A 56,295-nucleotide genomic window follows, 5' to 3' on the forward strand; every position below is an offset into this window, starting at 1 on the left:
GGCTTCGCGGAAAAACGCGATCTCGTGCGGGGTCAGGACCGTGCCGGCGCAGCCGGCGATAAAGGCGCGAATGCTCATGTGCTAAGCGCTAGCCGCGGGTTTCCGGCGGGTCAACCCGGCCGGAGGCCACCGGACGGAAGCCTGCCCACAAAAGCGAAAGCCGCGGCGAACCGCGGCTTCCCATCAGCCCATGATCGAGGGCTCAGTTCTTGGCCACGAAGCATTGGCCGCCGGCGCCCTGCAGCTTGGTGCACAGCGCAGTGGCGTCGTCCTTCGAGAGGCCGCCGACGCGGACGCGGTAGATCGTCTTGCCGTTGACGTCGGCTTTGCGAACGCCCGGGCGCATGCCGCTGAGCTCGTCGGAGAAGCGTTTCTGCAGCTTGGCGATGGCGTCCTTGGCCTCGCCCTCGCTCTGCGGCGCAGCAAGCTGCACCGCATAGCCGCCCGAGGCGGGCTCGGCGACCGAAGAAGTAGCGGCCGGCGTAGTTGCGGGCTGCACGGATGCGACCTGCTGGCGCGGGGCGGCCGGCGCGGGCCGGGGCGCGGCCGGAACGCTCGCCGTTGTGGCCGCCGAAGCCTCCTCGATGGTGCGGGGCCTGGGCGCTGGAGAGGTTGTGGCCGTGGTCAGCGGCGAAACAGGCTTCGGCCGGGCCGCCGGCATCGGGGTCGCGCCCGTGGACGTCGGCGTGGACGGCGCAACCGTCGGCGCAACAGCGCCGAGCGAGGCGACCCGCGTCGGAACCGGCTCGGAATCGATGATCGTGCCGTCGGGACGAACCGACACGGTCTTGACGCGGCGGGGCTCACCCAACTGCGGCAGGCCGGACGCCGGAGCCGGCGGCTTGGGGGCAGAAACGCCGCCCGTGGTTGTGGTGGCCGCGACCGTCGCGGGCGCCTCGGCCGGGATGTCGCGCCGGGTCACCTGCTCGACGTCGAGCGGCTGCTCGGTGCGGCCGGAGATCTTCACGGTTTTCAGGTCCTCGGGGGCCTGCGCCTTGTCGTAGATCCGGCGATCCTGGTTCGGCACTTCGAGGCCGCCCGGGTTCGCTGGCTGGATTTTCGAGGGGCCAGTCTCGGCCTTGATCAGCGGGGGAGCGCCGCCGGCCATCTTGAGGGGCGAGTTGGCTCCCTTCCACGCATACGCGCCGCCGCCAACGACCACGAGGCCGGCCGCGACAGCGGCGAACATCGCGATCTTGCTGCGCTTGCGGGGCGGCTCTTCGAAATTCTCATGGTGCGGGGGCAACTGGCCCTGCGGCTCGTAAACCGGCTCGGCTTCAGCCTGGGCGTAGCGCTCGTCGTAGATGTTGTGGGTGGCGGGCGCGTCGCGCTCGTCGGCGGCCGTGCGGGCGTCCCAGCGCTGCTCGTCGGCGTCGTGGGCGGCGGGCTGGCGCAGCTGATACGGCAGGTTGCCCCGGTAAGCGCCCTCGGTCTGATAGGCGGCGAGCTGCTCGTCGAACGACTGGGCGCTCGGCGGCGGGGCGGCCTGCATGGAAGGCTCGACCCGGCCGGCGCCCTCACGGCCATTCCACAGCGACTTGAAGGGATCGTCCTGGCCGACGATGCGGGCCAGCTCGGCCAGCGGATCGTCGTTGCGCTGCGGCGGCGCGGCCAGGGGCTCCTCACGCGCCGAGTTGCGCGGACCAGCGGCTTCCCGCAGCTGGCGCTCGAGCTCGTCGAGGTCGATCACCGGCCGCTGCTGCCTGTTCAACTCGTTCATGGACACACCCGCTTTAACCCGCACCGATTGGCTCAAACGCCATCGGGCTCCCCGCGCGAGATCGCCGGGCCGCGTTTGAATGGTGTGATCCATTCTGGCACGATGCAAGTCCGTCCGAAGACGGATGCAACGCCGCCACGAGCCCCGCGCGCTAGCGCATTTCGTCCGGCGCGGTCACCCCCAGGATGCCGAGACCGGCAGCAAGAACCGACGTCACGGCGTCAACCAGCGCCAGCCTTGCATAGGACGAATTTCGATCAGTCTCGATAACAAAGCGTAAATGCGGCGCTTCTTTGCCTCTGTTCCACAAGCCATGGAAGTCACTGGCCAAGTCGTACAGGTAAAAAGCGACCCTATGCGGCTCATGCGCCAGAGCTGAAGCTTCGACGATCCGCGGAAATTGGGAGAGTCGCCGAATCACGTCCAGTTCGGCCGCGTCGGTCAGGATCGAAAGATCGGCGTCGCGCAGCGCATTTCGGTCAAAAGCGGCGTCCGGGAACGCCGTCTCGGCCTGTCGGAACACCGACCGGCAACGCGCGTGCGCGTACTGAACGTAGAAGACCGGATTCTCCTTGGACTGCTCGATCACCTTGGCGAGGTCGAAGTCCAAAGTCGCATCGTTCTTGCGAAACAGCATCATGAAGCGGACCGGGTCGCGACCAACTTCGTCGATCACGTCGCGCAGCGTTACGAACTCGCCGGAACGCTTCGACATCTTCACCGGCTCGCCATTGCGCAGCAGCCGCACGAGTTGGCAGAGCTTGACGTCCAGCTCCCCCTTTCCGCCCGTCACGGCCTTCACGGCCGCCGCCATGCGCTTCACGTAGCCACCGTGGTCGGCGCCCCAGACATCGATCATCGTGGTGAAGCCGCGAACGAACTTGGACGCGTGATAGGCGATGTCGGAGGCGAAATACGTGTAGGACCCATCCGATTTCAGCAACGGGCGATCGACGTCGTCGCCGAACGCGGTGGCGCGAAACAGGGTCTGCTCGCGATCCTCCCAATCCTCCATCGCCGCACCCTTGGGCGGCGGCAGGCGGCCCTCGTAGACGAGGTCGCGGGAACGCAGATCATCGATTGTGGCCTTGATCTGGTCCGGCGCGACAGAGAGCGAGCGCTCCGAAAAGAACACGTCATGGTGGATGTCGATGGCGGCGAGATCGCTGCGGATCATATCCATCATCATGTCGATCGCGACATGGCGCACGGTCGGCAGCCATTCGGCCTCCGGCTTGTCCAACAGTGCGCGGCCATGATCGGCCGCGAGCTTCTGGCCCACCGGCACGAGGTAGTCGCCCGGGTAGAGCCCCTCTGGGATTTCGCCTACCCGTTCGCCCAGCGTTTCGCGGTAGCGGATGAAGGCGGAGCGGGCGAGCACGTCCACCTGCGCGCCGGCGTCGTTGATGTAGTATTCGCGGGTCACATTCGCGCCCGCGAAAGCCAGCAGGTTGGCAAGCGCGTCGCCGAACACAGCCCCGCGTCCGTGGCCGACATGCATCGGGCCGGTGGGGTTGGCCGAGACGTACTCGACGTTCACCTTCTCGGGCGTCGCTTGAACTACTCGCCCGAAGTCCCTTCCGGTGTTGACGATTGCGCGCACGACCTCCTGATAAAGCGCGATGTCGAGCCGAATGTTGATGAAGCCTGGCCCGGCGATCTCCACGTCGGTGACGCCCGGCTCCTTGGCGAGTTCGGCCTGGATCAGGGCAGCAACCGCGCGCGGGTTGGACTTCGCTTCCTTGGCGAGCACCATGGCGGCGTTGGTGGCGAGGTCGCCATGCTGCGGGTCGCGCGGCGGCTCGACCACCACCTTGGCGGCGTCAAGGTCCGCCGGCAGCGCACCCTCGCTCCCGAGCCGCGCGATGATAGCGGCGAGCCGGCGCTGGAAGTCGTCGAAGATATTCATGGCCGTCCGAACTCTATGGGCCGCGTCTGCGCGCCCCCGTGATCTCTTGGCGCGCCTCCTATCACACCGGCGCGCCGCATGGCCACTCACAGCCGTTTCAAGGCACGGCAGGCCCTCACCCTGTCCCTCTCCCCTGGTGGGGGAGAGGGGACGCTCGTCGCCGTCGCGGGCCGCCTACGATGCGCTCATCGCGTCCGAGAGGGGCCGCAACGCGCCCCTTCTCCCTGGCACAGGGAGAGGGCTGGGGTGAGGGTGAGCCGGCGTCTCACTCTTCAAAGAACTACCGCAGCTCCGGCGTCACCTCGAAGAGTCGACGGTGCTCGTTCAGTGCGTAGCCGTCCGTCATGCCGGCGATATAGTCGGCGACGCGGCGGGCTCGGCGGTGTTCGTCGGCGGCGTCGAGGTCGTCGCGCCATTCGCCGGGCATCAGGCTCGGCGTCTCGAAAAACCGGCCGAACAGGTCGCGGACCACCTGGTCGGCCTGCCGGCGCACCGCCACGACGCTGGGCGCCCGATACATGTTGGGAAACAGGAAGCCCTTGATCGCGCGGTCCGCCTCCGCCATGGCGGGCGAAAAGCACACGACCGGACCGGCCGCGCGGCGGATCGCGTCAGCGTCGGCGGGCGCGAGCGCCGCGATCCGGCGTTCGCTCTCTGCGATGCCATCCTCGACGAAGCGCGTGATGATGCGACGTCCGAGCTCATGAATAACGCGGCTGCGCTCCAGGCCCGGCCAGCGCGCCTCGATCTCTTCCAGCAACGCGGCCAGAAACGGAACCTGCCGGAGCGCGTCCAGCTCGAAAAGGCCGGCGCGCAGCCCGTCGTCGATGTCATGGGCCCCATACGCGATGTCGTCCGCGATGGCGGCGGCCTGCGCCTCGCCGCTGGCGTGCGTGTCGAGCCACAGGTCGTGGCGGGCGTTGTATTCCAGAATTGCGCCCGGAATGCCGCGGCGTTGGTAGCGCGTGGTCGGCCGGCCTTCTCCGTCCATCAGCGGCCCGTTGTGCTTCACCAACCCTTCGAGCGTCTCCCAGGTCAGGTTCAGCCCGTCGAAATCGGCGTAGCGCTTCTCCAGCCGGGTAACGATGCGCAGCGCCTGGGCGTTGTGGTCGAACCCGCCATAGGCGGCCATGCAATCTTCAAGTGCGTCCTCGCCGGTGTGGCCAAAGGGCGTGTGGCCAAGGTCGTGCGACAGCGCCAGCGCCTCGGCGAGATCCTCGTCAAGCCCTAGCGCCCGGGCCAACGCGCGGGCGATCTGCGACACCTCGATCGTGTGCGTGAGCCGCGTGCGATAGTGATCGCCCTCGTGGAACACAAAGACTTGCGTCTTGTGCTTCAACCGTCGGAAGGCGGAGGCGTGAATGATGCGGTCGCGGTCGCGCTGGAAGTCGCTGCGCGTGGGAGAAGACGCCTCCGGAAACAACCGTCCGCGCGTGGCGGCGGGATCGGCCGCATAGGGCGCGCGCCAGCGATCAAAGCGGCTTTCCGACACCGGAACTCCCCATGCGCGAGGCGGCGCCCTGTCCGGCCGTTGAAACAACAGCCCGCGCCCCTTACGTTTGCAATGCGATATACAGCACGGCGACGATTTCGCCAGCGCCCCGCGCCGTTAAGGGACGCAGCTCCAGAAAGATGCCGCGATGACCATGGTCGATGCGCCAACCGCCCCCTTCGCCGTCACCGAGCGCGCCGCCAGGCGCATCGGCAAGGTGCTCGCAGGCGAGCCCCAAGGGGCCATGCTGCGCCTCGCCGTGAACGGCGGCGGCTGCTCGGGTTTCCAATACGATTTTTCGTTTGACACCGCCCGGGCGCCCGACGACCTCGCGATCGAGCGCGACGGCGTCACCGTGCTGGTCGATTCGGTGTCCCTGCCCTTCCTGGAAGGCGCCACGCTCGATTTCGTCGACGACCTCATGGGCCAGTCGTTCCGGGTGGAAAATCCCAACGCCACGGCGGCCTGCGGCTGCGGCACGAGCTTCTCGATCTAGCCGGCGGTGGGAGCGGGTTCGCCCCGATCTTGCCCGGCGGAGGCTGCTCGCCGATGATGCGCGCTCGCAGGAGCACCGCATGCACGCGCTTTTCATCGGCCAGACCTATATTGACGTCACGTTTCTGGCGGACCACATGCCCAGCGGCGACGACAAAACCGTCGCGCGGGACTACGCCGTTTCGTTCGGCGGAAACGCCGTCACGGCCGCCTTCTGCTGCGCCAAGTTGGGCGTCGTTCCGGATCTGCTGACCTCGCTGGCCGATGACTGGCTCGGCCGCATGTTTCTCGACATGGCGGCGAAATACGCGATCCCGGTGCATGGCCGGAAGGTTCGCGAGAGCTCGCTCTCCTTCGTGCTGCCCAACAACGGCAAGCGCGCCATCATCCGCTGCCGCGACGACGACTATCTCCACCCCTTCCCGATGCTGAACACGGCCGGCTGCCGCGCTTTGCATCTCGACGGCCACCAGGGCGACGCCGCCCTCCACTACGCGCGCGCCTGCCGCGAGCGCGGCGTGCTGACCTCGCTGGACGGCGGCGGCCTGCGCGACAACACGCACGAGCTTCTGGAATTCATCGACGTCGCCATCTGCGCGGAGCGGCTCGCCGAGCAGCTGGAGGTCACGCCTGAATCGCTGCTCGACCTCCTGAAACAAAAGGGCGTGCGCATCGGCGGCGTCACGATGGGGGACCGGGGCATGATCTGGTACGACGAGACTGGCGCGGTGCGTCACCAGCCGGTGCTGAACGTGCCCTCCTCGGTGATCATTGACACCAGTGGCGCCGGCGACGTGTTCCATGGCGCTTACGTCGCGTCCTACCTGCAGCGCCCCGAGCTGTCCTGGGCAGAGCATTTCGACTTCGCGCGGGCGGCGTCGACCTTCAAGATCCAGCACCTCGGCAACGAGGCCGGGCTGCCGAGCCAGGCCGACATCGCGGCCATCCGCGACCATTTCGCCGAGGCCGCGTGAGCCTGCGCTTGTTTCGCCACGTGCGGATAGCGGTTTCGACATCTTTGGCGGGTAATAGCAACGGCATGGCCCGCCATTGGGCCACAGGGATGCGGAGGCCGAAATGAGGCGTGGACACCACTGGATGGCGTTGGCAGGGGGCGTTTCGCTCGTTGCCGTGACGGCTCATGTCGCGCTGGACCGCGCCATGGTGAGCGAGGCCCGGCAGGCGGTCGCGGCCTTCGCGCCGAACGCCCGGATCGACGCGGATCCGTGGTCCGGCCGCATCACACTGCGCGACCTTGCCTGGACGAGCCCGTCTGGCGTGACCCTGTCGGTCGGCCGCGTCTCCCTGTCGGGCGCCCAGGCGCTGGTTTCGCCCGCCCATGCGGCCGATACGATCACGCTGGAGAACGTCACCGTCGAAGGCGGCGGCGCCACCTATGCGATGAAGCGCATCGACGTCACGGGCGCGAACGTCAGCCGCGATGACGTGGCGGCGATCTTCGACAAGACCGCTGCGACGCCCATCGCCGAGCGCCTCGCCCGCATCACGGCCGAGCAGATCGCGATCCCCGAGATCGCCGTAGCGCAGAAGAAGCTGAACATGGCCAGCGCGGCCACTTATCGCGACCTGCGACTCGTCGGCGTCGACAAGGGCGTGGTGAAGAGCTTCGCGGCCTCCGGCGGCGCCTTCGACACGCGCGGCGAGAAGGAAGGGCTGAAAGGCACGGTCGGGCCCATGGCGGGCACGAACGTGGACGCGCCGCTGATCGCCCGGATCTATACCGACAAGGCCGGCCCGAACGAGACGGAGCCCCGCACGGCCTACGGGCTCTTCACGATCGACGCCGTCTCGGCCACGGCCGACAAGGGCGGCGGCTTCGACATCGGCCGCATCACGGTGAAGAACTTCAAGGCCCGGCCGACCAAGGAGCCCATGCTGGCCTTCATGGAGGAGTTCGCCGGCAAGGGCGACGTCGCCAAGCTGCCCGGGCCCGAGCGCGCCCGCTTCGTCAATGGCATCGCGGACATCCTCGAGGCGTTCTCGGTGGAGCTCGTGGAGGCGACCGACATCACCGCCAAGGCCCCGCCGGCCGACCGCGATAAGGCCGCCGTGAAGATCGCCCGCATGAGCTATTCGGGCGCCGCGATGGGCCGGCCCAACGACATGCGCCTGGAGGGCCTCGACGTCACGGCCGCACGTGGTTATGGCCGCATCGGCGCGATCTCGCAGACCGGCTGGTCGTTCAAGTCGACGCTGGACGCGCTGCGGGCGACCGTGGGAGATCCCGACAACGACCTGTCCGCGATAGACCCGCGCGTCTTCATCCCGGATCTCGGCGCCTTCGCGGTGCGCGACGTCGACCTCAACGTGCCGGACGAGAAGAACAAGGACCCGAAGGCGCCCAACATCCGGGTCGGGTTCAAGAGCTTCGAACTTGCCACCGCCGCCCCGCTTAAAGGCGTGCCGACCGCGCTGCGCGTCGGGCTCGACCGGCTGACCATGGCGATCCCGCCCAACTCGCCCGAGACCGGTTTCCGCGACCTTCTGTCGATGGGCTACCGCGACCTCGACCTCACCTTCGGTCTCGACAGCCGCTGGGAGGAGAACGCCGCCGAGTTCCGCATCGGCCAGTTGGCGCTGCAGGGCGTCAACATGGGCGCGGTGACACTCAAGGGCGTGATGGGCAACGTCACCCGAGACGTGTTCGCGGGCGACCCGACCGCCGCCCAGGTCGCGCTGCTCGGCGCCACCGTCAAGCAGGTCGGCTTCACGCTGGAGAACAAGGGGCTCGTCGAGAAGCTGCTCGACCGCGAAGCGAAGAAGCAGAAGAAAAGCGTCGACCAGCTGCGCAAGGAGCTTGGCGGCATGGCGCAGGTCGGCATCCCGGCGATGCTGGGCGGCGGCGCCAACGCCAAGGCGCTCGGCTCGGCCGTAGCGCGCTTCCTGGTGAAGCCCGGCCGCCTCATCATCTCCGCCTCGGCGCGCGACCCCGGCGGCCTCGGCCTCGCCGACTTCGCGATGGCGCAGAGCGATCCCATGTCGCTCCTCGAGCAGGTGACGCTCACGGCGACGGCCGAGTAAGCAGGCGCGTAACCTCCGCCCCGCGCCGTCACACATGGCGGCGCAGCAAGCCGTCCCGGCGGCGGGTTCCTCGGCCCGTCGTCCGCATCGCTCAGCTTTTTGCTCGCAAGAATTGCAAGGGGTAGGGCAAGCGGCCGCATCTTTGTTGCTGGCCCGCCACAGTCACAATCCAACTGCAGGACTCCATGGGGCTGGCGCGAACGCGCCCAGAAGCCGCCATAAACCGCGCCGAAACATAGCCAACTGCAATGGACTGAATTTGCTTTCGTTTTCCTTGGCGGTGACGTCGTTAACCGACAAACCGTAAGCTCTGAACGCGTGATCCTGCGATGTTGCTTGCCGCCCAGAAGGCGTGGCACACAGCGCGAGCTTCACCGGCGATCGGGCAGGCAGGTCGAAGTGATGGATGGGCGCGTGAACAAGACGACAAACAAGCCGGGCCGGCGCCAGAACGGGCGCAGCCGGGTCCTTTGCCTAGCCCGGACCATCTGAGCCATGAGCCCGCGCATCACCCTTTGCATCGGCCTGACGGCGTTCTACGCCACGGTCGCGGCCGGCCCGGCCTTGGCGCTCGACCCCAAGGCGCAGGGCCAGATCACGGCAGCCATTCCGCTCGAAGCCTTCAAGTCCACCAGCGACGCGCTGCGCTCCGGCGTGAAGGACTACAACGCCGGCGACAAGCTCGGCGCCGTGAAGGCGCTGGAATACGCCGCCCAGCAGGGGCATGCGCTGGCTCGCTGGAAGCTCGGCCGCATGTATGCGGACGGCGATGGCGTGCCGCAGAACGACCTCAAGGCCTTCCAGTATTTCTCGCGCATCGCCGACGAGAACGCCGATGAGAGCCCCGAATCGCCCAGCGCCCGCGTGGTCGCGACCGCTTTCGTGGCGCTCGGCTCCTATTTCCTGGACGGGATCCCGAATTCCGAGGTGAAGCCCAACGCCGCCCGCGCGCGCGACATGTTCCAGTACGCCGCCAGCTACTTCGGCGACCCGGACGCCCAGTACAACCTCGCGCGCATGAGCATCGAGGGCCAGGGCGGCCCCAAGGACCCGCGCCAGGCGATCCGCTGGCTCAGCCTCGCGGCCGACAAGGGCCACGTTCCCTCGCAGGCCCTGCTCGGCCACATGTTGTTCTCCGGCCAGGCCGGCTCCCGCCAGAAGGCCCGCGGGCTGATGTGGCTCACCATCGCGCGCGACGCCTCGAATCCCGAGCGCGACGCGTGGATCACCGAGCTCCACGACAAGGCCTTCGCGGAAGCCGCCGATACGGACCGGCAGGCCGCGATGGTCTACCTCGACCAGCAGACCCGCCGCCGCCCCTGAGGGGCCTTCTATCTTTACGAGCAAAAAGCGCGCGAGCGATATAGGCCATCTCGCCGTTATCCCCGGCGGCGCGCAGCGCCGGGATGGGGATCCAGGGGTGAGCGACTTTGCCCCTTGATCCCCTTCCCGACCTGCTCCGCAGGTCGCCGGGGATGACGGCATCCTGTGAGCACAGCCTCAGGTCGCTTGCCCGAATTCCCTGCGCCACCCTCCCTGTCATCGCGAGCGATAGCGAAGCGATCCAGTCTTACGCCGGGCCGCTAGACTGGATTGCTTCGCCTCCGGCTCGCATTTACGGCGAGGCGTCGAAAGGGCCAGCCCGCCTGACGAAACGGTTGCGGCGGCGGCGCGCGATGGTGTCCAATCCGGGCCTGACACCACGCGGAGGAACTTCGTTTGACCTGGTCCATCGTCGCCAAGGATCCGCAGACCGGCCATTTCGGCGTCGCCGTCGCAACCCGCTTCTTTGCCGTCGGGGCCTTGTGCCCGCACGGGTCCGGCGGCGTCGGCGCGCTCGCCACGCAGGCCCTGATCAACCCGCTTTACGGCTACAAGGGCCTGCGCATGCTGGCCGACGGCATCCCGGCCGAGCAGGTCGTGGCGGCGCTGACGGCGCAGGACGACGGGCGCGACCAGCGCCAACTGCATGTGATCGACAGCCGGGGCCGCAATTTCGCCTGGACGGGCCAGGCCTGCGTCGACTGGTGCGGCCACAAGGTCGCCGAAGGCGTCTCGGTGGCCGGCAACATGCTGGCGGGTCCCGCCGTGGTGGCCGACACGCTCGCGGCCTATCAGGCGAACATGCACAAGCCTCTGGCCGAGCGCTTTATCCTCGCGCTGGAGGCGGGCGAAGCGGCCGGCGGCGACAAGCGCGGCAAGCAGTCCGCGAACCTGAAGATCTGGACCACCGAGGAATACCCCATTCTCGACCTGCGCGTGGACGATCATGCCGATCCGCTGGCTGAACTCCGCCGGCTGTGGAGCGTGGCGCATGAGCGCTACATTCCGTTTTCGGCCGCCTTCGCGACCCGCGACAACCCAGCCGGAATTACGAGCCGTCCGGCGATCGACAAGCTGATCGAGGATTTCCACGCCGGGCGCAGCCCTGCATGACCTGGTCCATCGTCGCCCGCGATCCCCGAACCGACGCCCTTGCGGTCGCGGTGACGACTTGCGCATTCGCCGTCGGCGCGCGCGTGCCCTATGGCTGCGGAAGCGTCGGCGCCATCGCCACCCAGTCGGTCGTGAACCCGTTCTATGGCGTGGATGGCCTGCGCTACCTGCAGGAAGGACGCTCGGCCGAGGACGTCCTGGCGATCCTGGTCGCAGCCGATCCGGGCGCGGCCTTGCGCCAGGCGCACATCATCGACCGCGCCGGCCGCATTGCGGTCCACACAGGCGAGGGCTGCGTCGGTTGGGCCGGCTCGGTCGCCGGTCCGAACGTGTCTGTGGCCGGCAACATGCTGGCCGGACCGGCCGTGGTCGAAGACACGCTCGCGGCCTATTTCGCGCATGAGGCCCCCGACTTCGACGACCGCCTCATCGCCGCGCTGGAAGCCGGGCAAAAAGCCGGCGGCGACAAGCGCGGCAAGCAGTCCGCCGCCCTTCGCATCTGGACCACAGAGCCTTATCCGGCGATCGACATCCGGGTCGACGACCACGTCGAGCCGCTGTTGGAGTTGCGCAGGCTCTGGCGCAAGGCGCACCAGCGATACATTCCGTTCCAAGCCCTCGCTGCTACGCGCACCCGGCCCGGCGGGGAGCTCGATCCCGGGCGTCTCGACGCGTCTTGCGCGGCCTATACGGATGACTGGAATCGTCGCCACCCGGAATAACCGGCGTCGCTGCGCTTTCGTGCCGCACGGTCGGGCGCAACGAACCCGCGATCTCGCGATTGCATGGAGCACAGCCCGATCGAGGTCCGCTCATGCTCAAGAACACCCTCTCCGCCCCGCGCGCCCGCCTTCTGGTCAGTGCCGCCGCGCTCTCGCTGCCGCTTTCCCTCGCCGCCTGTGGCGACAGCTCCAAGATTCCGGCCGAGCAGCAGTTCGGCGCGAATCCGACCCTGCCCGCCCCCAATGCGTCGTTGATCCCCACCATCCAGGTCGCGGACGCGAAGGGCTGGCCTGAAGGCGGAAAGCCCACGCCTGCCGCCGGGATGGCCGTGCAGGCCTACGCCACCGGCCTGCAGCACCCGCGCACCGTCCGCATGCTGCCCAACGGCGACGCCATCGTGGCCGAGAGCGATGCGCCGCCGAAGCCGGATGACGGCAAGGGCGTGAAAGGCTTTTTCATGCACCTGTTCATGAAGAAAGCTGGCTCCAACAACCCGAGCGCTAACCGCATCACGCTCCTTCGCGACAAGGACGGCGACGGCGTCGCGGAGACCCGTTCCGTGCTGCTGTCGGGCCTGAATTCGCCTTTTGGCATGGTGCTGTCGGGCGACACGCTCTATGTCGCGAATACCGATGCCGTATGGGCCTACCCCTATAAGGAAGGCGACACGACGATCTCGGCCCAAGGTCGCAAGGTGGCGGACCTGCCGGCCGGCACCATCAACCATCACTGGACCAAGGACATCACCGCGAGCCCGGACGGGTCGAAGCTTTACGTGACGGTAGGCTCCAACAGCAACGTGGCCGAGAACGGCCTCGACGCCGAGAAGGATCGCGCCGCCGTGTTGGAAATCGACCCCGCGAGCGGCAAGAGCCGCGTCTTCGCGTCCGGCCTGCGCAATCCGAACGGCATCACGTATAATCCCGTCACGAAGGAGCTCTGGGTCGCCGTCAACGAGCGCGACGAGATCGGCTCCGACCTCGTTCCCGACTACATGACCTCTATCCGCGACGGCGAGTTTTTCGGCTGGCCCTTCAGCTATTACGGCAACCACGTCGACACGCGCGTGAAGGAGCAGCGGCCGGACCTCGTCGCGAAGGCGAAGATGCCGGACTACGCGCTCGGCACGCACACGGCTTCGCTCGGCCTCGCCTTCAACACCGGCGACGCCTTCCCGCCCGACTACAAGAACGGCGCCTTCGTGGGCCAGCACGGCTCGTGGAACCGCAAGCCGCCGAGCGGCTACAAGGTGATCTTCGTGCCCTTCGTGGACGGCAAGCCGTCCGGCCAGCCGCGCGACGTGCTCACCGGCTTCCTGAACGACAAGGGCGAGGCTCAGGGCCGCCCGGTCGGCGTCGCCATCGACAAGGCCGGCGCCTTGCTGGTGGCCGACGACGTCGGCGGCGCGATCTGGCGCGTGACGTCCTCCGCCAAGGTGGGGATGAACTAACGGCGTCGCGCAACCCGTTGTCCTCGTTCCGATCCTTGGAAGGGCCTCCGACACAGGGGGCTTCGGCCCGGTCATGAACGAGGACGGCCCGGCCCCGGAAGGCCCGATCGCTGACAAGCGCGACGGTCTCGGGCGGCAGGCATGCGTCGGCGTTCTCCGTGCTGGCGGAGGTGAGGCGATCGGTGGAGGGGCGCCGCGAGGCGTCGGTCCATCAAAGGTTTTACGCGTGAGTTTCGGACGGACCGACGCCCCGCGACCGGCGATTTTGAACCTTTCCGACCCGCGCTCCTTCCTTATGGCCGCTCCTTGTGGGCAGCAACCGCAAGGGTGTTAAGGTGGCCGCGTCCACGGCCCCACCGTAGTGTGGGGCGGGCGGGCTGACAGCCGGACTTTGGGTCGGCCGAGGCTGTTACCCCTCGAACCCGCCGTCCGGCCGCTCCGGAAAGGCCTCCCGGGAGGGTGGGTCCGGTATCCCCACCCGCGCAGGCGCCGCGCCTCGACCCCGCAACGGACCGCTCCGGAAGCGCCCCCTCCCGGGTCGAGAGTGGGGCGAGGATGGATCAGAATAGGAATATTGTCAAGCGATATCCGTCCAAGCTCGATGGCGCCTCTCTCCCGCGCAGCGGGGGGAGATGTCGCCGAAGGCGACAGAGGGAGCGGCGGCGCGCCTCTCCGTCCGGCGTCCAGGCGTACGGCCGCCCCCTCCATGGCCCTCCCCCGCTGCGCGGGAGAGGGGACGACCACGGGCTTGCAACAGCGGCGAGGGGCTGCGTCAAACCCGGCGCAGATCCTCCGTCTTGATCGGCATGTTGCGCAGGCGCTTGCCGGTCGCGGCCGCGATGGCGTTCAGAACCGCTGGGGCGGCGACGAAGATGGTGGGCTCGCCCACCCCGCCCCAGAAGCCGCCGGACGGCATGATGATCGTCTCCACCCGCGGCATCTCGGCCATGCGGATCACCGGATAGGTGTCGAAGTTCTCCTGCTCCACCTTGCCGTCCAGGATGGTGATCTCGCCATGCAGGGCGGCGCTGAGGCCATATGCGAAAGAGCCCTCGATCTGCGCCGCGACCTGTTGCGGGTTCACCACATGGCCCGGGTCGGTCGCCGCCACGATGCGCAGCACCTTAACGGAGCCATCCGCCTCGACGCGCACCTCTGCGCAGGCCGCCACGTAGCTGCCATAGCCCATGTGCTGCGACAGGCCGCGGTGAACGCCTGCAGGCGCGGGCGTCCCCCAGCCGGCTTTCTCGGCCACGGCGTTCAGCACCGCGAGGTGCTTGGGGCTCTTGCCCAGCATGGCGCGGCGAAACTCCAGCGGATCCTTGCCGGCCGCGCTCGCGAGCTCGTCGACAAAGCACTCCAGGTAGAGCGCATTCTGGTTGTTGTTGACGCCCCGCCAGAAGCCCGGCGGGATCGGCGGGTTGCGCATGGCGTGGTCGATCAGCAGGTTCGGCACCGCGTAGCCGAACACGCCCTCCGCCCCGCCCGAGTTGAGGCCTTGGAAAGTTGCCGGATCCTTGCCGTTCTGCAGCCCGGCCGGGTTGATGGACGCCAGGATCGATTGACCCGCCAGCCGCATATGGAGGCCGACAAGGTTGCCGGAGGCGTCCAGCGCACCCGTCATCTTCGCCATCGTGATCGGGTGGTAGCGGCCGTGGAGCATATCCTCCTCGCGCGACCAGATCAGCTTCACGGGCGTACCGGGCATTTCCCGCGCGATCAGCACCGCCTGGCGCACGAAGTCATGGCTGGACGAGCGCCGGCCGAAGCCGCCGCCGAGATGCAGTCGGTGCACGTCGCATTTCTCGATCGGCAGTCCGGCGGCCTGCACGGCCGTGGCCAGCGCCGCCTCGGCGTTCTGCGTCGCGGTCCAGACTTCGCATTGCTCGGGGGTCCACCGCGCCGTGGCGTTCATCGGCTCCATGGTGGCGTGGTGCTGGTAGGGGAAGCTGTAGGTCGCCTCCACCACCTTGGCCGCGCCCGCGATGGCGGCCTTCACGTCGCCCGCCTGGTTGCCCACAAAGGCCTGCTCGGCCGTGAGCCCCTCTTTCAGCGTCTCGGCTATGGCCGCGCTGGAAAGCTTGGCGTTCGGGCCTTCGTCCCAGACCACCGGCAGGGCGTCGAGCGCCGACTTGGCGCGCCACCACGTGTCGGCGATCACCGCCACGCCCGTGTCGCCGACCCGCACGACCTTGCGCACGCCCGGCATGCTCTCCACCTTGGCGGCGTCGAAGCTCTTCAGCTTCCCGCCGAAGATCGGGCAGTCCCGGATGGCGGCGTTCAGCATGCCAGGCAACTTCATGTCGATGCTGTAGACTTGGCTGCCGTTCAGCTTGCCCGCCGTATCAAGTCGCTTCAGCGGCTGGCCGGCGATGGTCCAGTCCTTGGGATCCTTCAACGGCGGATCCTTGGGCGCCTCCAGCCGGCCCGCCGCTTCCGCAACCTTGCCGTAGGTGACGCTGCGGCCGGAGCCCACGTGGGTGATCACGCCCTTCTGCGCCCGACATTCGCCAGCGGGAACGCCCCACTCGTTGGCGGCGGCCTGCACCAGCATCATGCGCGCAGCCGCGCCGCCCTTTCGGACATAGTCCTGCGACTCGCGGATGCCGCGGCTGCCTGCGGTGGAGAAATTGCCCCAAACGCGCTTGCGGGCGAGGTTCTGCCCAGGCGTCGGGTATTCGGTGGTGACCTTGGACCAGTCCGCCTCCAGCTCCTCGGCGGCCAGCTGGGCGAGACCCGTCAACGTGCCCTGCCCCATCTCGACGCGAGCGATGCGGATCACCACCGTGTCGTCGGGCTTTACGACCACCCAGGCGTTCACCTCGGGCGGCGCGGACTGCGCGGCGGCCTCCCCGACGAGCGGCACATGAAAGCCGAGCGTCAGCCCGGCGGCGGTTGCGGCGGAGCCAGCCAGAAAGCCGCGGCGGGAAGGCTTGAAATGCACTGTCATGGTCACCTCCTCAGCCGGTGACGCCGGCGGCCTGCCGGATGGCGGCGCGCACGCGGTTGTAGGTGCCGCAGCGGCAGATGTTGGTCATCTCGGCCGCGATCTCGTCGTCGGTAGGCTTGGGGTTCGCGGCCAGCAACGCGGCGGCCGCCATCAGCTGGCCGGACTGGCAATAGCCGCATTGCGGCACGTCATGGTCGAGCCAGGCTTTCTGGAGCGCATGCGACGAATCCGGCGAGAGCCCCTCGATGGTGAGGATGTTCTGCCCCGCTTTGACCTCGCTCACCGGCAGGGAGCAGGAGCGGGTCGCGACGCCGTCGATGTGCACCGTGCAGGCCCCGCAGGCCGCGACGCCGCAGCCGTACTTGGTCCCGGTCAGGCCAACCTGCTCGCGCAGCACCCATAGCAGAGGCGTATCGGGCTCAGCGTCGACCTCGCGCACGGTCCCATTCACGGTCAGCCGCAGCATCAGCATCCTCCGTCGCCTTCACCCGCCCCTGACGGGCGGTTGAACAACATCAGACAAGACCGATCACCCAGGCGCAAGCCATCGGCTTAATCACATTGGCGCGACGGCGCAGGCCGATCGACGCAGCCCTGTCGCGCGGGCGGCCGGGGTGACGGCTGCGGCGTCGGCAGGCTAGCGTCTACCCAGCTCCACGCGATCGCATCTCAGGAGAACATGCATGCAGAACGCCACGCCCAGGGTCGCGTTGGTCACGGGCGCAGCCCGCGGCATCGGCCTCGCCATTGCGAAACGGTTCATCGCCGATGGATGGAGCGTCGGCCTCCTCGACATCGACGCCGACACGCTGTCCCGCAGCGTTGCGACGATCGGCGAGCCCATCCGAGCCGTCGCCCTACCCTGCGACGTATCCGTCGCCGCACAGGTCAACCAGGCGGTGGCGACGGTCAAGACGCGGTTCGGCCGGCTCGACGCGCTGGTGAACAACGCTGGCGTCGCGGTGTTCAAGCCGTTGATGGAGACCAGCGAGGCAGAATGGAACCGCGTTCTCGCGGTGAACCTCACGGGTCCATTCCTGACCGCTCAAGCCGCCGTGCCGCTCATGGCCGAAACCGGGGGGGCCATCGTCAACATCACGTCGATCTCGGGCCTGCGCGCCTCGACGCTGCGCGTCGCCTACGGCACCAGCAAGGCTGCGCTGGCGCATCTCACCAAGCAGGAAGCCGCCGAACTCGCCGGCCTCGGCATCCGCGTCAACGCGGTCGCGCCCGGCCCCGTCGACACGGCCATGGCCAAGGAAGTGCACAGCCCCGCGATCCGGGCCGACTACCACGACGCCATTCCGCTCAACCGCTACGGCCTGGAGGAGGAGATCGCCGAGGCGGTGTTCTACCTGTGCGGAAACAAGGCGTCGTACATCACCGGCCAAACCCTCGCGGTCGACGGCGGCTTCGACGCAGTCGGCATCGGCCTGCCCACGCTGCGGGGACAGGGGAGGAATGGGTAAAGGGGGCAGACTTTCCGAAAGCGGCAGTCGTCACATTCGCTAAACATACTCTCGTCATTGCGAACGCAGCGAAGCCATCCAGCCATAACAGTGAGCCGCTAGACTGGATGGCTTCGGCTTTGGCTCGCAAGAACAGCGAGGCCTTTTGCTGTTGGCGAACGACGCCTAAAGCCCCGCCTTCTCCTTCAGCGCATCGATGCGCTTGGACGCCTCCGCCTTGTCAAGCTTCGGGTCGAAGGCTTCCGGTTCATGCGCCTCCTCGGAGAGCGTCTTGAGATAGGAAGCTTGCGCACCGGTCATAGGCTCGCCCCCAGAGACCCAGTCGTCCGGGTCCTTGATCTGGTTGGAGTTCGGCGGCGCGTTCTCGCTCGGCATCTTCGGGTTCTCGCCCGTAAACGGAGCGTCCTGGGGATTTCGGCTATGCGTATCGCGCGCGGACGGGTTGGATGACATGAGCGCCTCGTTCCTTTTTTGTTCGCAAAAGAAACGTCGGCGGGGAGCGGAAGTTCCGGACATAGGCGCATACTGAGGCCGCCAGAGATTTGCTGGCTTATAGCGCCGTCGTAACCGGCCAAGCTGCGCCGATCACAAGGTCTGCGTCACCTTACGCAGGTGCGGCGGGTTGTCGGGATCCAGGCCGCGAGCCACCGCCAGAGCCGCGATCCCGCCGTAGAAGGCCCGGGCCTGAATCAAGGGCGCGAGCGCTGCAGGCGCCGCCGGCGGCAGCGGCAATGGCCGGCCGGGGCAGCCGGACGCGAATCCCGCATACCGCACCTCCGCCCCGAGCGACACAAGCGTTTCCGCGATCGCGCAGGTGCTGGCCGAGCCCTCGTCCGCCGGGTCCAGCACCAGCGCCGGAAAACCCGGGCCGGCGAGCGCCATGGGGCCATGCTTCACCTCGGCGGCGCTGAACGCCTCGGCGTGGATGCGGCAGGTTTCCTTGAACTTCAGCGCCATTTCCTGCGCAACGCCCAGGCCGAGCCCGCGACCGATCACGAAAAGGTTCGCGGCGTCCCGCAAAGACAGGAGCTCCGGCCCCCAGTCGCACCCTCCGGCCTCGTCCAGCAGCGCCGGGCCGCGGCGCACCGCGTCAAGCAGCTCGGCGTCGTCGCTCCAGGCCGCCGCGAGATGCAAGAGAGCGAAGCAGGTGCCCAGAAAGCTTTTGGTGGCTGCGACGCTGCGCTCCGGTCCGGCATGCAGCGGCAGCACCACGTCGGCGAGCGCGGCCAGGGGCGACGCCTCGTCGTTCACAATCGCGACCACGAGCGCCCTGCCTCGCTTGGCCGCCTCCGTCAACCGCAGCGCGTCGGGGCTGCGGCCCGACTGCGACGCCGCGATAAACAGCGAGCCGGACAGATCCGGCTCGCTCCCATACACGGAAGCAAGGCTCGGTCCCAGCGAGGCCACCGGCAGCCCGAGCCAGCGCTCGATCAGATACTTGCCGTAAAGCGTTGCGTGGTCGGACGAACCGCGCGCGCAGGTGGACACGAAGCGCGGCCGCTCGGCTCGCAGACGGTCAGCAAGCCGTGCGATCGTCTCGGTGTTGAGGTCAAGCTGGCGCCGCGCCACGTCGCCTGACTCGGCGGCCTCGCGGGTCAGGAGCGCTTCAGCCATGATCCGCCTCCCGCAGGATGTCGTGAGCCATCGCCTCGACCTCGCCGAGATCAAGCCGCAAACCCGCGCCTCCGACCGCTCGGACTGACAGGGTGCCGCAGGCGATCCCCCAGGCCAACGCCTCGCGCGGCCGCCGGTTCATCAAGCTGGCGGCCAGGAAGCCCGCGTTAAAGGAATCGCCCGCTCCCGTGGTGTCGACCAAGGGCCCTCCGCGGGGCGCCTTCAGGACAATCATTTCGCCGCGCTCATGCAGGATCGCGCCGTCCGCTCCGGTCTTGATCACGACGGTGGGAAAGCGCGACGCCAGCCGCCGGCCCGCCTCGCCCAGATCTTCGCAACGCGCAATCACGCGCGCCTCTGCGGCGTTGGGCAGAAACACTTCCACGCCGGCGCAGCGGTCAAGCAGGTCAGGCGAGCGGATCAGCGCGTCGTCCCAACTCGGGTCGAGCGAGATCGAGAGGCCCGCGGCGGCGGCTGTCGGCAAGAGATCCGGGATTTCGGCCACGGTGGCAAATTCGGCGACATGAAGCCAGCGCGGGGCCGGGGACGCCAGCGCAGCCTCCAGGGTGGCGGGGCGGCCAGAGCCGGCGCGGCGCGACAGGAAGGCGCGTTCCCCGCCCTGAACCATCGCGACGGTGAGTTGCGGCCCCGCATCGGCGGCCCGCTCCAGAAAGCGCAGGTCGACGCCGGACGCCTCGAGCATCGGCGCAATCGCCTCCGCGAGGGGATCGACCCCAAGCCGACCAAGCAACGAGGCCGGGGCGCCAAGGCTCGCCGCCCGCGCGGCCGTAATAAACGCGCCGCCGCCGGCCGCCACCGCGAAATCGTCGGCGAAGCGCTCCTCGCCCAGGCGGGGCATCTCGCCGAAGCCGCGAAACACCAGATCGCAGTAGATCCGCCCGATGCAGAGCAGCAGGCCGGCGTCACCCCCAAACGGGGTCGTCATAGAGCCCGCTCGGTCGCGGCGTCGAAGAATTTCAGGGCGGCCACGTCCGCGCCAATCCTAACCGCGCCGCCGACGCGCGGCGGATTCTTGGCGGCCGCGCTGGCCAACACGAGCTGATCGCCGATCTCGACATGCACGAAGGTTTCGGGCCCCAGCGGCTCCACCACCGCGACAATTCCGGCCAGCGCAAGGTCGGCCTGCTCCCCCTCGCCCAGCACGCGGAGCTCCTGCGGACGCACGCCCACCAGTATGCGCGGCGGGGCGGGCTCGGCCAGGGCCAGCCGCACGGGCCTTTCGCCCAGCGTCAGCGCGCCGCCCGAGACGCCGGCGGGGAGGATGTTCATGGTCGGCGAGCCGATGAAGCGCGCCGTGAACACGTCAGCCGGGTTCTCGTAGAGATCCATCGGGCTGCCCACCTGCAGGATGCGCCCGTCGCGCATCACCACGATGCGATCGGCCATCGTCATGGCCTCGACCTGGTCGTGCGTGACGTACACGATGGTGGCGCCGAGCCGCTGGTGCAGCCGTTTGATCTCCAGCCGCATCTGGGCGCGCAGTTGCGCGTCGAGATTGGACAAAGGCTCGTCGAACAGAAAGGCGGCTGGATCGCGCACCATGGCCCGGCCGATGGCGACGCGTTGGCGCTGCCCGCCCGAGAGTGCGGATGGCCGGCGCTCCAGCAGCGCATCGAGCCCCAGGATGCGGCCGACCTCCTCCACCTTGGCGCGCTTGGCCACCTTGTCGAGCTTGGACGTGTAGAGCCCGAACGCGATGTTCTCGCCCACGCTCATGTGCGGGTAGATGGCGTAGTTCTGGAACACCATCGCGATATTGCGGTCCTTGGGCTCCAGCCGGTTGACCACCCGGTCGCCGATGCGGATTTCACCGCCGTCGATGTCCTCGAGCCCGGCGATCATCCGCAGCGTCGTGGACTTGCCGCAGCCGGACGGGCCGACGAACACCACGAACTCGCCGTCCTGAACCGTCAGGTCGATGCCGTGCACAACCTGCGTCGCGCCGTAACGCTTTACGAGATCCTGGATCGCGATGCCGGCCATCAGCCCTCCTCCGCCAGCGCCGTGAAGGCCGCCTGCAATTCATCCCGCGCCTTGCTCTCATGCAGGGCGAACCGGTGCGCTTCGGCCGCCGCCTCGGCCAGCTTGGCGCGATAGCCGCTTAACGCGGCGTCCAGCGCCGCCGGCCCCGGCCCGCCGAAGCGGCTGCGGACGGCGACGAAATGCTCGGGCGACACGGCTTTTGCGAAGCCGGCCGGATCGAGGCCGGGCTCGCGGCCCACATGCTCGCGGAACGCGGCCGCGAAGGGCGCGTAGCCGTCGCGCGGCAGGTCGCCGTCCGCCGCCACCACGGCGCGGGCGACGTCGGCCGCGATCTCGTGCGCCTGCCGGAACGACAGCCCCTCGCCTCGCACCAGCGTGTCGGCGAGCTCCGTGATCGTGATGCAGGAACGGCGGATGTTCTCGGCGACGCGCCGGTCGTCGACTTGCAAGGCCGGCAGCAGCGCGGCAAGCAGATCGAGCACCCGCCCGCCGGTCTCGAAGCACTGGTAGCCGGCCTCGTGCGTTTCCCCCTCGGCGTCGTTCATGTCCGTGAACGGCGTGTTGTGGATCACGTCCCGAATGGTGCGCGCCCGGCCCATCGCCTGCGATGCAAGGTGGCGCAGATGCTCGATGGGCACCGGATTGCGCTTCTGCGGCATGATCGAGGAGATCTGCACGAAGGCGTTGGGCACGTAGATCTGTCCCACCTCGAAGGCCGTCCAGAACTGCAGGTCCTGGATCACGCGCCCGAGATGCAGGAAAACGAGCTCGATGGCGCTGAACGTCGCCGTGACGTAATCCACCGCCGCAATGCAGCCATAGCTGTTCTCCAGCGGAGCGGCGAAGCCCAGCAGATGCGCCACGCGGTGGCGGTCGAGCGGGAAACCTGATGTCGTGATGGCGGCCGCGCCCATGGGCGACAGGTCGAGCAGTTCGCGCGCCTGAAGGAGCCGCCCATGGTCGCGCAGCATCACCTCGATGGCGGCGCCCAGATAGTGCCCCAGCGTCGAGGGCTGCGCCGGCTGGCCATGTGTGTAGGCGACGATCAGCGTCCCACGCTCGCGCTGGGCCAGCGTCAGCGCCGCCTCGATCAGTCCGCGCAGCTTGCCCGCGAGTGCATCCACGCGCGGCTTTAATGCGAGCTTGAACAGCGTGTGGTCGATGTCGTTACGCGAGCGACCCGTGTGCAGCCGCCCAGCCTCGTCAGGCCCGAGCCGCGCCTTCAACTCGGCTTCGATGGCGAAGAAATAGTCCTCCACCGCGCCCGTGTAGACCATGGCGGCGGGATCGAGCGCCAGGTCGATGTCGGCCAACGCGCGGGCGATCCGCCCGGCGACGTCGCGCGGCAGGATGCCGGTCTCGGCCAGCATCACGAGATGCGCACGGTCGATGGCGCGGAAGCCTTCCACATGATGCATCCTGGCCCCGTCGAAGAGCGGCCGCAGCACGGTCTCCTTGTAGACGGGATCCGGAAAGGTCGTGCGGTCGTGCGAGCGAGGGTCCTGTGTCATCGATTCAGCCCTTCAGCCCGGCCAACACGACGCCGCGCACGATGTAGCGCTGCAGCACCAGGAACACGAGAAGGGTTGGCAGGGTGGCCAGCGCCGCGCCGGTCATGATCAGCTCCCACTGGATCTGCTGCTCCACCGCGAAGCTCGAGAGCCCCACCGGCAGCGTGTAAAGTTCCTTGCTGGTGGTGACGATCAGCGGCCAGATAAACGCTGTCCAGTTGCTCAGGAACGTGAAGATCGCCAGCGCCGACAAGGCCGGCGTCACCAGCGGCAGCGCGATGCGCCAGAAGATCGCGAACTCGTTCAGCCCGTCGACCCGCGCCGCCTCCAGGAAGTCGTTGGGCACCGTCTCGAAGAACTGCTTCATCAGGAAGGTGCCGAAGGCCGTCATCATGCCGGGGAACATGATGCCCCAGTAGGTGTCCAGCCAGCCGAAGTTGCGGGCCATCACGTACCAGGGGATCACCAGCATCTCGGTCGGGATCATCAGGGTCGACAGAATGGCCAGAAATACGATGTAGCGGCCGCGAAACTCGAACTTGGCCAGCGTGTAGCCGACGAGGCTGTCGAAGAACACGTTCGACAACGTCACCACGACAGCGACGCCCATCGAGTTGGCGAACCAGCGCAGGAAGCGCCCGTCGGACAGCACCGTGACGTAGTTGTCGAGCGTCGGATGGGCCGGAAGGAGTCTCAGATCATAGACTTCCGACGCGTCCTTCAACGACGTCGAGAACATGAATACGAGCGGCAGAATCATCGCGAGCCCGCCCGCCAGCAGCAGGACCCACGCCACGGCGCGACCGAAGCCGGCGCGCGGACCAACGGCGGCGGCGCTCATCAGCGATCCCTCAGAAGACGCAGTTGCACGAGCGACACGGCGAGCAGCGCCAGAAACAGCACCACCGTCTGGGCCGCCGCATAGCCCATGTCGAAGGACGAGAAGGCCGTCTGGTAGATCATCAGCACCAACGGCTTGGTGGCGTTGAGCGGCCCGCCCGGGTCGCCCGAGGTCATGTTGTAGACCTGGTCGAAAATCCGCAGGAAGCCGATGGACGAGAACACCACCAGGAAGATGATGGTCGGCCGCAGCAGCGGGATGGTGATGCGGCGCAGGATCGTCCCGTCCGACACGCCGTCGATGCGCGCCGCCTCGTAGTAGGTCGTCGGAATCGCCCGAAGGCCGGCCAGGAAGATCACCACCTGGAAGCCGAGCCCCGCCCAGATCGCGGGCGCGAGCACGGAGGGCAGCGACTGCGTGGTGGAGCGCAGAAACGGCTGCTGCGGAAAGCCGAACGTCGACAGGACCTGGTTGAACAGCCCAATTGGGACTGGCTGGTAGAACCACCGCCACACCCACGCCATGGCGGCGGCCGTGGTCAGGAATGGCAGGAAATATAACGCCCGGATGAACCCGTGCATAAAGCGCACGCGGTCGAGGTGGTAGGCGATCGTGAAAGCCAGCAGCAGGCTCACGGGCGTGCCGATCACCAGGTAAAGTACGGTGTTGCGGAACACCTGCCAGAACACCGGGTCGCCGAGCAGGCGCTTGAAGTTCGCCAGCCCGACGAAGCCCGGCTTCGTCAGCAGGTTCCAGTTCGTGGTCGAGATGTAGAAGGCTTCCCCGGTCGGGTAGAACCGGATCAGCGCGTAAAACAGGATCGGGACGGCCAGGAAGCCCCAGGCCCAGACCACCTGTTTCCGGCGCAGGCTCAATCCGCGCCAGAAACCGCCGCGTGCGACGTGGTCCAGGGCCTGGTCCGTCATGACGCCCGTCCGCTCACTTCTTGGCGTAGAAACGGTCGAGAATGGCCTGTTCGGCCTTCGCCGCCTCCGCCAGCGCCGCCTTCGCGTCCTGGTTCTGGATCAGAACCCGGTTTGCGAGGTCGAGCGCCACCTGACGCTGCCCGGCCTCGTCCACGAACACGGTGGCGTTTGAGTAGTTCAGCGCCTTCAGGAACGGCCCGTAGATCGGGTGGGAGAGGTTCTTGTCGGTCTCGGCCGCGGCCTTGCGGGCCGGCAATTCGCCTACCGCGTCGAGCCACACCTGCATGGCCTCGGGCGTGGTCACGAAGGCGAGGAACTTCTTGGACGCCTCCAGCTTCTCGCCGGTCGCCTTGGTGGTGATGGCGTTCACCCAGTAGCTGGCGAAGTTGAAGCGCTTGCCGTCGGGCCCGGCCGGGAGCTCGGCGACGCCCCACTCGAAACCCTTGATGTTGCCAAAGGCGCCGAGGCGGAAGCTGCCGTCGATCGTCATGGCGGCGCGGCCGGCGCGGAACGCCGCCTGCCCCTCGTCCATGAAGCCGGCCTGGCCCACCTTGTGGACCTTCTGCAGGTCGGCGTACCAGGTCAGCGACTTGGCGCCGGCCTCGCTGTCGTAGGTCACCTTCTTGTTGTCGTCGCTGTACGGCGCTCCGCCGTTCTGGCGCAGCAGCACCTCGCGCCACCAATGATAATCCTGGCCCGGGAAATCGAGAGTGATGCCTTCGGACAGGAGATTGCCCGCGCCGTCACGCTTCACGGTCTTCTTGGCGGCTTCCAGCAGCTCGTCCGTGGTCTGCGGCGGCTTGGCCGGGTCGAGGCCCGCCTCCTGGAACAGCTTCTTGTTGTAGAACAGCGCCAGCGAGCGCACCGCCGTCGGCAGGCCGTAGTACTCGCCATCGCGCTTCATGGCCGAGACGATCGGGTAGAAGTCCTTCTCGATCATGGCCGGCGGGAACGCGTCCTTGGGCAGCGGCTGAATGAACTTGGCGGCGACGAAATTGTCGAGCCAGCCATAGAACAGCTGCACCACGTCGGGCCCCTGCCCGGCCGGCAGCGCCGCCGCGATCTTGGTCTGGTAGTCGGCATACGGGAAGGTCGTGTGCTTGACCTTGATGTTCGGATTCGCGGCCTGGAAACGCTTGATCAGCTCGTCCATCGCCTTGATGCGGGCGTCGAATACGTACTGCCAGTATTCGATCTCCACCGTCTGGGTCTGCGCTTGCGCGCCGGAGATGACCCCTACGGCCGCCGCAAGGCCGACCAGCATTCCTCGAAAGCCGCGCATCGCTCCACTCCCCTCGTTGATCGTTGGCGCGCTCGCACCGGCAGCGCTCAACCCATGCTTGTACGGCCTCGGCAGCCTGTCAACGGATTAATTCAATTGAGTTGGTTTAACTCAGGCTGCACAGTCGTTGTCGCAATCTGGTCCTGACATGACGCGCAAAGATCCAATCGCCGAAGCGGCCGCAACCTCCTCCAGCGTCGCCCTGGGCGGAAACGCCGAGCGCACCCGAAGCCACAATCGCCGCGTGGTTCTCGAAACTGTGCGCCAGCATGGCCGCCTCGGCCGCTCCGACATCGCGGCGCTGACGCGACTGACCGCGCAGGCGGTCTCCAACATCGTGGTGGAGCTTGTCGCCGAAGGCCTGCTGGCCGAGCGCGGCCGCCGCCGCACCGCACGCGGCCAGCCGCCGGTTGATTTCGAGGTCAACGCAGACGGAGGCATGACGGCTGGCATGGAGATCGGCGCGGACCGGATCACCACCGTGCTGGTGGACATCGCCGGAGGTCTGCGAGCCCAGCGAACGACGACCCTGCCGGACGCCTCGCCGCCAGCCGTGCAGGCGCTCGCGGCCTTGGAGCTGGCCGCCGCGCGCCGCGCCCCTGGCTTGCCGAAGCGGCTGCTTGGCTGCGGTGTCGTGATGCCAGGCCCCTTCGGCGTCGAAGGCATGAGTTCGATTGGCGACACCGTGTTGCCCGGCTGGGCGAATCTTGACGCCGCCGCCCTGATGACCGAGGCCCTGGGCTGCGCCGTCACGGTCGAGAACGACGCCACTGCGGCGGCCGTAGGCGAGCGCCTTTACGGGCGCGGCCGCGACCGACGAAACTTTTGTCTCGTCTATTTCGGCGCGGGCCTGGGGCTCGGCATCATCATAGACGGCCAGCCCTATCGAGGCGCCTACGGCAACGCTGGCGAAATCGGCCATGTCCGCGTAGTTCCGGGCGGACGCGCTTGCCCGTGCGGCGGCCACGGCTGCCTTGAGCGCTACGCTTCCGCGAACGCGCTGGCCGAGATGCTGCACGACTCCGGCCGAGAGGCGGCGTATGAGGACGTCGCCCGCCTCGCCGACACCCGCGATCCTGTGGTGGACCGCTGGATCGCGGAGGCCGCCACCCTGCTCGGACCTGTTGTGGCGCTGCTCGAAAACCTGTTCGATCCCGAGACCATCGTGCTCGGCGGCACGTTGCCGGACGTCGTCATGGACGGCTTGGTGGCCGCCATGCAGCCCCTGCCGCTGTCGGTGTCGTCGCGGTCCGACCGAAGCGTGACGCGACTGCAGCGCGGCGCCACCGGCCGCTTGACGGCGGCGCTCGGAGCAGCCGCGCTGCCTCTTCTCGACACGATCGCGCCCAAGATCGACCGCGTGGCTCCGCCGGAACCCATCGCGAGGGCCGCCGGCCGCTGAAGACCCACCCGGACCAGTGGAGCCCGCCAGGCGACTCGTTTGATTTGCCTCTGGCTCCCGATGGCTTTATTCGCAGGTGCGAGATGGGAGCCTGGGCGGCTCCGAAACGCTTTCAGAGGGCGCCATGGCGGCTTTCGACTTCGAGCGCGTGCTGCTGGTCGAGCACTGGACCGATCGGCTGTTCAGCTTTCGTACGACGCGCAATCCGACGCTGCGCTTCGAAAACGGCCAGTTCGCGATGATCGGCCTCAAGGTCGACGGCCGGCCGCTGCTGCGCGCCTACAGCTTCGCGAGCGCCAACTACGAGGAATATCTCGAGTTTTACAGCATCAAGGTGCCGGAGGGTCCGCTCACCTCTCGGCTTCAGCACATCAAGGTCGGCGATGAGATCATCGTGGGCCACAAGCCCACCGGCACGCTGATCCAGAGCAACCTGCTGCCCGGCAAGCGCCTGTTCATGTTCGCGACCGGCACCGGCCTCGCGCCTTTCGCCAGCATCATGCAGGACCCGGAGGTCTACGACCGCTACGAAAAGATCGTGATGGTGCACGGCTGCCGCGAGATCGCCGAACTTGCCTACGGCCAGCGTCTCGTCCGCGGCTTGCCCGAGAACGAGTATTTCGGAGACGTCGTGAAGGACAAGCTCGTCTACTACCCCACCACAACGCGCGAGCCCTTCGTCCACATGGGCCGGGTCACCGACCTCATCCAGAACGGCAAGCTCTTCGCCGACACGGGCCTTGCCCCACTCGACCCCGAACACGACCGGGTCATGCTCTGCGGCAGCCCCCAGATGCTCGCAGACCTGCGCGTCATGCTGGACGCCATGGCGTTCACAGAAGGCAGCACCAACACCCCCGGCAGCTACGTCATCGAACGCGCCTTCGTGGACAAGTAAGCCGCCGCCAACAGGCGCGCGCCCTGGGCTGTCCTGCGACGTCGCGAACTGAAGGCTAGGCAGTCGAGCCTACAGACCAGCTTCAAGCTGGTCTGCTTCGCTGCCGCCCCCGATACAGAAAAAGGTTGAACAATCCCGCCCGGCTCTGCACTCACCTCAAACTTGTCGACTAGTCATCCAGTTTGATCTGGGCTAGCGTCCTGCCGCGATAGAGGAACGCCGAAAAGCAATCGGCGGCATCCCGGAGGAAAGCGATGTCGAATATTTGTCTTACCCGCCGTGCGCTCGGCGCCGGACTGGCTCTCGCGGTGGGCCTCGGGCTTTCCGCGCCCGCTTTTGCCCAGGCGAAGGTCACCCTCAAGCTCGGCCACCTCGGCAACGAGGACAATGTCTGGCACAAGGCCAGCATGCGTTTTGCCGAAGAAGTCGCTAAGCGCACCAACGGCGAGATTGAGGTCAAGATTTTCCCGAACGAGCAGCTCGGCAAGGAAACCGACCTGATCAAGGGCATCCAGCTTGGCACCGTCGATTTTACCATCACCGGCGAGTCGCTGCAGAACTGGGCTCCCTCCGCCGCCCTGCTGGCCGTGCCCTACGCAATTCGCGACCTCGACCATCTCGACAAGGTCGTGTCCGGCCCCGTCGGGGCTAAGATCGCGCAGAACATCGATGACAAGACCGGCCTCAAGGTCCTGACCTACTTCGCCCGCGGCCCGCGCGAGCTGACCTCCAACCGCCCGATCAAATCGCCGGCCGACCTCAACGGCCTGAAGCTGCGCGTGCCGAACGTGCCGCTCTTCGTGAAGTTCTGGGAAGCGCTCGGCGCCAAGCCGACCCCGATGGCCTTCTCGGAGGTGTTCACCTCGCTGCAGAACTCCACCATCGACGCCCAGGAGAACCCGCTGGCGCTGATCAAGTCGGCAAGCTTCAACGAGGTCCAGAAATACGTGAACCAGACGGATCACGTGCTGAGCTGGATCTACCTCGTCGGCGGAACCAAGAAGATGGCCCGCCTGACGGACGCCCAGCAAAAGGCCATCGTGGAAGCCGCCAAGGCCGCCCAGGGCTATGAGCGCGGGCTCTTTACGGCCGACGAGAAGCAGCTCGAGGCCGACCTGAAGGCCAAGGGCATGGAGTTCGTGCAGGTCGACAAGGCCGCCTTCGCGGCCAAGGCCAAGGACGCCGTAACGGCCGCCCTGCCGGCCGAGATCAAGCCCCTCTACGACGAGATCGTCGCCACAAAGTGAGGTAGCCGGCCAAGCGCTCGCATGCGCCCCCTCTCCCCGGAATGGGGAGAGGGCTGGGGTGAGGGTTGGCCAACATCCCCTCATCCGACCTCGCTGCGCTCGGCCACCTTCTCCCCGTACCGGGGAGAAGGGCTCGCCTCACATCCGCCGGCCCGGCCCTCCCGCCGGACCGGCCTCCCCCACCCTGAGCAGGTTTGTTCGAGGACCCCATGCGCAACGTCTTCGCCGGCCTGGTGGCCGCCTTGGTGAGCATATGCCGCTACGGCACGCTCGCCGCCTTCTCTGTGCTGATCGGCGTCGTCGCCATCCAGGTGCTCGGCCGCATCCCGGGCTTCCCGTCCCCGTCTTGGACCGAGGAAGTCGCCCGCTTCGCGTTGGTCTACCTCGTCGCCTTTTCGTGCGGGCTAGCGGTGCTGCGTTCCGAGCTCGTGAACGTCGACCTGTTCATCACGCCCTTGCCGCCCGCAGCGCGGCGCTTCGTGGAGCGGATCGTAGACGTGATCATGATCGTGTTTTCGCTCGCGATCCTGCCCGGCGCCTGGGACTACGTCGCCGGCAGCCTCGGCGAGCGCGCCCGCTCGCTCGATGTGCCGATGATCGCCATCTACGTCGTGACGCTGATCATCCCCGCCTCGCTCGCCTTCTTCTCCCTCGCGCGCTTCCTTGGCTTCGGCCAGACGCCGCCCGCAAGCCACGGGGAACTCGTCTGATGCTCGTCACCCTGCTGTTCGGCACCTTCGCGGTCTGCCTCATCCTGGGCACGCCGATCGGCGTGGCGCTCGGCCTCGCCTCGGCCGTGTATCTCTTCGGCGCCGGCATCGATCTGTCGGTCGTTCCGCAATACATGTTCGCCGGCATGGATTCCTTCGTGCTGCTCTGCATCCCAGGCTTCGTGCTCGCCGGCAATCTCATGAACGGCGGCGGCATCACGGATCAGATCGTGCGTTTCGGCAACGCCATCGTGGGCCACATCCGCGGCGGGCTCGGCCTCGCCAACGTGGTCGGCTCGATGATCTTCGCCGGCATCTCGGGCACGGCAGTGGCCGAGACTGCCTCGATCGGGTCGGTGATGATCCCGGCCATGCGCAAGTCGGGCTATGACGCGCACTTCGCGGCGGCCGTCACGGCGGCCGCTTCCACGGTCGGCCCGATCATTCCGCCCAGCGTGCCGATGATCATTGTCGGCACCCTCACGGGCCTCTCGGTTGGCAAGATGTTTCTGGCCGGCGCCGTCCCGGGCGTGCTGATGGGCATCGGGATGATGATCACGGTCTACATTATCTCGCGCAAGCGCGGCTATCCGAAGGGGACCTGGCAGGGCTGGGGCCACGTTGTGCGCACCAGCAAGGCGGCCTTCTGGGCCATCCTGATGACCGGCGTGATCCTGTTTGGCATCGTCGGCGGCTACTTCACGCCCACCGAGGCCTCGGTGGTGTCGGCGCTCTACGCCTTCGTGGTGGGCCTCTTCGTGTATCGCGGTTTCAAGGTGTCGGCGCTGCCCAACATCCTGATCGAGAGCGCCATCGGGTCGGGCGCGCTGGTGCTGCTTGTGGGCCTCGCCAACGTGTTCGGCTGGATCCTCACCAGCGAGCAGATCCCGCAGGCGATCGCGGCCTCCATGCTGGCGCTGACCACTAATAAGTACTTGATTATTCTCCTGATCAACATCCTGCTGCTGATCGTCGGCACCTTCATGGAAACAATCGCGGCGCTGATCATCCTGTTTCCGCCGCTGCTCGCCGTGGCCGTGAAGGTCGGCATCGACCCGATCCACTTCGCCACCTTCGCGGTGATCAACCTGATGATCGGCCTCACCACGCCGCCGGTCGGCGTGTGCCTGTTTGTATCGGCCAACATTGCCAAGATCTCGCTGGGCGCGATCAGCAAGGCGATCTGGCCCTTCCTGGTGTGCAACATCTTGGTTCTGTTCCTGGTGTCCTACGTGCCGCAGATCTCGCTTTGGCTGCCCAGCCTTTTCTACAAGTGAGGAATGGATGAGCTTCGATCGCCAGAGCAGCCATACGCCGCCCACCGTTCGCGCAATACATGCGGCGCTTCGCCAGGATATCGTCAACCTGCGGCTGCGGCCGGGCGAGCGGCTCTCTGAAAACGAACTAGCCCTGCGTTTCGGCACCAGCCGCGCCCCGGTCCGTGAAGCCTTGATCAGGCTCGTCGAGGAAGGCCTGATCGATGTGCGGCCTCAGCGCGGCAGCTTCGTCAGCCGGATCTCCCTCTCGGCCATGGAGCGCGCGCGGTTCGTTCGCGAGGCGCTGGAACTCGCCGCCGTGCGCCGCGCCGCTGAGCGAGGCGTGTCGCCCGGCCTGCTGGCCCGAGCGCGCGGCGCGATCGCCGAGCAGGAACGGGCGCAGCGAAACCCCGAGCGGTTCACCCAGGCCGACGACGCCTTTCACCACACACTGGCGGACGGCAGCGGAGTCGCCCAGCTCTGGGCTGTAGTCGAGCGTGAGAAAGCGCAATTCGACCGGGTCCGGTTCCTCAGCCTTCCGGCCGCGACTCCGGTGGAGGTTCTCATCGCCCAGCATCGCGCTATCCTGGCCGGCATCGAGAATCGCGACCCTGCTGCGGCCGAGGCCGCCATGCGGACGCACATGTCCGAGGTGCTCAAAATCGCCCATACCTTGGCGGCCGAGCACCCCGACCTCATCAACGACGACCTTGGAGCGGACGTGCAGCCATGACCGTCCTCGCGGACCTTCCCCGCCTATCCCCAGCCACGCTGACGCAGCTGAAGCCCGGCGTCGCCCTGCCCGGCTACGACCGCGACCGCTTGCGCGTCGGGATCGTGCATCTGGGCCTCGGCGCCTTCGTGCGCGCCCACGGCATGCTCTACACGGACGACGCGCTCGCGCAGGACTTCGCCGCCTGGGGCTATGCGGGCGTGAGCCTGAAAAGGCCCGACCAGCGCGACCGGCTCGCCCCGCAGGGCGGCCTCTACACGGCCCTCCGGCGCGACAGCGACGGCGTGAAGGCCCGCATCGTCGGCAACCTCAAGGCCACCCTGGTCGCCCCCGAGGATCCCGAGGCCGTTGTCGCCATGATGGCGGACGCGGCGGCCCGCATCGTCAGCCTCACGATCACCGAAAAGGGCTACTGCCACGATCCCGCGACCGGCCAGCTCGACGAGCATCACGCCGACATCCGCCATGACCTGGAGAACCACGACGCGCCCCGCACCGCGGTCGGCATCATCGTGGAGGCGCTGGAGCGCCGACGCGTCAACGGCATCGCGCCCTTCACGGTGCTGTGCTGCGACAACCTCCCCCACAACGGCCAGCTCGTGTCCGGGCTGGTGCGCGATTTCGCGGCCTTGCGCGACACCGGTCTCGCGGCCTGGATCGAGGCGCACGGCGCCTTTCCGTCCACGATGGTGGACCGCATCGTGCCGGCGACCACGCAGGCCGACATCGACGCCGCCGCCGAGGCGACCGGCCTTTACGACGCCGCGCCGGTCACGCACGAGCCGTTCCGGCAATGGGTTATCGAGGACGCCTTCGTGGATGGCGCCCGCCCGGCCTGGCACAAGGCCGGCGCGCAGATCGTCGCCGACGTCGCGCCCTATGAGCATATGAAGCTGCGGCTGCTCAACGGCTCCCATTCGGCGCTCGCCTATCTGGGCTATCTGGCCGGCTGCGAGACCGTGGTGGACGCCGTCTCCAACCCCGCCCTGCGCGCCTTTGTGAAGGCGCTCTGGCGCGAGGAGGTCATCCCGGCCGTGCCCGCGCCCGCCGGAGTGGATCTTGGCGGCTATGCGGACGACCTGCTGGAGCGCTTCTCCAACTCGTCCATTCGCCACCGCACGTGGCAGATCGCCATGGACGGCTCGCAGAAGCTGCCGCAGCGCATCCTGGCCACCATTCGCGACCGCTTGGACGCTGGGCTGCCGTTCCCCCGCCTCGCCCTCGCGGTAGCGGCATGGATCCGTTACGTGGGCGGCGTCGACGAGCGGGGCCAGCCCATCGACGTACGCGACCCCCTGGCGCAGACGCTGCGTCAGGCGCTGGACCAGGCGGGCCAGAGCCCTGCCGCGCGGGTCGCCGCCATGCTCCGCCAGGACGCGATCTTCGGCGCCGATCTGCCGCACGCCCCGGCCTTCGTGCAGGCGGTGACGGACGCCTACGCCATCCTGCTGGCGCGCGGCGCTGTGGCGGCGGCCGGTGCTGCAACCTGATTCCACCAAAGAGATTGCGAGGAAGAGCACATGGAACAGACTTGGCGCTGGTTCGGCCCCGACGACGTGGTTCCGCTGCACGCGATCCGGCAGGCTGGCGCCCGCGGCGTCGTCACGGCCCTCCACCAGATCCCTTACGGGGTGGTGTGGTCCGTGGAGGAGATCGAAGCCCGCAAGGCGCTGATCGCCGCCGATCGCAGCCTGGGACTGCGCTGGAGCGTGGTGGAAAGCCTGCCCATCCATGAGCGGATCAAGATCGGCGAAGGCGATCTCTCGGAGCTGTTCGACAACTACCGCCAGTCGATGCGCAACCTCGCGGCCTGCGGGGTGACGACAATCTGCTACAACTTCATGCCGGTGCTCGACTGGACCCGCACGGAGCTCCATCATCCGCTGCCCGGCGGCGGCACGGCGCTGCGCTTCAACGCGCACGAATACGCCGCGTTCGACTGCTTCATGCTGGAGCGCCCCGGCGCTCAGGACGAGGTTTCGCCCGAGGTGCTCGCCAAGGCGCGGAGCTGGTTCGAGAAAGCCTCCGAGAGCGACAAGGCCCGGCTGCTGGCCAACATCATGGCGGGCCTGCCCGGCGCCTTCGACCGCTACGACATCCCCGGGCTGCGCCGCCATCTGGCGCGCTACGCCGGCATCGACCGCGAGGCCCTACGCGAGAACCTTGCCCGGTTCCTGCGCGAGGTGACCCCAACCGCCGAAGAGGTCGGCATCCGCATGGCGATCCACCCGGACGACCCGCCGCGTTCGTTGATGGGGCTGCCCCGTATCGTGTCGTCGGCCGACGACCTTGATTTCATCACCCAGGCGGTGGACTCGCCCGCCAATGGGATCACGTTCTGCACCGGCTCGCTTGGGGCCGGCGCACACAATGACCTTCCCGCCATGGCGCGGCGGTTCGCGCATCGAACCCACTTCGCCCATCTGCGAAACGTCGCCAAGGAGCCGGACGGCTCCTTCATGGAAGCCGATCACCTCGGCGGCGACGCCGACATGGTGGCGGTCGTGGAGGCGCTGCTGGACGAGCAGAACCGCCGCAAGCAGGCCGGCGACGCCCGCTGGCGCATCCCCTTCCGCCCCGACCACGGCCACGAGCTGCTGGACGACAAGGGTAAAGGCAGCTTTCCGGGCTACTCCGCCATCGGCCGCCTCAAAGGCCTCGCCGAAATCCGCGGCGTCATGACGGCGGTGTCGCAGCTGAAAGGATTGCCGCTTTAGCGGGATCGCCCCCCTGGCGCTGGCCTTACATGTCCTTGCGGGGATCGAAGGTCTGCGTCTCCGACCAGCGCTTCATTAAGGCTTCCAACTCCTGATCCTTTTCGGGCGGGAGCACCACCTCGACAGTGACCAGCAGGTCGCCGGGGCCGTCGGCAGCCGGGAGCCCTTTGCCACGCAGGCGAAGGGTGCGGCCGCTGGAGGAGTGGGAAGGGATCGACATTTCCACCGCGCCGTCCAGCGTCGGGACGCGGACCTTGGCGCCCAGCACGGCTTCATCGAGCCGCAGCGGCAGGCGCAGGCGCAGGTCTTTGCCTTCCACCGTGAAGCGCTTGTCTGGCCGCACCCGCACGTTGACCAGAAGGTCGCCGTTTGCGCCGCCCCAGGCGCTCGGGTGGCCCTGCCCTTTCAGGCGGATGACCTTGCCGTCCGTGACGCCGGCCGGAACCGAGATCTCGACCTCCTTGCCGGAGGGCAGCACGACGCGCGCCTTGGCGCCCTTCGCGGCCTCGGCGAGCGTCAGCGTGATCTCCGTCTGTGCATCTTCGCCGGACGGGCGCTTGCCGCCCGTGCGACCGGCGCGCTGGCCACCGGCCGCGCCGCCGCCGGCAAACAGATCGGCGAAGATGTCGCCCGGATCGAAACCGCCCGGCCCCGTGCGGGCGCGATAGCCGCCGGCCGCGCCGCCCGGCTCGAAGCCGAAATTGAAGCCCTCGAAGCCCGCGCCGCGGCCGGCCCCGAAGCCTGCCCCCGCGCCGGGTCCGCCGCCGTGGTGGAAGCCCTCGAAGCCGCTGAACCGCGGCTTGCCCTCAGCGTCGATCTCGCCGCGATCGAACTGCTTGCGCTTGGCGTCGTCGCCCAAAATCTCATAGGCGTTGGTGAGCTCGGAAAATTTTTCGCGCGCCTTCGGATCGTCGGGATTGCGGTCCGGATGCAGCACCTTCGCGAGTTTGCGATAGGCCTTCTTGATGTCCGCCTCCTGGGCGGAGCGCGGCACGCCCAAAATCTCGTAGGGATCGCGCATCGTGGTTCAACTCCTGCGGGTGATTGGACGCGCGGCCGCGCCTCGTCCCGAAGCCGGCGATTCCACGCAGCGACGCGCCGGAACCCGCCAGCTCTCCTGTTCGCTCCTGATGTGGTGAGACTGTTGCCGATTCGCAACGGCGCCTCATCGCGCCGCCATCATACCGCGTTGGCGGCCGCCTTCACCTTCTGCACCGTCCAGTCGCCTGCGCCAAGGCGGCAGGCCACGCCGATGAGCTTGTCCTCGCGCCCTTGCGTCTTCACGGCGGCGGAAAACGAGCGGCAGACCTGGTCGTTGCGCACATAGGCTTGGCCGTTGGCCGTGAAGCTGCCGGAGCCGCCCGTGTCGGCGTTGTTCCAGGACGCTCCCGGCCCCTTGTGCAGCGGGTCGAGCGCCTGCGCGAGAACCGGGCTCGCGACCTTCCAGTCGACGTCGTCGATCGTGGGCGCGAGCGGCGAGCCCGCCGGCGTGATGGAGGCGGTGGTCTCGGGATCAGCCAGGCTCATGCCCGGCAGCACCATCGAGCAGCCACACAGCGCGAGCGCGACCGTGGAGGCGACGCCGACGCGCACCAGCTGCGCCGCAGCGCCACTTTGTAGAAGACGGCGATGTCCCATATAAGTCGATAGGTCGGCTCGGCGGGACAATGGCGATCCTCGTTACGCTTGTACGCCGACATTCAACCAACGGAAACGTTAATGGCTGGTGACTTCGCCGGGTCCCGCGACCCCTTCGCCCTCTTCGCCGACTGGTTCGCCGAGGCCAAGGAGTCCGAACCCAACGACCCCAACGCGATGGCGCTCGCCACCGTGGACGAATCTGGCCTCCCCGATGTCCGCATGGTGTTGCTGAAGGGTTACGACGCGGACGGGTTCGTGTTCTACACCAACACGGAATCCGCCAAGGGGACCGAGCTGGCGGGGACGCCCAAGGCTGCCGTCGTATTCCATTGGAAGAGCCTGCGCCGCCAGGTGCGCGTGCGCGGCCCGGTGGAGCGCGTGACCGACGCCGAAGCCGACGCCTACTTTGAGAGCAGGCCGCGCGACAGCCGCATCGGGGCCTGGGCGAGCCAGCAGTCCCGCCCGCTGGAGAGCCGCTTCGCGCTCGAAAAGGCGGTTGCGACCTATGCGGCGAGATACGCCATCGGGACGGTGCCGCGCCCGCCGCACTGGACAGGGTTCCGCATCCGGCCCGTGCAGATGGAATTCTGGATGGACAAGCCGTTCCGGCTGCATGACAGGGTGGTGTTTCGCCGCCCCCAGCCGGAGGGCGAATGGGCGAGTGAACGCCTGTATCCTTGAGTCAAACTACGTTGTTATGAAGATTAAGCCTTGAAACGGCGCGGCCACCGGCCGCCCGATCCCGAACAGGATGCCGAATGCCCAATTCCAACGCTAACGGCCAACGAAAGGCCATGCTGCTGACCGGCGCGAGCCGCGGCATCGGCCACGCGACCGTGAAGCGGTTCTCCGCCGCGGGCTGGCGCGTTATCACCTGCTCGCGCCACCCCTTCCCGGAGAACTGCCCTTGGGAAATGGGCCCTGAGGACCACATCCAGCTCGACCTCGCCGACCCCGCCAACACGACGGAGGCGATTGAGGAGGTAAAGAACCGGCTGGAGGGGGGGCGCTTGGACGCGCTGGTCAACAACGCCGCCATCTCGCCCAAGGGTGAAGGCGGTTCGCGGCTAGGCACCCTCGAAACCTCGGTGGCGGACTGGCAGAAGGTGTTCCAGGTGAACTTTTTCGCCCCCGTTATGCTGGCGCGCGGGCTGATGAACGAGCTCAAGGCCGCGAAGGGCTCCGTGGTGAACGTCACCTCGATCGCGGGCTCGCGGGTGCATCCGTTCGCAGGTGCGGCTTATGCGACGTCCAAGGCTGCGCTGGCGGCGCTGACCCGCGAGATGGCGGCCGATTTTGGTCCGCACGAAATTCGCGTGAACGCCATCTCGCCGGGCGAGATCGACACCGCCATCCTGTCGCCCGGAACGGACAAGATCGTGGCCCAGATTCCATTGCGCCGGCTCGGCACGCCCGAGGAGGTAGCCAAGGCGATCTACTTCCTGTGCACGGACCAGTCGAGCTATGTCCACGGGGCTGAGATCCACATCAATGGCGGCCAGCACGTCTGACAGCGGCGGGGCCGAGGTCCCGCAGGCCGATCCCCGCCTCTACCCGTCTCGGCCTTTTCTGGCGGCCAGCGTGGCGGTGTTTCGCGCCGGCAAGGTGCTGCTTGCAACGCGCACCAAGCCGCCGGCCGCGACGCTCTTCTCGCTGCCCGGTGGACTGGTGGAGCCCGGCGAAACGCTGGAGCAAGCCGCGCTGCGCGAACTCATGGAGGAGGTCGGCGTGGTCGCCGAGGTGGTGGGTTTCGTGCGCCACACCGAGGTTATCGAACGAGACCCGGATAACCGCGTCGTGCGGCATTTCGTGATCGCGACCTTTGCGGCGCGCTGGGTGTCGGGTGAGCCGGCGCCAAGCCCTGAGGCCGGCGAGGTCCTGTTCGCCGAGCCCGGCGCCATTGGCGGGATGGCTGCGACCCGCGGCCTGGCGCGGATTGTCGCCGAGGCCGCAGCCGTGCTGGAGGCCGCATGACGAAGCAAAAGCGCATCGCCGCCACCATGCTGGCGCTGGCTGGGGCGACCGTCGTGGCGGAGCCAGCCGCCGCACAATTCTACTGGCCGTGGGAAACGCCGCCCAGGCCGGCGCCGCAAATCATCATCCAGCGTCCGCCCCGGCATCTGCCGCCCGCGGCCTCGCCCGCGCAGAGATCGCACCCCCGACCGGGGGCCCGCGGCGATCAGGCGACGCGCCCGCCGAAGCCGGCCGACGCGAAGCCAGCGGAACAAAAGCCCACCGAGGCCGCCCAGCCCGCGCCCGAGGGGCCGCCGCCGCCCTACGAGCCGCAGATGCTGCGCCTGTCCGAACTCATGGGTGCGCTGGCCTTTCTCCATCCGCTCTGCGGCGGCGAAGGCGAGGCCGAGTGGCGCGGCCGCATGACGGCGCTGATCAACGCCGAAGCGCCCCCGCCCCAGCGCCGCGAGCGACTGGCCGGGGCCTACAACCGCGGCTATCGCGAGTATTCGGTGACATATCGGCGCTGCACGCCGGCGGCCGAGACCATCATCAGCCGCAGCCTCAACGAGGGCGGGCGGCTGACGCGGGAGCTCGCCGGGCGCTTTGGCGGCTGAGTCGCTGCAACTGCTAGTCCGCCTCCCGTGCGAAATACGCTCGGAGCACGCCCGGAAGCGCCTCCGGCAGGTCTTCGGCGATCAGACCGGGGCCGATCGCCCGCCCCGCCTCTGCGTGCAGCCATACGGCCGCGCAGGCGGCTTCGAAGGCCGGGACCGACTGCGCCAGCAATCCCCCCGCAATTCCGGCGAGGCAATCGCCCGAACCCGCCGTACCGAGCCAGGGCGTCCCGTTGGCGTTGATCGCCGCCCGGCCATCGGGCGCGGCGATCACCGTGTCCGCGCCTTTCAGCACGACGACCGCTCCGAGGGTGGCGGCGGCGCGGCGCGCGGCGGCGAGTTTCGATTCCGCGCCAACGATGTCGGGCTGATTGCTGAACAACCGCGCGAACTCGCCCGCATGCGGCGTTATGACCACGCCGCGCTCTGGGCGGGAGCTGACGAGCGCAGCCAGCGCCTGCGCGTCGCCCTCGTGGCTCGTGAGCGCATCCGCATCCAGCACCGCATGCGCGCCGGACCGCAGCGCCGCCGTTGCCATATCTCGCGTTTCGGCGCCCACACCCAGCGCGGGGCCGAGCACCACGGCGTTACGGCGCTTGTCGGCCAGCAGCCCGGCCAAACCCTCCGCGCCCTCGTATCGGCGCACCATCACGGCCGTGAGCGCCGCCGCGTGGATTGGCAGCGCCTCACCGGGCGACGCCACCGTGACGAGCCCTGCCCCGATACGGAGAGCCGCCCGGGCCGCGAGCCGCGGCGCGCCGGCGCCCTCGATCCCGCCCGAAACCACCACCGCGTGCCCGCGGCCATATTTGTGGCCCTCCTCGTCCGGCGCGCGAAACGCCGCGCCGAACACGCCCGGCCCGTTGCGCCGCGCCAGCGGGCGGATCGCGTCGAGCACGGACGCGGGGATGCCGATGTCGGCGACCCGCACCGGGCCACACAGGCGTCGACCGGGGTAAAGCAGATGCCCGGGCTTCAGTCGGAAGAACGTCACCGTCTCGGAGGCCCGCACCGCCGCGCCGCGCACCTGGCCGGTGTTTCCGTCCAGCCCCGAAGGCACGTCCACCGCGACCACCGGCCGGCCCGACGCATTGATGCGCTCAACCAGCGCCAGCGCGTCAGCTTCGATAACCCGCACCAGACCTGCGCCGAACATAGCGTCGACCACCACGTCGGCGGCGGCGGGATTGCAGTCCCGCGCCGCCCCGACCGCCCCGCTCCACTTGGCCGCTGCGCCCGCTGCGTCGCCCTTCAGCGCGGCGCGGTCGCCCAACAGGGCGACCTCCACCCGGTAGCCCCGCGCCGCCAGCACGCGCGCCGCCACAAAGCCGTCGCCGCCATTGTTGCCTGGCCCGCAAACCACGAGCACCCGCGCACCGGTCGGCCTCGCCCGGCAGACCGCGTCCGCCACGGCCGCACCGGCGCGGTCCATGAGAGTCGCGCCCGAAAAGCCCGCCGCGCCGGAGAGCCTGTCGGCCTCGCCCATCTCGCTGGTTGTGAGAAGCTCGTCCATCGCGCGGTCCTTGTGATCAAATCATAGGCGGATCGCCCAAGCATTGGGCGAAACCCGCGCAGGGCTAGCCCACCCTGCCCGTTTCGCGCCCAAACCGCCCCGATGCCGCCAAGATCGCGGTGGCGCGCCGCCCCCTCGATCTGCTAAGAGCCGGAGTGTGCTTCCCGAAAGGCCGCGACGCCATAGCCGAGGATCCGGGTCACCGATGAAGAAGATCGAAGCGATCATCAAGCCGTTCAAGCTGGACGACGTGAAGGAGGCCCTCCAGGAGGTCGGCCTCCAGGGCATCACGGTCACGGAAGCGAAGGGCTTCGGCCGCCAGAAGGGCCACACCGAGCTCTATCGGGGCGCCGAGTACGTGGTCGACTTTCTCCCCAAGGTGAAGATCGAGATCGTGCTGCCCGACGAACTGGTCGAGAGCGCCGTGGACGCCATCCGCAAGGCCGCCCAGACCGGGCGCATCGGCGACGGCAAGATCTTCGTGTCCCCCGTAGAAGGCGCGATCCGCATCCGCACCGGCGAGACCGGCCTCGACGCGATCTGATCCGCCCCAACGTCCCCGCCCCCTCGAATTCCGCCTGACCTCGCGAGACCCCGCGTCCCGCTCTCCAGAAGAGGAAACGACCCATGAAGACCGCCAAGGATGTCCTGAAGGCGATCAAGGACAACGACGTGAAGTACGTCGACTTCCGGTTCACTGACCCGCGCGGCAAGTGGCAGCACGTCACCTTCGACGTCTCGATGGTGGACGAGGAGATCTTCGCCGAAGGCACCATGTTCGACGGCTCGTCCATCGCCGGCTGGAAGGCGATCAACGAGTCCGACATGACCCTGATGCCGGATCCGGCCACCGCCCAGATGGACCCCTTCTTCGCGGCCTCCACGATGTCAATCGTCTGCGACATCCTCGAGCCGACCACGGGCGAGCCCTACCCGCGCGATCCGCGCGGCATCGCCAAGAAGGCCGAGGCCTACCTGCAGTCCATCGGCGTGGGCGACACCATCTTCGTCGGCCCCGAGGCAGAGTTCTTCGTGTTCGACGACGTCCGCTTCTCGTCCGAACCCTACAACACGGGCTTCAAGCTCGACTCGATCGAGCTGCCGACCAACGGCGACACCGAATATGAGGGCGGCAACCTCGGCCACCGCATCGCCACCAAGGGCGGCTACTTTCCGGTTCCCCCGCAGGACAGCGCCCAGGACATGCGCGGCGAGATGCTGGCCGCCATGGCGGCGATGGGCGTCAAAGTCGAAAAGCACCATCACGAGGTCGCTTCCGCCCAGCATGAGCTCGGCATGAAGTTCGACACGCTGACGTTGATGGCCGACCAGATGCAGATCTACAAGTACTGCATCCACAACGTCGCGCAGAGCTACGGCAAAACGGCGACGTTCATGCCCAAGCCCATTTTCGGCGACAACGGCTCGGGCATGCATGTGCACCAGTCGATCTGGAAGGGCGGCAAGCCGCTGTTCGCGGGCAACAAGTACGCCGACCTCTCGCAGGAGTGCCTTTACTACATCGGCGGCATCATCAAGCACGCCAAGGCGCTGAACGCCTTCACCAACCCGTCGACCAACTCCTACAAGCGCCTGGTCCCGGGCTACGAGGCCCCTGTGCTGCTGGCCTACTCGGCCCGGAACCGCTCCGCCTCCTGCCGCATCCCCTACACGTCCTCGCCCAAGGCCAAGCGCGTCGAGGTGCGCTTCCCCGACCCGATGGCGAACCCCTACCTCGCCTTCGCGGCCATGCTGATGGCCGGCCTCGACGGCATCCAGAACAAGATCGATCCGGGCGCGGCCATGGACAAGGATCTGTACGACCTGCCCCCGCGCGAGTTGAAGAAGATCCCGACCGTCTGCGGCTCGCTCCGCGAGGCGCTGGCCAACCTCGACAAGGACCGCACGTTCCTGAAGGCCGGCGGCGTCTTCAACGACGACTTCATCGACAGCTACATCGAGTTGAAGATGCAGGACGTCATGAAGTTCGAGATGACCCCGCACCCGGTCGAGTTCTCGATGTACTACTCGTACTGAGGCTGAACGGCGGCTCCGGCCGCCGCTCAACCACACTCGCGACGGGGCGCCTCAGAGCGCCCCGTTTGCATTTGAGCAGCGCGTCACGCGCCGAGCTGTCTCGCGAGCCAGCCGGCGAGACCGACTACCACGGCGGCAGCGGCGCCCACGACCCAGCGCTGGTCCGACTTCGGCCTGCGGCGGGCACCCGCCAGCGCGGCGTGCTCGTCGAACGCAAAGGCGGCGCCCGCCACGGCGGCGACATGGTCCAGGGATACGGAACGGGGAGGCGCGGTCTTGATCATGGGATCGAACCTAACCAGCCTTGGTTAACACCTGGATGACAGGACGTTGGCGGTGGACGAACGTTTCCGGTCCGTTCCGCTGGCGCCCATCCGCGTGCCATACTAGAGGCAGAGCGAATCAGCGTAAGGCGGCGGAAGCGGCATGGCGAACACAGGCGATCTTTTCGGCGGCGGCGCGGCGCGCAAGCTCCCCGACGGCGACGCCGGGCCTGAGGCCGGGCCGGTCGGCGGGAAAGCCGTTGGCAAGGCCGCTCGTAAACCGGAACTGGCCGCCGTGCCGACCCAGGGCACGCCTGGCGAGGCCGGCTATACGGCCTCGTCGATCGAAGTGCTGGAAGGGCTGGAGCCGGTCCGCCGGCGCCCCGGCATGTATATCGGCGGCACGGACGAGAAGGCCTACCACCATCTTTTCGCCGAGGTGATCGACAACTGCATGGACGAGGCCGTGGCCGGCCACGCCACCTTCATCGAGGTCTCGCTAGGCGAGGACGGCACGCTCACGGTCACGGACAACGGCCGCGGCATCCCTATTGACCCGCATCCCAAGTTCCCGGGCAAGTCGGCGCTCGAAGTGATCATGACCACGCTGCATGCCGGCGGTAAGTTCGATTCCAAGGTCTACGAGACCTCCGGCGGCCTGCATGGCGTCGGCATCTCGGTGGTGAATGCGCTCTCGGACCGTCTCGAGGTGGAGGTGGCGCGCGGCCAGGTTCTATACCGGCAGGTGTTCTCGCGCGGCCATGCGCTTGGCGGCATCGAGAAGGTCGGCGAAGTCCGCAACCGGCGCGGCACCAAGATCAGCTTCCACCCGGACGCCCAGATCTTCGGCGAGGAGGCCCGCTTCTCACCCCGCCGCCTGTTCAAAATGGCGCGGTCCAAGGCCTACCTGTTCGGCGGCGTCGAGATCCGCTGGTCGTGCGCGCCCGCGCTGCTGGACGGAACTGATAAAGTGCCCCCGGAGGCGGTGTTCCGCTTTCCGGCCGGCCTGAAGGATTATCTGGCCCGTGAGATCGAGGGCAAGACCACGGTTACGGAGCAGATTTTCGCCGGCAAGGTGGAAAAGCCCGGCGGCCATGGCTCACTCGAGTGGGCAGTCAGCTGGCTCGGACCGGGCGAAGACGGCTTCGTCAGCTCGTACTGCAACACCATTCCGACGCCGGAAGGCGGGACGCATGAGTCCGGCTTGCGCATTGCGCTGTTGCGGGCGCTCAAGGATCACGCCGAGCGCATCAACCAGGGCAAGCGCGCCGCAACGCTCACCACAGACGACGTCATGCTGTCGTGCGCCGCGATGCTGTCGGTTTTCATCCGCGAGCCCGAGTTCCAGGGCCAGACCAAGGACAAGCTCGCGACGCTGGAAGCCTCGCGCATCGTCGAGAACGTCGTGCGCGACGCGTTCGACCACTGGCTCGCGGCCGCGCCCGCGCAGGCCACCAAGCTGCTCGACTGGTCGGTGGAGCGCGCCGAGGAGCGCATTCGCCGGCGCGCCGAAAAAGAGATCCTGCGCAAAACGCCGGTGCGCAAGCTGCGCCTTCCGGGCAAGCTCGCCGACTGCACGGCCGCGGGCGCGGCCGGCTCCGAGATCTTTATCGTCGAGGGCGACTCGGCCGGCGGCTCCGCCAAGCAGGCTCGCGACCGCAAGACGCAGGCCGTGCTGCCGCTGCGCGGCAAGATCCTCAACGTCGCCAACGCCACACGCGACAAGCTCTCGCAAAACCAGCAGCTCTCGGATCTGATCCAGGCGCTCGGCTGCGGCTCCGGCGCCCACTTCAAGGACGAGGACCTTCGCTACGAGAAGGTCGTGATCATGACCGACGCCGACGTGGACGGCGCCCACATCGCCTCGCTGCTGATCACCTTCTTCTACCGCCTCACCCCGCGCCTGATCGACAACGGCCATCTCTACCTGGCCGTGCCGCCGCTCTACCGGCTCACGCATGGCGGCAAGACCGTCTACGCCCGGGACGACGCTCACAAGGCGGAGCTGCTGCGCACGGCTTTCAAGGGCAAGGCGAACGTGGAGGTCGGCCGCTTCAAGGGCCTTGGCGAGATGATGCCGGCGCAGCTCAAGGAAACAACCATGGATCCGGCGCGCCGCACGCTGCTGCAGGTCCGCGTGGTGTCGGAGGACCGGCCCGACACCTCCGACGCGGTGGAGCGCCTGATGGGCAACAAGCCCGAGGCGCGCTTTGCTTTCATCCAGGAGCGGGCCGCCTTCGCGACCGAACTGGTGGATATCTGAAACAGGGACCGAGCCTCTCGAAGCGGCGCCGTTCGACATTGTCGCCAGACGTTCCGGAAAGCTCGCCCGCTCCGCCCTATGCACTGACGATTCCGCGAAGGCGTTACAAGAAGTTCATGTCGCAGCCACGTTGAAGTTACGCCCGGCGGCCTACATCCCAAAGCACAGGCCGGCTATCCCCCGCAGGCGCCTGGGTTTCGAGCACGAGAGGCGATCATGGGGACCATTCCGCACCCGCAATCCTACGACGCGCTGTCGCGGTTCTTTCATTGGACAATGGCCGGGCTGATCCTGGTCGTCTTTTCGATGGGGCTCACCGTGGATGTGCTGCCGCGGGCGATGGAACAAACCTACGTCAACCTTCACATGGTGCTGGGGACGTTGATCCTCGCACTCTACGCCGCGCGCCTCGCCTGGCGCTTTCGCCACAAGCCGCCCCCTGCCGACCCCACGCTGGGGCGATTCATCGACGTCACGTCGCGGTGGGGACATGTCGGGCTATGGGCGCTGATGCTGGCCGTTCCGTTGATCGGCATTGCGGTGATCTTTTGGCGCGGTCGCGGCATCGACTTCTACCTGTTCCAGATCCCCTCGCCGCTGGCGGCCAATCGCGCCGTGGCGCGCCCGATGAAGGAGGCGCATGAGCTCGCCGCCTATGCGCTTGTGGGGCTGGCCGCCCTCCACGCCGCAGCGGCGCTGTGGCACCACTTCATCCGCCGCGATGGCGTGCTGCGCCGCATGCTGCCGGAGTGAATTGCCAGGGCAACGCTTGGTTAACCATGCCGGCGTAAAATCCCTGCACGAGCCGTTCGGCGCGCGCAGGGGACTTTCGCGATGTTTGGAGGATCAGGGGGCCGGCTGTTTGGGGCGACGCTCCTGGGGTCCGCCGTTCTCACCGCAGCCTCGGTGGGAGCCGTTCAATACTTCGCAAACAACGCCACCGCGCCCGTTCAGGTCGCCCGCGCGGCGCCCGTGAAGCAGTCGATCGCAGGGCTGAAATCGGTGCTCGACCCCCTCACCACCGGGTCGGTGCAGCGCAACGCCTCGATCATCCTCGATCCCTGCACGGGAGCGCGCAAGAACTAGCGTTCGCTGGCGAGAGCGGCGGCGTGCGCGCGGTCATCCGGAGTGTCCTCATCCGGAATTCGCGCAAGCCAGGCGGTCAACGCGTCAAGAACGTGCTCTGGCTGCTCCAGGCTGCTGAGGTGGCCTGATTGAGGCACCACCACCAGCTCGGCGTCAGGCAGCAGCCCGTGCATCTCCTCCGCCTGGACGAGCGGCGTAATCGCGTCCTGTTCACCGACGAGCACCAGAGCGGGCTGTGTGACGTTCTTCAGGAACGGACGCGAATCCATGCGGCCGATGATGGCCCGCTGCTGGCGCATGAACGCCGTCGGACCCACCTCCAGCATCATCTCCCAGACAATCGCCTCAAGGGCGGCGTCGCCGATGCGGTCCGGGTGGACGAGCCTCGGCCAGAGCGCCCGGTGGACGTCCTCGAAGGCGCCGGTCTCGGCCATGTCGACCAGTTGCAGCCGGCGCTGCACCGCCTCCTCGGCGTCGGGCCGCGCGTTGGTGTCCATCAGGGCCACGCCGGCGACCCGGTGCGGTGCGAGCCGCAGCAACTCCAGCGCCACGTAGCCGCCCATGGAGAGACCCGCGAGCGCAAAACGCGCCGGAGCGTCTGCCAGGAGCCGCCCTGCCATGGCCGAGATGGTAGCGTCCTGCGTGGTGTCGGCGAAGATCACCGGGCGCCCCTCACGCAAACGCTCAGCCTGCGGGCCGAACAGTGCCGCGGTGCAGTTCAGGCCGGGAATGAAGACCAGGGGGGTGGTCATGTGCAGGCGGATCCTTGATCTTTCTGGCGCTTTGGGAAGGGGCGCGGACGATTACCGAATTGACTCGATTCGAAATAGCTCTATGTATCGCCTCATCCTTTGCGGGACGGCCTGCGACTTGGCTTCGACGCATCTGTCGCGCCGTTCCCCATCAACGCGCAACTGCGTCGATCGCCGCGCCGTGAGGCGGCCTGAAGAATGAATTTTTCCGATCTCGGCCTTAGTGAAAAGGTGCTCGAAGCCGTCACGGCTTCTGGCTACACCACCCCTACGCCTATTCAGGCGGAGGCCATTCCGCATGCCCTGGCGCGCCGCGACGTGCTCGGCATCGCTCAGACCGGCACCGGCAAGACGGCGGCGTTCACGCTGCCCATGCTGACGATGCTGGAACAGGGCCGCGCCCGGGCGCGTATGCCCCGGACGCTGATCCTCGAGCCGACGCGCGAACTCGCCGCGCAGGTCGAGGAAGCCTTCGTGAAATACGGCGCGAACCAGCGCCTCAACGTCGCCCTGCTGATCGGCGGCATGTCGTTCGGCGATCAGGACGCCAAGATCACGCGTGGCGTTGATGTCCTTATCGCAACCCCCGGCCGCCTGCTCGACCATTTCGAGCGCGGCAAGCTGCTGCTCACCGGCATCGAAATTCTCGTGATCGACGAAGCCGACCGCATGCTCGACATGGGATTCATCCCGGACATCGAGCGCATCTGCCGCATGGTGCCGTTCACCCGGCAGACGCTGTTCTTCTCAGCCACCATGCCGCCGGAGATCCAGCGGCTTACCGAGACATTCCTCCACAACCCAGCCAAGATCGAAGTGGCGCGCCAGGCCTCCACGGCCAGCACGATCACGCAGCGGCTGGTGGGGTCCGGCCCCGAGCCGCACGACAAGCGTGACGTGCTGCGCCAGCTCATCCGGCAGCAGCCAGACTTCAAGAACGCGATCATCTTCTGCAATCGCAAACGCGACGTGCACACCGTGTACCGCTCGCTCGAGAAGCACGGCTTCAGCGTCACGGCGCTTCACGGCGATCTCGACCAACGCGCCCGCATGGCGGCGCTGGACTCGTTCCGCAACGGCTCGATCCAGCTCCTGGTCGCCAGCGACGTCGCAGCCCGCGGTCTCGATATCCCGGACGTGAGCCACGTCTTCAACTACGATGTGCCGCACCACGCGGAGGACTACGTCCACCGCATCGGCCGCACCGGCCGCGCCGGGAAAAGCGGCGTCGCGATCTCGATCGTGACCGGCGAAGACAAGAAGAACCTCGCCGCGATCGAGCACATGATCGGCGCCACCATTGAGTGGCAGGGCGAGATGCCCGCAGCCGGAGACGGCGAAGGCGAGCGCCGCCGCCGCCCCGGCGGTCGCCGTCCCGCAGGGCGCGACCGGACCGAGCGTTCGGACCGCCCTCGCCGCGAGGAGATCAGCCCCGCCGCCGCGGAGGCGCAACCGCGCCGCGAGCGCTCCAGGACGCCCCAACGTGAATCCGCCCCTGAGCGTGCCGCCGCGCCGGACCGCGACGAAGCGCTTCAGCGTGAGGCTCTCCCGTCGCGGGAACGCGCAGCTGAGCGCGCCGCGGGCGAAGCCAGGCCGCCACGGCGGGACCGCCAGCCCCCGGGCGAAGCTCGCCAGGAGCGGCCGCAGCGTCCGCCGCGCCGCCCCGATCCGGACGATGCGCCCGTCGTCGGCTTGGGTGATCACGTGCCGTCATTCCTGCTTCGTTCAGTGAAGCGGTGAGCTCTTTGCATCGGGGCCTTCGCTTTTAGCAATCCTTTAATCGGGGTTGTGCAACCTTAACGCCCATCGAAGATGGGAGTGACTTCATGGTTGCGTCGGGTCCCGATGACGCTCCAGCCACACGGCTGGCCGGGGAAGCCATGCGTCAGATCGAGGCTCACGGTCCGTCGCCGGAACCGCGCGCCTACGAGGTCTGGTTCACTCATCTTGCGGGTCGGAACCGGCCGCTCAGCCGAGCCCTAACGGCGGAGCTGACCGAAACGCCGCGGCTTGAGCCAGCCGCGATCGATCGCCTCTACGATCAGTATCTCTCACCCAACCGCATGGCCGCCCATGCCGAAAAGGCCAGCCTCGGCGTCCTCACCGAGATCGACTCGGTCATGGGCACGCTCGACGACGCTCTCGGGTCGACGACGCGCTACGGCGACAGACTTCAGGAAATCTCCAAGGACCTCGCCCCGGGCGTGGATCTGGAATTGATTCGCAATGCGGTGAGCAGGCTCGTCGCGGCGACCCGCGAAACGGCCTCCGCCAATCGCGCGCTGGAATCGCGCCTCAAGGAAACGCGCGGCGAGGTTCAGGACCTGCGGCAAGCGCTGGAGTCGATCCGCACCGAGAACCTCACCGATCCGCTGACGACCCTAGCCAACCGCAAGCATCTCGACGCCACGCTTATCCAGGCCATCGACCACGCGGCGCTCAGCGGCGAACCTTTGGCCCTGTTGATGATCGACGTCGACAAGTTCAAGGACTTCAACGACAACTGGGGTCACCTGACCGGAGACCAAGTTTTGAGGCTGGTCGCCATGTCGATCAAGGGTGCGGTGCGGCCCACCGACACCGCCGCGCGCTTTGGCGGTGAAGAATTCGCGGTCGTGTTGCCGCAATCCTCTCTGAAGTCGGGCGAGATTGTCGCCGAACGCATTCGGCAGACCGTGATGGGCCGCGAGCTCGTGAAGCGGTCCACCGGCGAGGCGCTGGGCCGCATCACGGTTTCGATCGGCGTCGCCAGCTTCATGACCGGCGACAACGCCATGATGCTGATCGAGCGGGCCGACAAGTGCCTGCTTCACGCCAAGCGCTCCGGCCGCAACAAAACGGTTTGCGAAGACGAGACGGTTGAAGCCTTCTCGGACGTCGCCTGACAGGCGCAACTCCGTAACACGCGCTCAGGGCCCCTTCCGGGGCCTTTTGTTTTTCGGCGCCTTGCGCAGAGCTGCGCGGCGCGCGGCCGCACGGGCGAGGCCGGTCCATTCCACGAGAACATCGGGATCGTCGAATGCCGCTTCAGGCATGCGCCGGTAGCCAAGCGCTTTGGTTTGGCCCTTGGCCATATAGCTGAAGCACTCGAGCCCGGCATCCTCGAATGCCCGCTGGGTTTCAGCGTCCACTTTAAGATAAACCACGCCCTGCGCGACGAGCGCGACCATCAGGCCGTCATCAAACACGCCGTGACCGCCAAACATGCGGCGCACATTGAAGTACCCTGCAGGCGCGAACAGGTCTTCGATGTCGCGGCTATCCAACCCGCCCCCGCCGCTAATGCGCGGCGGCGGCGGCCTGCTCGGGCGAGGCCGGCGTCAGCGCCACGGACTCGCCGCATCCGCAGGCGGAGGTCTGGTTCGGGTTCTCGAACACAAACTGCGATGCAAGCTTGGTGCTGCGGAAATCCATTACGGTTCCGAGCAAAAACAGCACGGCCTTGGGGTCGACCAGGACGGTGACGCCCTTGTCCTCGATGACCTCGTCGCCTGGCTTCACGCTGTCGGCGTATTCCATGGTGTAGGACATGCCGGCGCACCCGCCGTTGCGCACACCGACGCGAACGCCGACCAGCGGCGCTTCCGAGTTGGCCATGATGTCCTTGACCCGCGAAGCCGCCGCATCTGTCAGCGACATCACCTTGAGCTTGGGAAGCATTCCCATTGTGTGCGTTCTCCCTGGCGGCCGGGTTCAAGGCCCGGGCAGGATCGACTACCAGTCCCTAATGTAGCGTTTGCCGGACCGCATTCAAAGTGGCGCGGCGCAGATGGTTTGTGTGCGCGTACGCTCACCACATGTCGAGTGCGACGCGGGCCTCGTCCGACATCCGGCTTTGGTCCCACGGAGGATCAAACACCATCGCGACCTTCACGGCCTGTACCCCAGGCACGGACGCCACTGCGTTCTCGACCCAGCCGGGCATTTCGCCCGCCACAGGGCAGCCAGGCGCGGTCAGGGTCATGTCGATCGCGACATTACGGTCATCATCGACGTCCACCTTGTAGATCAGGCCGAGCTCGTAGATGTCGGCCGGGATCTCCGGGTCATAGACGGTCTTAAGCGCCGCCACGATGGCGTCGGTCAGGCGATCGATCTCCTCCGGCGGCAACGCCGACGGCAAGTCAATGGCCGGCGTATTGGGGGAAACATCATTCATCACGGGGGTGCTTTCATTCATCCGAACAGAGCTTCGGCCTTTTGCAGGGCCTCGGCAAGCCGGTCGACCTCATCGACCGAATTGTAGAACGCGAAGGAGGCCCGGCAGGTTGAGGTGACGCCATAGCGCGCCAGCAGCGGCTGCGTGCAATGGGTGCCCGCCCGCACGGCGACGCCGGAGCGATCGATCACGGTTGCGACGTCATGCGCGTGCGCGCCCTTGAGCTCGAACGATACGATGGCGCCGCGCTCACGGGCGTGGCCGAAGATGCGCAGCGAGTTCATTGCGCCGAGCCGCTCCAGCGCGTAGTCGCGCAGCGCATTCTCCTGCTTCAGGATGGCGTCGCGCCCGATCGACATCATGTAGTCCACCGCCGCGCCGAGCCCGATCGCCTGCACGATCGGCGGCGTGCCGGCCTCGAAGCGATGCGGCGGGTCGCCATAGGTGACGCCGGCCTCGGTGACATCCTTGATCATCTCGCCGCCGCCGTTGAACGGCGGCAGCTTCTCCAGCCATTTGCGCTTGCCGTAAAGGACGCCGATGCCGGTCGGGCCGTAGACCTTGTGGCCCGTGAAGACGTAGAAGTCCGCGTCCAGGGCCTGCACGTCCACCGGCAGGTGCACCGCGCCCTGGCTGCCGTCCACCATCACCGGAATGCCGCGCGCATGCGCGATGCGGATGATCTCCCGGATGGGTGTGATCGTGCCCAGCATGTTGGACATGTGGGTGATCGCCACGATGCGGGTACGATCTGTTAGCAGCTTCTCGAATGCGTCGAGCAGGAAATTGCCGTCGTCGTCCACCGGAGAGAAGCGCAGCACCGCGCCCTTGCGCTCGCGCAGGAAGTGCCATGGCACGATGTTGGAGTGGTGCTCCATGATCGAAATGACGATCTCGTCGCCCTCCCCCACCGCGAGCTGGCCGAAGCTGGACGCCACGAGGTTGATCGCCTCCGTGGCCGAGCGCGTGAAGATGATCTCGTCGGTCGAGCCGGCGTTCAGGAAGCCGCGCACCTTCTCGCGCGCATCCTCGAAAGCTTCCGTGGCCGCATTGGCGAGGTAGTGCAGGCCGCGATGCACGTTGGCGTATTCGTGCTCATAGGCGTGCACCATGCGGTCGATCACCTGCCGGGGCTTCTGCGCCGAGGCGGCGTTGTCCAGATACACGAGCGGTTTGCCGTAGACCTGCTTGGACAGGATCGGGAAGTCCGCCCGGATCGCCGCGAGGTCGAAAGGCCGTGTGGGAGCGTCGGTCATAGGATTCATCCGTCCTGGGCCGGAAGGTCGGAACAACCTCCGCCGTCATCACCGGCTGCGCGAAGCGCCGGGAAGGGGATCCAGTCCGTCCCCGCCGACCTGCCCCGTACGGCCCGCGCTGCGGACCGACGGGGACGGGGGCGGAAACGGCGTCGCCTTACATGCGCGCCTTGAGCCAGCCCTCGACGACGCTTTCCAGCACGCCGCGGATGCTCTCGTCCTCGATCGTCTCGAGCGCCTGGCCGACGAAGGCCTGCAGCATCAGCGCCTCGGCGTCCGGTTTCGGCAGACCGCGGGCGCGCAGATAGAACAGGAGGTCGTCGTCGAGCTGCCCGCAGGTCGCCCCGTGGGCGCAGACCACATCGTCGGCGAAGATCTCGAGCTCGGGCTTGTTGTTCATCGTGGCGTTGTCGCCGAGCAGCACGGCCTGGCTCATCATCTGGCCATCCGTCTTCTGCGCATAAGGCTGCACGATGATCTTGCCCTGGAACACGCCAGTCGATTCACCGTCCAGCACGTGCTTGTAGAGCTCGCGGCTCTCGCAATGCGGCACGGCGTGGTTCACCACCAGCGTCGTGTCGGCGTGCTGGCGGCCGTTCAACAGCGCGCCGCCGTTCAACGAGATCTTGGAGTTCTCGCCCGCGAAATGGACGAAGATCTGCCGCCGCGACAGCGCCGGCGCGGTGGCGAGCGCAAACGTGTTGAACAGGCACTTCGCGCCGAGCTTCACGCCCACGGTGGAGAGGTCGATCGACCCCCTGCCCTCGGTGTTCAACACCACATGCGAAACGGTCGCGCGGTCGCCCGCCACGATCTCCAGCACGGCGTTGTCCTGGTGAGCGACGCCAGCCGGTCCCTCGCGGCTCTCGCCCAGGGTGAGGCTCGCGCCCTCGCCGACGACGACCAGCACGCGCGTATAGGTGGAGCGCGGCTCACCGCCGGTGCGCACGAAGCGCACGAACACGGGCGTCTCGACCTTGGAGCCGGCCGCGACGCGCAGCACCACGCCGTCGGTCATGAACGCCGCGTTGAGCGCCAGCACGGCGTCGTCCGCCACCGCGGCCTCGCCGAGATTGGCGACGGGCTGCGCCGCGCCCAGCGCGCCCGCAAGGCCGAGCGCCTCGACGCCGGCCGGCAATGCATCCAGATCCGACAGCGACGGCTCGAACACGCCGTCGACGATCACCAGGCTCGGGCCGAGCCCCGCGAAGGGCGACGGCTTCGCGCGCACCTCGCCGAGCAGGGCTGCGGAAGGAACATCCGCCAGCGGCGCAGCTTCGCGCAGCACGGCGCGAAGGTCGGTGTATTTCCAGGCTTCGACGCGCCGGTGCGGCAGACCCGCCTGCGCGAAGGCGTCATAGGCCTGCTGGCGCTCGGCGGAAGCGCCCGGCAGGCGCGCCTTCACGGAGGGGAACAGCGCGAGAAGCTGGTTCTCGGCGGCCGTCCGCATCGGGGTAACGTTGGGGGTCAGGTCAGCCATCTGCGCCTCAAGCCGCCTGCGAGCGGTAATCGGCGTAGCCGTTGGCCTCGAGCTCCAGCGCGAGCTCCTTGCCGCCGGACTTCACCACCTGGCCGCTGGACATCACGTGCACGGTGTCGGGCACGATGTAGTTCAGCAGGCGCTGGTAATGGGTGATCACCAGGAAGGAGCGCTTGGGGTCGCGCAGCGCATTGACGCCGTCCGCCGCGATCTTGAGCGCGTCGATGTCGAGGCCGGAATCGGTCTCGTCGAGGATGCAGAAGGTCGGCTCGAGCAGCGCCATCTGGAGGATCTCCATGCGCTTCTTCTCGCCGCCCGAGAAGCCGACATTCAGCGCCCGCTTCAGCATATCCTGAGGAATGTGAAGGCGTTCCGCGCCGGCGCGGACTCGCTTCATGAAGTCGGGCGTGGACAGCTCGTCGTCGCCGCGCGCCTTGCGCTGGGCGTTCAGGGCGGCCTTCAGGAACGTCATGGTGGCGACGCCCGGGATCTCGAGCGGGTATTGGAAGGCCAGGAACACGCCGGCGGCCGCGCGGGCGTCCGGCTCCATGTCGAGCAGGTTCTCGCCGTTCAGCAGGATTTCGCCGTCCAGGACCTCGTAGTCGTCCTTGCCGGCGATGACGTAGCTCAGCGTCGACTTGCCGGAGCCGTTCGGCCCCATGATGGCGGCCACTTCGCCGTCGTGGACGGTGAGGTTGAGGCCGTTGAGGATCTTCTTGTCCTCGATCTGGACATGGAGGTTGCGGATTTCGAGCATGGTTCAGTTCCTGAAATTCGTGTTCGTCAATCGACTTCGACGCGCTGGGCGGAAATCGAGGCTTGGCCGGGCCCTAGGCCCAGCGGTAGCCGAAAGGATCAGCCGACCGAGCCTTCCAGCGAGATCGAGATCAGCTTCTGCGCCTCCACGGCGAACTCCATGGGGAGCTGCTGCAGCACGTCCTTGACGAAGCCGTTCACGATGAGGGCCGTCGCCTCCTCAGCCGACAGGCCGCGCTGCAGGCAGTAAAAGAGCTGGTCCTCGGAGATCTTCGAGGTCGTGGCCTCGTGCTCGAAGATCGCGCTAGCGTTCTTGGACTCAATGTAGGGCACCGTGTGGGCCCCGCACTGGTCGCCGATCAGCAGCGAATCGCAGTTGGTGAAGTTGCGCGCGCCGGTCGCCTTGCGATGGGCGGACACGAGCCCACGGTAGGTGTTCTGCGAACGCCCGGCCGAGATGCCCTTGGAGATGATGCGGCTCGACGTGTTCTTGCCGAGATGGATCATCTTGGTGCCGCTGTCGACCTGCTGGTAGCCGTTCGACACCGCGATCGAGTAGAACTCGCCGCGCGAATTGTCGCCGCGCAGGATGCAGGACGGGTACTTCCAGGTGATGGCCGAGCCGGTCTCGACCTGCGTCCACGAGATCTTGGAGTTCGCGCCGCGGCAGTCGCCGCGCTTGGTCACGAAGTTGTAGACGCCGCCCTTGCCCTGGGCGTCGCCCGGGTACCAGTTCTGTACCGTCGAGTATTTGATTTCGGCGTCATCAAGCGCGATCAGCTCCACCACGGCCGCGTGAAGCTGGTTCTCGTCGCGCTGGGGGGCGGTGCAGCCTTCCAGATAGCTGACGTAGGAGCCCTTGTCGGCGATGATCAGCGTGCGCTCGAACTGTCCCGTATCCTTCTCGTTGATGCGAAAATAGGTCGAGAGCTCCATCGGGCAGCGCACGCCCGGCGGCACGTAGACGAAGGACCCGTCCGTGAACACGGCGGAATTCAGCGTGGCGTAGAAATTGTCCGTCACCGGAACCACGGTGCCGAGATACTGGCGCACCAGCTCCGGGTGTTCGCGGATGGCTTCCGAGATGGAGCAGAAGATCACGCCGGCCTTCTTCAGCTCGTCCTTGAAGGTTGTCACCACCGAGACGCTGTCGAACACGGCGTCCACCGCCACGCGGGTGTTCTGGACGCCGGCCAGCATCTCCTGCTCGCGCAGCGGGATTCCGAGCTTCTTGTAGGTTTCCAGGATGGCGGGATCGATCTCATCGAGCGACTTCGGGCCCTCCTTCTTCTTGGGGGCCGCGTAGTAGTAGAGGTCGTTGAAATCGATCTTCGGGTATTCCACACGCGCCCAGGTGGGCTCCTGCATGGTCAGCCAGCGCCGGTAGGCGTCCAGGCGCCACTCTGTCATCCAAGCCGGGTCGCCCTTCTTGGCCGAAATGAAGCGGACGATGTCCTCGTTCAGGCCCTTGGGAGCCTTGTCCATCTCGATGTCGGTGATGAAACCGTACTTGTACTGGTCCACGTCGATCGAGCGGACCTGCTCGACGGTCTCCTGCACGGCAGGCATTGGTGTCTCCTTACCTCGACGGCTTCAAGGGCCGGGCGGTTGGCGGGGGATGCTGGTTCAGGCGGCTGCGCGTCCCAGCCTCTGATGTAGGGTTTCTTTGAGTTTTGCGAAGGCCCCGAGGAA

At 67.4% G+C, this 56,295-nt stretch carries 54 protein-coding genes (2 of these 54 running past the window's edge); 27 read left to right on the top strand and 27 right to left on the bottom strand.

The genetic code is table 11. From position 1 onward, the window contains the following. The 4 genes from nagZ to IEV99_RS13275 form a co-directional block, all read right to left on the bottom strand. A protein-coding gene (gene nagZ, locus IEV99_RS13260) for a beta-N-acetylhexosaminidase (RefSeq protein WP_188518250.1) crosses the window boundary here: on the bottom strand, positions 1–78 show its beginning. Its footprint begins 942 nt before the window's first position; 78 of the gene's 1,020 nt are visible here — the first part of the coding sequence; its start codon is at positions 76–78; its stop codon lies beyond the left edge, outside the window. Positions 79–202: 124 nt separating this feature from the next. After that, positions 203–1,720, bottom strand: coding sequence for an SPOR domain-containing protein (locus tag IEV99_RS13265; protein WP_188518251.1), 1,518 nt, complete (start codon positions 1,718–1,720; stop codon positions 203–205). A gap of 151 nt (positions 1,721–1,871) precedes the next feature. Beyond that, positions 1,872–3,629, bottom strand: coding sequence for an arginine--tRNA ligase (argS, locus tag IEV99_RS13270; protein WP_188518252.1), 1,758 nt, complete (start codon positions 3,627–3,629; stop codon positions 1,872–1,874). 280 nt (positions 3,630–3,909) lie between these two features. Then, positions 3,910–5,121: a deoxyguanosinetriphosphate triphosphohydrolase gene (locus IEV99_RS13275; protein ID WP_244643855.1), complete on the bottom strand. Its 1,212-nt coding sequence runs from the start codon at positions 5,119–5,121 to the stop codon at positions 3,910–3,912. Positions 5,122–5,275: 154 nt separating this feature from the next. Between IEV99_RS13275 and erpA the strand changes: the two genes are divergently transcribed. The 7 genes from erpA to IEV99_RS13310 all read left to right on the top strand — a co-directional run bounded on the left by erpA (position 5,276) and on the right by IEV99_RS13310 (position 13,267). Then, positions 5,276–5,617, top strand: a complete 342-nt coding sequence (erpA, locus tag IEV99_RS13280; protein ID WP_188519657.1) for an iron-sulfur cluster insertion protein ErpA — start codon at positions 5,276–5,278, stop codon at positions 5,615–5,617. A gap of 79 nt (positions 5,618–5,696) precedes the next feature. Further along, positions 5,697–6,590, top strand: a complete 894-nt coding sequence (locus IEV99_RS13285; protein WP_188518254.1) for a sugar kinase — start codon at positions 5,697–5,699, stop codon at positions 6,588–6,590. Between the two features lie 103 nt (positions 6,591–6,693). Further along, on the top strand, positions 6,694–8,658 hold the full coding sequence (locus IEV99_RS13290; protein ID WP_188518255.1) for an aq_1923 C-terminal domain: 1,965 nt from the start codon (positions 6,694–6,696) through the stop codon (positions 8,656–8,658). Between the two features lie 495 nt (positions 8,659–9,153). Next, complete coding sequence (locus tag IEV99_RS13295; RefSeq protein ID WP_188518256.1) at positions 9,154–9,981, top strand: tetratricopeptide repeat protein; 828 nt, start codon at positions 9,154–9,156, stop codon at positions 9,979–9,981. 396 nt (positions 9,982–10,377) lie between these two features. Further along, positions 10,378–11,094, top strand: coding sequence for a DUF1028 domain-containing protein (locus IEV99_RS13300; RefSeq protein WP_188518257.1), 717 nt, complete (start codon positions 10,378–10,380; stop codon positions 11,092–11,094). After that, positions 11,091–11,816: a DUF1028 domain-containing protein gene (locus IEV99_RS13305; protein ID WP_188518258.1), complete on the top strand. Its 726-nt coding sequence runs from the start codon at positions 11,091–11,093 to the stop codon at positions 11,814–11,816. Before IEV99_RS13300 ends, IEV99_RS13305 begins: the two co-directional genes overlap by 4 nt. A gap of 92 nt (positions 11,817–11,908) precedes the next feature. Beyond that, complete coding sequence (locus IEV99_RS13310) at positions 11,909–13,267, top strand: PQQ-dependent sugar dehydrogenase (RefSeq protein ID WP_188518259.1); 1,359 nt, start codon at positions 11,909–11,911, stop codon at positions 13,265–13,267. Positions 13,268–14,039: 772 nt separating this feature from the next. On the opposite strand, the gene IEV99_RS13315 is transcribed toward IEV99_RS13310, so the two are convergent. Beyond that, on the bottom strand, positions 14,040–16,217 hold the full coding sequence (locus IEV99_RS13315) for a xanthine dehydrogenase family protein molybdopterin-binding subunit (RefSeq protein WP_188518260.1): 2,178 nt from the start codon (positions 16,215–16,217) through the stop codon (positions 14,040–14,042). Between the two features lie 10 nt (positions 16,218–16,227). Further along, complete coding sequence (locus tag IEV99_RS13320) at positions 16,228–16,683, bottom strand: (2Fe-2S)-binding protein (protein WP_188518261.1); 456 nt, start codon at positions 16,681–16,683, stop codon at positions 16,228–16,230. Between the two features lie 217 nt (positions 16,684–16,900). Here IEV99_RS13320 and IEV99_RS13325 point away from each other — a divergent pair, with 217 nt between their 5' ends. Further along, a complete protein-coding gene (locus IEV99_RS13325) occupies positions 16,901–17,686 on the top strand; it encodes an SDR family NAD(P)-dependent oxidoreductase (RefSeq protein WP_188518262.1) in 786 nt (261 codons plus the stop codon). Between the two features lie 165 nt (positions 17,687–17,851). On the opposite strand, the gene IEV99_RS13330 is transcribed toward IEV99_RS13325, so the two are convergent. The 8 genes from IEV99_RS13330 to IEV99_RS13365 form a co-directional block, all read right to left on the bottom strand. Then, the gene (locus IEV99_RS13330) at positions 17,852–18,139 is read right to left on the bottom strand and encodes a DUF3072 domain-containing protein (RefSeq protein WP_188518263.1); all 288 of its coding nucleotides are present in this window, start codon (positions 18,137–18,139) and stop codon (positions 17,852–17,854) included. A 132-nt stretch (positions 18,140–18,271) separates the two neighbouring features. Next, positions 18,272–19,300, bottom strand: a complete 1,029-nt coding sequence (locus IEV99_RS13335) for an SIS domain-containing protein (RefSeq protein ID WP_188518264.1) — start codon at positions 19,298–19,300, stop codon at positions 18,272–18,274. Next, entirely contained in the window at positions 19,293–20,246 is a 954-nt protein-coding gene (locus tag IEV99_RS13340) for a carbohydrate kinase family protein (RefSeq protein WP_188518265.1), read from the bottom strand. The genes IEV99_RS13335 and IEV99_RS13340 overlap by 8 nt, the downstream gene beginning before the upstream one ends. Next, positions 20,243–21,304 (bottom strand): ABC transporter ATP-binding protein, encoded by a 1,062-nt coding sequence (locus IEV99_RS13345; RefSeq protein WP_188518266.1) that lies wholly within the window; start codon positions 21,302–21,304, stop codon positions 20,243–20,245. The genes IEV99_RS13340 and IEV99_RS13345 overlap by 4 nt, the downstream gene beginning before the upstream one ends. Beyond that, the gene (locus tag IEV99_RS13350; protein ID WP_188518267.1) at positions 21,304–22,815 is read right to left on the bottom strand and encodes an argininosuccinate lyase; all 1,512 of its coding nucleotides are present in this window, start codon (positions 22,813–22,815) and stop codon (positions 21,304–21,306) included. Before IEV99_RS13350 ends, IEV99_RS13345 begins: the two co-directional genes overlap by 1 nt. A 4-nt stretch (positions 22,816–22,819) precedes the next feature. After that, positions 22,820–23,656: a carbohydrate ABC transporter permease gene (locus IEV99_RS13355; RefSeq protein WP_188518268.1), complete on the bottom strand. Its 837-nt coding sequence runs from the start codon at positions 23,654–23,656 to the stop codon at positions 22,820–22,822. Beyond that, entirely contained in the window at positions 23,656–24,582 is a 927-nt protein-coding gene (locus tag IEV99_RS13360) for a carbohydrate ABC transporter permease (RefSeq protein WP_188518269.1), read from the bottom strand. The genes IEV99_RS13355 and IEV99_RS13360 overlap by 1 nt, the downstream gene beginning before the upstream one ends. 13 nt (positions 24,583–24,595) lie before the next feature. After that, positions 24,596–25,864: a sugar ABC transporter substrate-binding protein gene (locus IEV99_RS13365; protein ID WP_188518270.1), complete on the bottom strand. Its 1,269-nt coding sequence runs from the start codon at positions 25,862–25,864 to the stop codon at positions 24,596–24,598. Between the two features lie 148 nt (positions 25,865–26,012). Between IEV99_RS13365 and IEV99_RS13370 the strand changes: the two genes are divergently transcribed. From IEV99_RS13370 to uxuA, 8 genes are all read left to right on the top strand, one after another. Then, a complete protein-coding gene (locus IEV99_RS13370; RefSeq protein ID WP_188518271.1) occupies positions 26,013–27,266 on the top strand; it encodes an ROK family transcriptional regulator in 1,254 nt (417 codons plus the stop codon). 124 nt (positions 27,267–27,390) lie between these two features. Beyond that, positions 27,391–28,164 carry a ferredoxin--NADP reductase gene (locus tag IEV99_RS13375; protein ID WP_188518272.1) on the top strand — a complete coding sequence of 258 codons (774 nt, stop codon included), beginning with the start codon at positions 27,391–27,393 and terminating at the stop codon, positions 28,162–28,164. A gap of 254 nt (positions 28,165–28,418) precedes the next feature. Continuing rightward, on the top strand, positions 28,419–29,411 hold the full coding sequence (locus IEV99_RS13380; RefSeq protein ID WP_188518273.1) for a TRAP transporter substrate-binding protein: 993 nt from the start codon (positions 28,419–28,421) through the stop codon (positions 29,409–29,411). A 209-nt stretch (positions 29,412–29,620) separates the two neighbouring features. Beyond that, entirely contained in the window at positions 29,621–30,121 is a 501-nt protein-coding gene (locus IEV99_RS13385) for a TRAP transporter small permease (RefSeq protein ID WP_188518274.1), read from the top strand. Next, on the top strand, positions 30,121–31,398 hold the full coding sequence (locus IEV99_RS13390) for a TRAP transporter large permease (protein ID WP_188518275.1): 1,278 nt from the start codon (positions 30,121–30,123) through the stop codon (positions 31,396–31,398). The genes IEV99_RS13385 and IEV99_RS13390 overlap by 1 nt, the downstream gene beginning before the upstream one ends. 7 nt (positions 31,399–31,405) lie before the next feature. Next, positions 31,406–32,110: a GntR family transcriptional regulator gene (locus IEV99_RS13395; protein ID WP_188518276.1), complete on the top strand. Its 705-nt coding sequence runs from the start codon at positions 31,406–31,408 to the stop codon at positions 32,108–32,110. After that, positions 32,107–33,600, top strand: a complete 1,494-nt coding sequence (locus IEV99_RS13400; protein WP_188518277.1) for a mannitol dehydrogenase family protein — start codon at positions 32,107–32,109, stop codon at positions 33,598–33,600. Before IEV99_RS13395 ends, IEV99_RS13400 begins: the two co-directional genes overlap by 4 nt. A gap of 30 nt (positions 33,601–33,630) precedes the next feature. Further along, complete coding sequence (uxuA, locus tag IEV99_RS13405) at positions 33,631–34,827, top strand: mannonate dehydratase (protein WP_188518278.1); 1,197 nt, start codon at positions 33,631–33,633, stop codon at positions 34,825–34,827. A gap of 25 nt (positions 34,828–34,852) precedes the next feature. On the opposite strand, the gene IEV99_RS13410 is transcribed toward uxuA, so the two are convergent. Then, positions 34,853–35,848, bottom strand: a complete 996-nt coding sequence (locus IEV99_RS13410; protein ID WP_188518279.1) for a DnaJ C-terminal domain-containing protein — start codon at positions 35,846–35,848, stop codon at positions 34,853–34,855. Between the two features lie 158 nt (positions 35,849–36,006). Further along, positions 36,007–36,420, bottom strand: coding sequence for an RT0821/Lpp0805 family surface protein (locus IEV99_RS13415; protein ID WP_188518280.1), 414 nt, complete (start codon positions 36,418–36,420; stop codon positions 36,007–36,009). Between the two features lie 126 nt (positions 36,421–36,546). Between IEV99_RS13415 and pdxH the strand changes: the two genes are divergently transcribed. From pdxH to IEV99_RS13435, 4 genes are all read left to right on the top strand, one after another. Next, entirely contained in the window at positions 36,547–37,149 is a 603-nt protein-coding gene (gene pdxH, locus IEV99_RS13420; protein ID WP_188518281.1) for a pyridoxamine 5'-phosphate oxidase, read from the top strand. A 77-nt stretch (positions 37,150–37,226) separates the two neighbouring features. Then, positions 37,227–37,979 carry an SDR family NAD(P)-dependent oxidoreductase gene (locus tag IEV99_RS13425; RefSeq protein ID WP_188518282.1) on the top strand — a complete coding sequence of 251 codons (753 nt, stop codon included), beginning with the start codon at positions 37,227–37,229 and terminating at the stop codon, positions 37,977–37,979. Further along, on the top strand, positions 37,960–38,442 hold the full coding sequence (locus IEV99_RS13430; RefSeq protein ID WP_188518283.1) for an NUDIX hydrolase: 483 nt from the start codon (positions 37,960–37,962) through the stop codon (positions 38,440–38,442). Before IEV99_RS13425 ends, IEV99_RS13430 begins: the two co-directional genes overlap by 20 nt. After that, positions 38,439–39,038 (top strand): TIGR02301 family protein, encoded by a 600-nt coding sequence (locus IEV99_RS13435; protein ID WP_188518284.1) that lies wholly within the window; start codon positions 38,439–38,441, stop codon positions 39,036–39,038. Before IEV99_RS13430 ends, IEV99_RS13435 begins: the two co-directional genes overlap by 4 nt. A gap of 13 nt (positions 39,039–39,051) precedes the next feature. Here IEV99_RS13435 and IEV99_RS13440 read toward each other — a convergent pair whose 3' ends face one another. After that, the gene (locus IEV99_RS13440; protein ID WP_188518285.1) at positions 39,052–40,551 is read right to left on the bottom strand and encodes an NAD(P)H-hydrate dehydratase; all 1,500 of its coding nucleotides are present in this window, start codon (positions 40,549–40,551) and stop codon (positions 39,052–39,054) included. Between the two features lie 205 nt (positions 40,552–40,756). On the opposite strand from IEV99_RS13440, the gene IEV99_RS13445 reads away from it, so the two are divergent. Continuing rightward, a complete protein-coding gene (locus tag IEV99_RS13445) occupies positions 40,757–41,095 on the top strand; it encodes a P-II family nitrogen regulator (RefSeq protein WP_188518286.1) in 339 nt (112 codons plus the stop codon). 83 nt (positions 41,096–41,178) lie between these two features. Next, the gene (gene glnA / locus IEV99_RS13450; RefSeq protein ID WP_188518287.1) at positions 41,179–42,588 is read left to right on the top strand and encodes a type I glutamate--ammonia ligase; all 1,410 of its coding nucleotides are present in this window, start codon (positions 41,179–41,181) and stop codon (positions 42,586–42,588) included. A gap of 83 nt (positions 42,589–42,671) precedes the next feature. On the opposite strand, the gene IEV99_RS13455 is transcribed toward glnA, so the two are convergent. Beyond that, positions 42,672–42,872: a hypothetical protein gene (locus IEV99_RS13455; protein WP_188518288.1), complete on the bottom strand. Its 201-nt coding sequence runs from the start codon at positions 42,870–42,872 to the stop codon at positions 42,672–42,674. 142 nt (positions 42,873–43,014) lie between these two features. Between IEV99_RS13455 and parE the strand changes: the two genes are divergently transcribed. The 3 genes from parE (at position 43,015) to IEV99_RS13470 (ending at position 46,200) form a co-directional block, all read left to right on the top strand. Continuing rightward, on the top strand, positions 43,015–45,114 hold the full coding sequence (parE, locus tag IEV99_RS13460) for a DNA topoisomerase IV subunit B (RefSeq protein ID WP_188518289.1): 2,100 nt from the start codon (positions 43,015–43,017) through the stop codon (positions 45,112–45,114). Between the two features lie 216 nt (positions 45,115–45,330). Then, positions 45,331–45,867 (top strand): cytochrome b, encoded by a 537-nt coding sequence (locus tag IEV99_RS13465; protein WP_188518290.1) that lies wholly within the window; start codon positions 45,331–45,333, stop codon positions 45,865–45,867. 81 nt (positions 45,868–45,948) lie between these two features. Then, positions 45,949–46,200, top strand: a complete 252-nt coding sequence (locus IEV99_RS13470; RefSeq protein WP_188518291.1) for a hypothetical protein — start codon at positions 45,949–45,951, stop codon at positions 46,198–46,200. On the opposite strand, the gene IEV99_RS13475 is transcribed toward IEV99_RS13470, so the two are convergent. Further along, positions 46,197–46,952 (bottom strand): alpha/beta fold hydrolase, encoded by a 756-nt coding sequence (locus IEV99_RS13475; protein WP_188518292.1) that lies wholly within the window; start codon positions 46,950–46,952, stop codon positions 46,197–46,199. The two genes, IEV99_RS13470 and IEV99_RS13475, sit on opposite strands and share 4 nt — an antisense overlap. A gap of 198 nt (positions 46,953–47,150) precedes the next feature. On the opposite strand from IEV99_RS13475, the gene IEV99_RS13480 reads away from it, so the two are divergent. Both IEV99_RS13480 and IEV99_RS13485 read left to right on the top strand, forming a co-directional pair. Then, positions 47,151–48,692 (top strand): DEAD/DEAH box helicase, encoded by a 1,542-nt coding sequence (locus tag IEV99_RS13480; RefSeq protein WP_188518293.1) that lies wholly within the window; start codon positions 47,151–47,153, stop codon positions 48,690–48,692. Between the two features lie 140 nt (positions 48,693–48,832). Beyond that, a complete protein-coding gene (locus IEV99_RS13485; RefSeq protein ID WP_194483071.1) occupies positions 48,833–49,837 on the top strand; it encodes a GGDEF domain-containing protein in 1,005 nt (334 codons plus the stop codon). A 24-nt stretch (positions 49,838–49,861) separates the two neighbouring features. Here the strand turns inward: IEV99_RS13485 and IEV99_RS13490 are convergent, their stop codons facing one another. The 8 genes from IEV99_RS13490 to IEV99_RS13525 form a co-directional block, all read right to left on the bottom strand. Next, a complete protein-coding gene (locus IEV99_RS13490) occupies positions 49,862–50,218 on the bottom strand; it encodes a TfoX/Sxy family protein (RefSeq protein WP_210318662.1) in 357 nt (118 codons plus the stop codon). A 13-nt stretch (positions 50,219–50,231) separates the two neighbouring features. Then, the gene (locus IEV99_RS13495; RefSeq protein WP_188519659.1) at positions 50,232–50,612 is read right to left on the bottom strand and encodes a HesB/IscA family protein; all 381 of its coding nucleotides are present in this window, start codon (positions 50,610–50,612) and stop codon (positions 50,232–50,234) included. 130 nt (positions 50,613–50,742) lie between these two features. Further along, positions 50,743–51,111, bottom strand: coding sequence for an SUF system Fe-S cluster assembly protein (locus tag IEV99_RS13500; RefSeq protein WP_188518295.1), 369 nt, complete (start codon positions 51,109–51,111; stop codon positions 50,743–50,745). Positions 51,112–51,128: 17 nt separating this feature from the next. Then, the gene (locus IEV99_RS13505) at positions 51,129–52,367 is read right to left on the bottom strand and encodes a cysteine desulfurase (RefSeq protein WP_244643856.1); all 1,239 of its coding nucleotides are present in this window, start codon (positions 52,365–52,367) and stop codon (positions 51,129–51,131) included. 157 nt (positions 52,368–52,524) lie between these two features. Beyond that, positions 52,525–53,847, bottom strand: a complete 1,323-nt coding sequence (sufD, locus tag IEV99_RS13510; protein ID WP_188518297.1) for a Fe-S cluster assembly protein SufD — start codon at positions 53,845–53,847, stop codon at positions 52,525–52,527. A gap of 7 nt (positions 53,848–53,854) precedes the next feature. Next, complete coding sequence (gene sufC / locus IEV99_RS13515; RefSeq protein WP_188518298.1) at positions 53,855–54,604, bottom strand: Fe-S cluster assembly ATPase SufC; 750 nt, start codon at positions 54,602–54,604, stop codon at positions 53,855–53,857. A gap of 98 nt (positions 54,605–54,702) precedes the next feature. Next, positions 54,703–56,172: a Fe-S cluster assembly protein SufB gene (sufB, locus tag IEV99_RS13520; RefSeq protein ID WP_188518299.1), complete on the bottom strand. Its 1,470-nt coding sequence runs from the start codon at positions 56,170–56,172 to the stop codon at positions 54,703–54,705. Between the two features lie 57 nt (positions 56,173–56,229). Beyond that, positions 56,230–56,295, bottom strand: the 3' end of a protein-coding gene (locus tag IEV99_RS13525) for a cysteine desulfurase family protein (RefSeq protein ID WP_371875809.1). Its footprint extends 1,116 nt past the window's final position; the window shows 66 of its 1,182 coding nt (coding positions 1,117–1,182); its start codon lies off the right edge, out of view; it ends in the stop codon at positions 56,230–56,232.

Origin of the sequence: Alsobacter metallidurans, from assembly GCF_014636935.1 — a bacterium.
In the GTDB taxonomy this organism is placed as follows: Bacteria; Pseudomonadota; Alphaproteobacteria; order Rhizobiales; family Beijerinckiaceae; genus Alsobacter; species Alsobacter metallidurans.

Coding starts and splice junctions, on each gene's coding strand:
- IEV99_RS13325 (WP_188518262.1), top strand. CDS start 16,901: ATGCAGAACGCCACGCCCAGGGTCGCGTTGGTCACGGGCGCAGCCCGC.
- IEV99_RS13345 (WP_188518266.1), bottom strand. CDS start 21,304: ATGGCCGGCATCGCGATCCAGGATCTCGTAAAGCGTTACGGCGCGACG.
- IEV99_RS13485 (WP_194483071.1), top strand. CDS start 48,833: ATGCGTCAGATCGAGGCTCACGGTCCGTCGCCGGAACCGCGCGCCTAC.
- IEV99_RS13395 (WP_188518276.1), top strand. CDS start 31,406: ATGAGCTTCGATCGCCAGAGCAGCCATACGCCGCCCACCGTTCGCGCA.
- IEV99_RS13340 (WP_188518265.1), bottom strand. CDS start 20,246: ATGACGACCCCGTTTGGGGGTGACGCCGGCCTGCTGCTCTGCATCGGG.
- glnA (WP_188518287.1), top strand. CDS start 41,179: ATGAAGACCGCCAAGGATGTCCTGAAGGCGATCAAGGACAACGACGTG.
- IEV99_RS13470 (WP_188518291.1), top strand. CDS start 45,949: ATGTTTGGAGGATCAGGGGGCCGGCTGTTTGGGGCGACGCTCCTGGGG.
- IEV99_RS13290 (WP_188518255.1), top strand. CDS start 6,694: ATGAGGCGTGGACACCACTGGATGGCGTTGGCAGGGGGCGTTTCGCTC.
- IEV99_RS13425 (WP_188518282.1), top strand. CDS start 37,227: ATGCCCAATTCCAACGCTAACGGCCAACGAAAGGCCATGCTGCTGACC.
- argS (WP_188518252.1), bottom strand. CDS start 3,629: ATGAATATCTTCGACGACTTCCAGCGCCGGCTCGCCGCTATCATCGCG.
- IEV99_RS13305 (WP_188518258.1), top strand. CDS start 11,091: ATGACCTGGTCCATCGTCGCCCGCGATCCCCGAACCGACGCCCTTGCG.
- IEV99_RS13265 (WP_188518251.1), bottom strand. CDS start 1,720: ATGAACGAGTTGAACAGGCAGCAGCGGCCGGTGATCGACCTCGACGAG.
- IEV99_RS13435 (WP_188518284.1), top strand. CDS start 38,439: ATGACGAAGCAAAAGCGCATCGCCGCCACCATGCTGGCGCTGGCTGGG.
- IEV99_RS13330 (WP_188518263.1), bottom strand. CDS start 18,139: ATGTCATCCAACCCGTCCGCGCGCGATACGCATAGCCGAAATCCCCAG.
- sufC (WP_188518298.1), bottom strand. CDS start 54,604: ATGCTCGAAATCCGCAACCTCCATGTCCAGATCGAGGACAAGAAGATC.
- IEV99_RS13385 (WP_188518274.1), top strand. CDS start 29,621: ATGCGCAACGTCTTCGCCGGCCTGGTGGCCGCCTTGGTGAGCATATGC.
- IEV99_RS13455 (WP_188518288.1), bottom strand. CDS start 42,872: ATGATCAAGACCGCGCCTCCCCGTTCCGTATCCCTGGACCATGTCGCC.
- IEV99_RS13295 (WP_188518256.1), top strand. CDS start 9,154: ATGAGCCCGCGCATCACCCTTTGCATCGGCCTGACGGCGTTCTACGCC.
- sufB (WP_188518299.1), bottom strand. CDS start 56,172: ATGCCTGCCGTGCAGGAGACCGTCGAGCAGGTCCGCTCGATCGACGTG.
- pdxH (WP_188518281.1), top strand. CDS start 36,547: ATGGCTGGTGACTTCGCCGGGTCCCGCGACCCCTTCGCCCTCTTCGCC.
- IEV99_RS13285 (WP_188518254.1), top strand. CDS start 5,697: ATGCACGCGCTTTTCATCGGCCAGACCTATATTGACGTCACGTTTCTG.
- IEV99_RS13475 (WP_188518292.1), bottom strand. CDS start 46,952: ATGACCACCCCCCTGGTCTTCATTCCCGGCCTGAACTGCACCGCGGCA.
- IEV99_RS13495 (WP_188519659.1), bottom strand. CDS start 50,612: ATGCTTCCCAAGCTCAAGGTGATGTCGCTGACAGATGCGGCGGCTTCG.
- IEV99_RS13430 (WP_188518283.1), top strand. CDS start 37,960: ATGGCGGCCAGCACGTCTGACAGCGGCGGGGCCGAGGTCCCGCAGGCC.
- IEV99_RS13410 (WP_188518279.1), bottom strand. CDS start 35,848: ATGCGCGATCCCTACGAGATTTTGGGCGTGCCGCGCTCCGCCCAGGAG.
- IEV99_RS13440 (WP_188518285.1), bottom strand. CDS start 40,551: ATGGACGAGCTTCTCACAACCAGCGAGATGGGCGAGGCCGACAGGCTC.
- IEV99_RS13480 (WP_188518293.1), top strand. CDS start 47,151: ATGAATTTTTCCGATCTCGGCCTTAGTGAAAAGGTGCTCGAAGCCGTC.
- IEV99_RS13335 (WP_188518264.1), bottom strand. CDS start 19,300: ATGGCTGAAGCGCTCCTGACCCGCGAGGCCGCCGAGTCAGGCGACGTG.
- erpA (WP_188519657.1), top strand. CDS start 5,276: ATGGTCGATGCGCCAACCGCCCCCTTCGCCGTCACCGAGCGCGCCGCC.
- IEV99_RS13465 (WP_188518290.1), top strand. CDS start 45,331: ATGGGGACCATTCCGCACCCGCAATCCTACGACGCGCTGTCGCGGTTC.
- sufD (WP_188518297.1), bottom strand. CDS start 53,847: ATGGCTGACCTGACCCCCAACGTTACCCCGATGCGGACGGCCGCCGAG.
- IEV99_RS13390 (WP_188518275.1), top strand. CDS start 30,121: ATGCTCGTCACCCTGCTGTTCGGCACCTTCGCGGTCTGCCTCATCCTG.
- IEV99_RS13445 (WP_188518286.1), top strand. CDS start 40,757: ATGAAGAAGATCGAAGCGATCATCAAGCCGTTCAAGCTGGACGACGTG.
- IEV99_RS13320 (WP_188518261.1), bottom strand. CDS start 16,683: ATGCTGCGGCTGACCGTGAATGGGACCGTGCGCGAGGTCGACGCTGAG.
- IEV99_RS13355 (WP_188518268.1), bottom strand. CDS start 23,656: ATGAGCGCCGCCGCCGTTGGTCCGCGCGCCGGCTTCGGTCGCGCCGTG.
- IEV99_RS13380 (WP_188518273.1), top strand. CDS start 28,419: ATGTCGAATATTTGTCTTACCCGCCGTGCGCTCGGCGCCGGACTGGCT.
- parE (WP_188518289.1), top strand. CDS start 43,015: ATGGCGAACACAGGCGATCTTTTCGGCGGCGGCGCGGCGCGCAAGCTC.
- IEV99_RS13350 (WP_188518267.1), bottom strand. CDS start 22,815: ATGACACAGGACCCTCGCTCGCACGACCGCACGACCTTTCCGGATCCC.
- IEV99_RS13500 (WP_188518295.1), bottom strand. CDS start 51,111: ATGAATGATGTTTCCCCCAATACGCCGGCCATTGACTTGCCGTCGGCG.
- uxuA (WP_188518278.1), top strand. CDS start 33,631: ATGGAACAGACTTGGCGCTGGTTCGGCCCCGACGACGTGGTTCCGCTG.
- IEV99_RS13370 (WP_188518271.1), top strand. CDS start 26,013: ATGACGCGCAAAGATCCAATCGCCGAAGCGGCCGCAACCTCCTCCAGC.
- IEV99_RS13375 (WP_188518272.1), top strand. CDS start 27,391: ATGGCGGCTTTCGACTTCGAGCGCGTGCTGCTGGTCGAGCACTGGACC.
- IEV99_RS13505 (WP_244643856.1), bottom strand. CDS start 52,367: ATGACCGACGCTCCCACACGGCCTTTCGACCTCGCGGCGATCCGGGCG.
- IEV99_RS13360 (WP_188518269.1), bottom strand. CDS start 24,582: ATGACGGACCAGGCCCTGGACCACGTCGCACGCGGCGGTTTCTGGCGC.
- IEV99_RS13310 (WP_188518259.1), top strand. CDS start 11,909: ATGCTCAAGAACACCCTCTCCGCCCCGCGCGCCCGCCTTCTGGTCAGT.
- IEV99_RS13315 (WP_188518260.1), bottom strand. CDS start 16,217: ATGACAGTGCATTTCAAGCCTTCCCGCCGCGGCTTTCTGGCTGGCTCC.
- IEV99_RS13400 (WP_188518277.1), top strand. CDS start 32,107: ATGACCGTCCTCGCGGACCTTCCCCGCCTATCCCCAGCCACGCTGACG.
- IEV99_RS13365 (WP_188518270.1), bottom strand. CDS start 25,864: ATGCGCGGCTTTCGAGGAATGCTGGTCGGCCTTGCGGCGGCCGTAGGG.